Source organism: Winogradskyella ouciana, from assembly GCF_009709615.1.
Lineage (GTDB): Bacteria > Bacteroidota > Bacteroidia > Flavobacteriales > Flavobacteriaceae > Winogradskyella > Winogradskyella ouciana.
Genome location: NZ_WJYA01000003.1, coordinates 173,014 through 230,684, shown reverse-complemented (window position 1 = coordinate 230,684; position 57,671 = coordinate 173,014). Strand labels below are relative to the sequence as shown.

General features: G+C 35.5%; 45 protein-coding genes (1 of these 45 running past the window's edge). 16 read left to right on the top strand and 29 right to left on the bottom strand.

What is annotated here, in order from left to right; genetic code table 11:
• The first annotated feature begins 8 nt into the window (after nucleotides 1–8).
• On the top strand, nucleotides 9–3,767 hold the full coding sequence (locus F1003_RS03865) for a transglutaminase domain-containing protein (protein WP_155087897.1): 3,759 nt from the start codon (nucleotides 9–11) through the stop codon (nucleotides 3,765–3,767).
• Between the two features lie 133 nt (nucleotides 3,768–3,900).
• Nucleotides 3,901–5,457, top strand: a complete 1,557-nt coding sequence (locus F1003_RS03860; RefSeq protein ID WP_155087896.1) for a glycoside hydrolase family 16 protein — start codon at nucleotides 3,901–3,903, stop codon at nucleotides 5,455–5,457.
• On the opposite strand, the gene ribB is transcribed toward F1003_RS03860, so the two are convergent.
• From ribB to tpx, 7 genes are all read right to left on the bottom strand, one after another.
• Nucleotides 5,447–6,595, bottom strand: a complete 1,149-nt coding sequence (gene ribB, locus F1003_RS03855) for a 3,4-dihydroxy-2-butanone-4-phosphate synthase (protein WP_155087895.1) — start codon at nucleotides 6,593–6,595, stop codon at nucleotides 5,447–5,449. The two genes, F1003_RS03860 and ribB, sit on opposite strands and share 11 nt — an antisense overlap.
• A gap of 30 nt (nucleotides 6,596–6,625) precedes the next feature.
• Nucleotides 6,626–8,608, bottom strand: a complete 1,983-nt coding sequence (locus F1003_RS03850) for an LptF/LptG family permease (RefSeq protein ID WP_155087894.1) — start codon at nucleotides 8,606–8,608, stop codon at nucleotides 6,626–6,628.
• A gap of 38 nt (nucleotides 8,609–8,646) precedes the next feature.
• Nucleotides 8,647–9,288 (bottom strand): outer membrane lipoprotein periplasmic chaperone LolA1, encoded by a 642-nt coding sequence (gene lolA1, locus F1003_RS03845; protein WP_155087893.1) that lies wholly within the window; start codon nucleotides 9,286–9,288, stop codon nucleotides 8,647–8,649.
• A gap of 79 nt (nucleotides 9,289–9,367) precedes the next feature.
• Nucleotides 9,368–11,788 (bottom strand): FtsK/SpoIIIE family DNA translocase, encoded by a 2,421-nt coding sequence (locus tag F1003_RS03840; RefSeq protein ID WP_155087892.1) that lies wholly within the window; start codon nucleotides 11,786–11,788, stop codon nucleotides 9,368–9,370.
• A 30-nt stretch (nucleotides 11,789–11,818) separates the two neighbouring features.
• Nucleotides 11,819–12,592, bottom strand: coding sequence for a M15 family metallopeptidase (locus tag F1003_RS03835; RefSeq protein WP_155087891.1), 774 nt, complete (start codon nucleotides 12,590–12,592; stop codon nucleotides 11,819–11,821).
• 82 nt (nucleotides 12,593–12,674) lie between these two features.
• On the bottom strand, nucleotides 12,675–13,040 hold the full coding sequence (locus F1003_RS03830; RefSeq protein WP_155087890.1) for a diacylglycerol kinase family protein: 366 nt from the start codon (nucleotides 13,038–13,040) through the stop codon (nucleotides 12,675–12,677).
• 5 nt (nucleotides 13,041–13,045) lie between these two features.
• Complete coding sequence (tpx, locus tag F1003_RS03825; RefSeq protein WP_155087889.1) at nucleotides 13,046–13,546, bottom strand: thiol peroxidase; 501 nt, start codon at nucleotides 13,544–13,546, stop codon at nucleotides 13,046–13,048.
• A 269-nt stretch (nucleotides 13,547–13,815) separates the two neighbouring features.
• Between tpx and F1003_RS03820 the strand changes: the two genes are divergently transcribed.
• On the top strand, nucleotides 13,816–14,517 hold the full coding sequence (locus F1003_RS03820; protein ID WP_155087888.1) for a DUF8692 domain-containing protein: 702 nt from the start codon (nucleotides 13,816–13,818) through the stop codon (nucleotides 14,515–14,517).
• Nucleotides 14,518–14,583: 66 nt separating this feature from the next.
• Here F1003_RS03820 and pheT read toward each other — a convergent pair whose 3' ends face one another.
• Entirely contained in the window at nucleotides 14,584–17,010 is a 2,427-nt protein-coding gene (gene pheT / locus F1003_RS03815) for a phenylalanine--tRNA ligase subunit beta (protein ID WP_155087887.1), read from the bottom strand.
• Between the two features lie 117 nt (nucleotides 17,011–17,127).
• Here pheT and F1003_RS03810 point away from each other — a divergent pair, with 117 nt between their 5' ends.
• Entirely contained in the window at nucleotides 17,128–18,348 is a 1,221-nt protein-coding gene (locus F1003_RS03810) for a peroxiredoxin family protein (protein WP_155087886.1), read from the top strand.
• A gap of 5 nt (nucleotides 18,349–18,353) precedes the next feature.
• Here F1003_RS03810 and F1003_RS03805 read toward each other — a convergent pair whose 3' ends face one another.
• From F1003_RS03805 to F1003_RS03790, 4 genes are all read right to left on the bottom strand, one after another.
• Nucleotides 18,354–19,733 carry a M61 family metallopeptidase gene (locus F1003_RS03805; RefSeq protein WP_155087885.1) on the bottom strand — a complete coding sequence of 460 codons (1,380 nt, stop codon included), beginning with the start codon at nucleotides 19,731–19,733 and terminating at the stop codon, nucleotides 18,354–18,356.
• A gap of 157 nt (nucleotides 19,734–19,890) precedes the next feature.
• A complete protein-coding gene (locus F1003_RS03800; RefSeq protein ID WP_155087884.1) occupies nucleotides 19,891–20,472 on the bottom strand; it encodes a Swt1 family HEPN domain-containing protein in 582 nt (193 codons plus the stop codon).
• Nucleotides 20,469–21,104, bottom strand: a complete 636-nt coding sequence (locus F1003_RS03795) for a DUF5343 domain-containing protein (protein ID WP_155087883.1) — start codon at nucleotides 21,102–21,104, stop codon at nucleotides 20,469–20,471. The genes F1003_RS03800 and F1003_RS03795 overlap by 4 nt, the downstream gene beginning before the upstream one ends.
• Before the next feature lie 148 nt (nucleotides 21,105–21,252).
• Complete coding sequence (locus F1003_RS03790) at nucleotides 21,253–22,647, bottom strand: short-chain fatty acid transporter (RefSeq protein WP_155087882.1); 1,395 nt, start codon at nucleotides 22,645–22,647, stop codon at nucleotides 21,253–21,255.
• A gap of 148 nt (nucleotides 22,648–22,795) precedes the next feature.
• On the opposite strand from F1003_RS03790, the gene F1003_RS03785 reads away from it, so the two are divergent.
• The 3 genes from F1003_RS03785 (at nucleotide 22,796) to F1003_RS03775 (ending at nucleotide 24,235) form a co-directional block, all read left to right on the top strand.
• Nucleotides 22,796–22,948, top strand: coding sequence for a YqaE/Pmp3 family membrane protein (locus tag F1003_RS03785; protein WP_155087881.1), 153 nt, complete (start codon nucleotides 22,796–22,798; stop codon nucleotides 22,946–22,948).
• Nucleotides 22,949–22,950: 2 nt separating this feature from the next.
• A complete protein-coding gene (locus tag F1003_RS03780; protein ID WP_155087880.1) occupies nucleotides 22,951–23,592 on the top strand; it encodes an SDR family oxidoreductase in 642 nt (213 codons plus the stop codon).
• An 82-nt stretch (nucleotides 23,593–23,674) separates the two neighbouring features.
• A complete protein-coding gene (locus F1003_RS03775; RefSeq protein ID WP_155087879.1) occupies nucleotides 23,675–24,235 on the top strand; it encodes a type 1 glutamine amidotransferase domain-containing protein in 561 nt (186 codons plus the stop codon).
• 296 nt (nucleotides 24,236–24,531) lie between these two features.
• Here the strand turns inward: F1003_RS03775 and recG are convergent, their stop codons facing one another.
• Nucleotides 24,532–26,634: an ATP-dependent DNA helicase RecG gene (gene recG / locus F1003_RS03770; RefSeq protein ID WP_155087878.1), complete on the bottom strand. Its 2,103-nt coding sequence runs from the start codon at nucleotides 26,632–26,634 to the stop codon at nucleotides 24,532–24,534.
• 148 nt (nucleotides 26,635–26,782) lie between these two features.
• Here recG and F1003_RS03765 point away from each other — a divergent pair, with 148 nt between their 5' ends.
• Together F1003_RS03765 and F1003_RS03760 are read left to right on the top strand one after the other, a co-directional pair.
• On the top strand, nucleotides 26,783–28,762 hold the full coding sequence (locus tag F1003_RS03765; protein WP_155087877.1) for a M1 family metallopeptidase: 1,980 nt from the start codon (nucleotides 26,783–26,785) through the stop codon (nucleotides 28,760–28,762).
• On the top strand, nucleotides 28,762–29,646 hold the full coding sequence (locus F1003_RS03760; protein ID WP_155087876.1) for a patatin-like phospholipase family protein: 885 nt from the start codon (nucleotides 28,762–28,764) through the stop codon (nucleotides 29,644–29,646). The genes F1003_RS03765 and F1003_RS03760 overlap by 1 nt, the downstream gene beginning before the upstream one ends.
• An 81-nt stretch (nucleotides 29,647–29,727) precedes the next feature.
• Here the strand turns inward: F1003_RS03760 and F1003_RS03755 are convergent, their stop codons facing one another.
• Together F1003_RS03755 and F1003_RS03750 are read right to left on the bottom strand one after the other, a co-directional pair.
• On the bottom strand, nucleotides 29,728–30,246 hold the full coding sequence (locus tag F1003_RS03755; protein ID WP_155087875.1) for a DUF7935 family protein: 519 nt from the start codon (nucleotides 30,244–30,246) through the stop codon (nucleotides 29,728–29,730).
• A gap of 137 nt (nucleotides 30,247–30,383) precedes the next feature.
• On the bottom strand, nucleotides 30,384–31,967 hold the full coding sequence (locus tag F1003_RS03750) for an FMN-binding glutamate synthase family protein (protein WP_155087874.1): 1,584 nt from the start codon (nucleotides 31,965–31,967) through the stop codon (nucleotides 30,384–30,386).
• Between the two features lie 50 nt (nucleotides 31,968–32,017).
• Between F1003_RS03750 and F1003_RS03745 the strand changes: the two genes are divergently transcribed.
• Nucleotides 32,018–33,613, top strand: coding sequence for a hypothetical protein (locus F1003_RS03745; protein ID WP_155087873.1), 1,596 nt, complete (start codon nucleotides 32,018–32,020; stop codon nucleotides 33,611–33,613).
• Here the strand turns inward: F1003_RS03745 and F1003_RS03740 are convergent.
• Complete coding sequence (locus tag F1003_RS03740) at nucleotides 33,607–34,884, bottom strand: M20 family metallopeptidase (RefSeq protein WP_155087872.1); 1,278 nt, start codon at nucleotides 34,882–34,884, stop codon at nucleotides 33,607–33,609. The two genes, F1003_RS03745 and F1003_RS03740, sit on opposite strands and share 7 nt — an antisense overlap.
• 131 nt (nucleotides 34,885–35,015) lie before the next feature.
• Here F1003_RS03740 and F1003_RS03735 point away from each other — a divergent pair, with 131 nt between their 5' ends.
• Together F1003_RS03735 and F1003_RS03730 are read left to right on the top strand one after the other, a co-directional pair.
• Nucleotides 35,016–37,346 (top strand): ATP-dependent helicase, encoded by a 2,331-nt coding sequence (locus F1003_RS03735; RefSeq protein ID WP_155087871.1) that lies wholly within the window; start codon nucleotides 35,016–35,018, stop codon nucleotides 37,344–37,346.
• Between the two features lie 47 nt (nucleotides 37,347–37,393).
• The gene (locus F1003_RS03730; protein WP_155087870.1) at nucleotides 37,394–37,987 is read left to right on the top strand and encodes a hypothetical protein; all 594 of its coding nucleotides are present in this window, start codon (nucleotides 37,394–37,396) and stop codon (nucleotides 37,985–37,987) included.
• On the opposite strand, the gene F1003_RS03725 is transcribed toward F1003_RS03730, so the two are convergent.
• The 3 genes from F1003_RS03725 to F1003_RS03715 are packed head-to-tail and all read right to left on the bottom strand — an operon-like array spanning nucleotide 37,988 to nucleotide 40,826.
• Nucleotides 37,988–38,929: an early set domain-containing protein gene (locus F1003_RS03725; protein ID WP_155087869.1), complete on the bottom strand. Its 942-nt coding sequence runs from the start codon at nucleotides 38,927–38,929 to the stop codon at nucleotides 37,988–37,990.
• Nucleotides 38,926–39,903 carry an aspartyl protease family protein gene (locus tag F1003_RS03720; protein WP_155087868.1) on the bottom strand — a complete coding sequence of 326 codons (978 nt, stop codon included), beginning with the start codon at nucleotides 39,901–39,903 and terminating at the stop codon, nucleotides 38,926–38,928. Before F1003_RS03720 ends, F1003_RS03725 begins: the two co-directional genes overlap by 4 nt.
• Before the next feature lie 56 nt (nucleotides 39,904–39,959).
• Complete coding sequence (locus tag F1003_RS03715) at nucleotides 39,960–40,826, bottom strand: alpha/beta hydrolase (protein ID WP_155087867.1); 867 nt, start codon at nucleotides 40,824–40,826, stop codon at nucleotides 39,960–39,962.
• Between the two features lie 47 nt (nucleotides 40,827–40,873).
• On the opposite strand from F1003_RS03715, the gene F1003_RS03710 reads away from it, so the two are divergent.
• Complete coding sequence (locus tag F1003_RS03710; protein ID WP_155087866.1) at nucleotides 40,874–41,494, top strand: L-threonylcarbamoyladenylate synthase; 621 nt, start codon at nucleotides 40,874–40,876, stop codon at nucleotides 41,492–41,494.
• On the opposite strand, the gene F1003_RS03705 is transcribed toward F1003_RS03710, so the two are convergent.
• Nucleotides 41,491–42,702 (bottom strand): multidrug effflux MFS transporter, encoded by a 1,212-nt coding sequence (locus F1003_RS03705; RefSeq protein ID WP_155087865.1) that lies wholly within the window; start codon nucleotides 42,700–42,702, stop codon nucleotides 41,491–41,493. The genes F1003_RS03710 and F1003_RS03705 overlap by 4 nt on opposite strands.
• 83 nt (nucleotides 42,703–42,785) lie before the next feature.
• On the opposite strand from F1003_RS03705, the gene F1003_RS03700 reads away from it, so the two are divergent.
• The 3 genes from F1003_RS03700 (at nucleotide 42,786) to F1003_RS03690 (ending at nucleotide 47,572) form a co-directional block, all read left to right on the top strand.
• On the top strand, nucleotides 42,786–43,232 hold the full coding sequence (locus tag F1003_RS03700; protein ID WP_155087864.1) for a DUF1572 family protein: 447 nt from the start codon (nucleotides 42,786–42,788) through the stop codon (nucleotides 43,230–43,232).
• 120 nt (nucleotides 43,233–43,352) lie between these two features.
• Nucleotides 43,353–46,256, top strand: coding sequence for a PEP/pyruvate-binding domain-containing protein (locus tag F1003_RS03695; protein ID WP_155087863.1), 2,904 nt, complete (start codon nucleotides 43,353–43,355; stop codon nucleotides 46,254–46,256).
• Nucleotides 46,256–47,572, top strand: a complete 1,317-nt coding sequence (locus F1003_RS03690; RefSeq protein ID WP_155087932.1) for a serine hydrolase — start codon at nucleotides 46,256–46,258, stop codon at nucleotides 47,570–47,572. Before F1003_RS03695 ends, F1003_RS03690 begins: the two co-directional genes overlap by 1 nt.
• Here F1003_RS03690 and F1003_RS03685 read toward each other — a convergent pair.
• The 9 genes from F1003_RS03685 to F1003_RS03645 form a co-directional block, all read right to left on the bottom strand.
• Complete coding sequence (locus F1003_RS03685; RefSeq protein ID WP_155087862.1) at nucleotides 47,569–50,415, bottom strand: Npt1/Npt2 family nucleotide transporter; 2,847 nt, start codon at nucleotides 50,413–50,415, stop codon at nucleotides 47,569–47,571. The two genes, F1003_RS03690 and F1003_RS03685, sit on opposite strands and share 4 nt — an antisense overlap.
• A gap of 11 nt (nucleotides 50,416–50,426) precedes the next feature.
• Nucleotides 50,427–51,395 carry a serine hydrolase gene (locus tag F1003_RS03680; RefSeq protein WP_438695857.1) on the bottom strand — a complete coding sequence of 323 codons (969 nt, stop codon included), beginning with the start codon at nucleotides 51,393–51,395 and terminating at the stop codon, nucleotides 50,427–50,429.
• A 145-nt stretch (nucleotides 51,396–51,540) separates the two neighbouring features.
• The gene (locus F1003_RS03675) at nucleotides 51,541–53,082 is read right to left on the bottom strand and encodes an acyl-CoA carboxylase subunit beta (RefSeq protein WP_155087861.1); all 1,542 of its coding nucleotides are present in this window, start codon (nucleotides 53,080–53,082) and stop codon (nucleotides 51,541–51,543) included.
• A gap of 108 nt (nucleotides 53,083–53,190) precedes the next feature.
• Nucleotides 53,191–54,648 (bottom strand): acetyl-CoA carboxylase biotin carboxylase subunit, encoded by a 1,458-nt coding sequence (gene accC / locus F1003_RS03670; protein ID WP_155087860.1) that lies wholly within the window; start codon nucleotides 54,646–54,648, stop codon nucleotides 53,191–53,193.
• 1 nt (nucleotide 54,649) lies between these two features.
• Entirely contained in the window at nucleotides 54,650–55,126 is a 477-nt protein-coding gene (locus tag F1003_RS03665) for an acyl-CoA carboxylase biotin carboxyl carrier protein subunit (protein ID WP_155087859.1), read from the bottom strand.
• Nucleotides 55,127–55,180: 54 nt separating this feature from the next.
• Nucleotides 55,181–55,879, bottom strand: coding sequence for a PrsW family intramembrane metalloprotease (locus F1003_RS03660; protein ID WP_155087858.1), 699 nt, complete (start codon nucleotides 55,877–55,879; stop codon nucleotides 55,181–55,183).
• Entirely contained in the window at nucleotides 55,876–56,427 is a 552-nt protein-coding gene (locus F1003_RS03655) for an NUDIX hydrolase (protein ID WP_155087857.1), read from the bottom strand. The genes F1003_RS03660 and F1003_RS03655 overlap by 4 nt, the downstream gene beginning before the upstream one ends.
• Before the next feature lie 10 nt (nucleotides 56,428–56,437).
• On the bottom strand, nucleotides 56,438–57,583 hold the full coding sequence (locus tag F1003_RS03650) for an aminotransferase class V-fold PLP-dependent enzyme (protein WP_155087856.1): 1,146 nt from the start codon (nucleotides 57,581–57,583) through the stop codon (nucleotides 56,438–56,440).
• Nucleotides 57,584–57,645: 62 nt separating this feature from the next.
• On the bottom strand, nucleotides 57,646–57,671 hold the 3' portion of the coding sequence (locus tag F1003_RS03645; RefSeq protein ID WP_155087855.1) for a M42 family metallopeptidase. The gene runs 1,063 nt beyond the window's last position; only the last 26 of its 1,089 coding nucleotides appear in the window; the start codon falls outside the window, past its right edge; it ends in the stop codon at nucleotides 57,646–57,648.

Genomic DNA, 57,671 nt, shown 5'->3' with positions numbered 1-57,671 from the left:
ATAAACCTATGAAGAAAGTTTACCTCTCCATTGCGGCAATTCTTTTTGTTGCATTTAATTGCCTGGCTCAAAGTAATCATGAAGAATTTTGGAACAAACTGTTGTCCAATGATAGAGTTGAAGCGGAAAAATTAATCAAGAAAAACAAAAGTTCTGATCTAGAATGGTTGCTTTCTAATGAAATTTTGAGAAATGAAAACGGCAAGATCATTACCAGTAAAAAGTTTTTGGATGAATTTTTGGCCAAAGACGAGTTTGAATATTATCTATTTGCCTTCTGGAACAAATCTTTTTTGTTTCAAGATTATTTAGATGAAGGTTTTAATAACCAGGTTTTTCAAACTATCGATGATATTAGTGATCATGGCATATCGCATGTAGACTTACAAGATGCTGTGTTATATCTCAAAGCCATAAAAGGGCGACACAAAAATGATTGGGATGCTTATTACAGCTTTAATGATAAAATTAATAGTGTAAAGGAATGGCAGTACTGCGGAAGTTTTGAGAATCTTAATAAAAGTGGACTGGACAAATTTTATGAAGCTGAAAACAATCCAAGTAATGAGAGCATGTTTGATGCGAGAAGTAATGGCTATTTAGGTTGGTACAATGGTACTAATAGTAAAGAGGCTTATCAGTTTTTTACTAACCATAACGAATATGGTTCTGGCGTTAATTACGCTCAAACATTTGTGAATTCTAGTGAAGACCAAAGGATTTTTATCCGTATGGGAAGCGGGTCTGCTTTTAAGATTTTTTTAAATGATGTTGAGATTTTTAAAAATGATAAAGATGTATCAACAGACTTAAATGCCTACGGAGTAACCGTTAACTTACCAAAGGGTAATAACAGATTGTTGGTAAAAACTGCCGAAAGTAACTCTACGTCTTATTTCTTGTTGTCACTTTTTGATGAAAACAAGAAGCCTTTAGAAAACGTAACAATTTCTAGCAATCCGGTTAGTTATAATACTTCAAGTCTGGAAGCTTTAAATCCGGAAGAGCAAGAGAATGATTTCGAGGCCTTTTTTAAAGAGAAGATAGAAGCTAATCCAAATAACTTTCTTTACCATTATGCATTGTATGCCACTTATATAAGGAATTCAAAATATGAAGAGGCTAGAAATGTATTAATGCCACATTACAAAGACTACCCAAAAAGTTCTTTTCTTCGTAATGCTTTGATGCAAACCTATAATTTAGAAAACGATTATACCTCTGCTAATGAACTTAATGAGAATATAGAGCGCGACGACCCTGATTATTATCTTCCGATTTTAAATAAACTGTCTGAATATGGTGAGTTGTCTAGACTAACTATGGATGAGTTTGATGAGTATATCGTAAAACTTAAAAAAGCCTTTGATTCTGAACTCATTAAGACTGGTGCCGATTTTATATCTTATGCAAGAAAAGAAGACATTAACGGTATTAAGAATACATTAGAAAACCTAAACACTCTAGCCGAAAAATATGGTAACGATAGTTTTAGACTTAAATATGCACCATTCTATGATCAGATTTTTCAAGATCAAGACAAAACCATTTCTATTTTAGAGGATATCGTAGAGAACGGGTTCAGTATGGGCGCAGAAAATCAACTTATACAATATTACGAGGATAAAAACCAGAAGAAAAAGTCATTGGCTCTCGTTGTTAAAGATTACGAACATTTAACAAATGATAATACGTATCTAAAACGGATTGTCAATAATTATATGCGTCATCAAATGTATAAGAAAGCATTGCCTTATGCAGAGGAGATGCTTGCAAACTATCCTTATAGTTTTACAACCATGGAGCTAAAAGCTGATATTTTAAAACAATTGGGTAAAACCGATGAAGCTCTAAAATATTACGAAAAGGCGCTAACCCATAATAGTGGCGATTCCCAATTAAGAAATAAAATAAATGATATTTCAAAAAAGGAAAATCTCATTAATGACCTAGTTGTAGAAGAAGCTTATGATTATATAGAATCCAATAGAAACAAAATCACAACCAACAATTATGGGTTTAATATTCTAATGGACGATAGTAATATAGAAATTTTTGAAGAGGGTGGTTTTAAATACCGTTATGTTTATATCTACGAGGTTACCTCTAACAATGGTATTGAAACGTTTAAAGAATACAACTTAGGACTTGGTGGGTCTTATAAATTTTTAAAGTCTGAATTGGTAAAACCTAATGGTAATGTGGTTCCGGCAGATAGAAGAGGCTCTAATCTTGTATTTAATGATATCAACATTGGTGATGTTGTATATATAGATTATGAAGGTATTGTGTCTACAACCGGAAGATTTTATAAAGATATCTCAGATAAAATACAAATGGCGTCTTTTCACCCAGCGGTAATGACTTCGGTAGAAATTTTAGTACCTCACTCGGTAAAATTACATCACAAATACATGAATGGTAATTTAGAACCAGAAGTAATAAAAAAGAAAGATCACAACTTATACAAATGGGAAATAAACAATCCTGAAACATTAATGTTTGCTGAGGATTATATGCCTAACTCTGTAGATCATGTTGAGTATTTACATTTTAGTACCATTAGCGATTGGAATGATATATCTATTTGGTATTCGGATTTGGTGAGATCTAGAATTGAAATCAACACCAAAGTAGAAGAGGAGTTTAATAAGTTATTCCCTGATGGTTATAAGCAACTTAGCGAAGATGAACGCGCAAAGATTATTTACAACTATATTACATCTAACTTCAACTATAGTTATGTAAGCTTTAAACAAAGCGGATTTATTCCTCAAAAACCAGCAAAGACTATAAACACAAGTTTAGGTGACTGTAAAGATTTTTCTACGCTATTTGTAACCTTAGCTAAAATGGCAGAATTAAAATCTAATTTGGTTTTGGTGCTGACATCAGATTACGGAAGAAACAACTTGGTGCTGCCAAGCACGGACTTTAACCATTGTATCGTTAAGGTAATGATAGATGGCAAACCACAATTCTTAGAGCTTACGAGTAAATATTTACCATATAAAGCGTTGCCAACAAGCTTAAGGGGAGCTACGGCTTTAGAAATACCTTTAGCGTCAGAGAACTTAAATAAGACGTATGATTTAATTCATTTAGATGATGTTAATAGAGTTAAATCCCACGTTGAAAACCTCATTGTGTTAAACGTTAATGATGATAATTTGAACCTAGATATCACAACAGAGGTAAAAGGACATAATGTTTCGTATTACAACGAAGTTTTTAGTGAACCTAATGCTGAAGTCATTAAAAATAACATGAATGACGATTATAAAGCAAAATTGATTGATGACTTTACATTAAATGAAATTTCAGATATTGAAAAGAAGGATGATAATACAGCAGTATCTTTTAAAACAGATTTAACTTTAAATAAAAAAATGAGCAGTATTGGTTCAATTAAAATAATGCAACTACCAATAATATCTCATCCTTACGAAAACTCTATAATTCAATTAGAAGAGCGTAATTATATTATTGATTATATCCAATACGAAACTGTAGACACCTATAAGACAGAATATATTATCGAAATTAAAGAAGGTGAATCTTTTGTAGAAATCCCAGAAAGCAAGAGCTTTAAATTCAAAAACCATGAATATTCAATAACTTATGAGGTATCAAAACCAAATAAGTTAAAAGTAACAATAGACTGCACAACGCCTTACGATAATATTAATCCAGAGGATTATGCAGAGTATAAGACTTATGTAAAAGGAATTTTAGACGCAGAAGCTGAATATGTTGGGTTTAAATAATAAAATGACCATCCAATAAAAGTCAGCGTTTAATTTATTATAGTAACCTATACAAAAATAGTATTGTACTGTTTTTGTATAGGTTTCATTTTATAATATAAAGTGATTGATTCATAACTTTACAAAAAAAGCTATGAAGTTAAACTACATTATAACTACAATTACTCTTCTGTCAACGTGGTTTTTGTTCGCACAACAGATGCCTATCAATTTTTCAGATGGGTCGCATGCATTTGCTACATTTGGAAATAGTGGATTTTCGTTCAATACGGATCCAGACGATGGTAGTGATCCTGTAGGTCAGTTTTTTAATGATGGTTCAGATCCTTGGCAAGGGTTTTATTTGGATTTAGCTTCACCTGTAGATTTAGATGCTGAACAGGTCATCACCTTATTTTTTTATCAGTTCGACCCTAATACGCATAATATTATGGTAAAGTTAGAGAGTGGTGCCAATCCAGATGTAGAAGTTGTTATGAGCAACTCAGGTTCGGGATGGACAAATGATATATCTTTCAATTTTGCTAATGCTACCATCAGTGGAACTTCAACTCTAATAAACGCAACAGGCACATACTCTAGACTTACAATTTTTGTAGATGGAGGTAATACAACAACGGGTACTTATCTTATTGACGACATAAATGATGGATCTGAAGCCGTAGACCCTAACGAATTGGATGTTATATACAACGATTTGGTTTGGGCAGATGAGTTTGATGGCAACGGAAGTATAGACTCTAACAATTGGTTTCATCAAACTCAGTTACCTGCAGGTGGAAATTGGTTTAATGGAGAGGAGCAACATTATACCAATCGTATTGAAAATTCATATGTAGATAACGGATTTTTAAATATAGTTGCTATAAAAGAGAGTTTTACAGATCAAGGCGAAACCAAACAATATACCTCTGCAAGGTTAAACTCAAAGTTTGCCTTTACATACGGTAGAGTAGATGTAAGAGCTAAGTTACCAGAAGGGGATGGTACTTGGCCAGCAATCTGGACTTTAGGTAAAAACATAAACGAAGACGGAGCCTACTGGGATAACCAAGGCTTTGGAACCACTAATTGGCCAGCTTGTGGTGAGATAGACGTTATTGAGCATGGCTTGGGTGCTACAAATACTGTAAGCAGCGCTTTACACACTCCTTCTAGTTTTGGTGCCACTGAAAATTACCAATCCTATGCTTTAGATGATGTTGCTAATAATTTTCATGTGTACTCCATGAATTGGTCTCCAAATCAAATTACGTTTATGATTGATGGTGTAGGTTTTTACACTTACAATCCTTCTGTTAAAAATGCAGACACTTGGCCTTTTGATGAAGACCAATATTTATTGTTGAATATAGCGATGGGTGGCGTATCTGGTACAATAGATCCAAATTTTACGCAAAGTAGTATGGTCATTGATTATGTAAGGGTCTATCAGAATACCTTAAGTGTCGCTGATGAATTTGAAAATAAATTTAGTGTTTATCCAAACCCTGCTACGAGTTATATCAATATAAAATCTAATTCAAACATTGAAAAATTAGAACTATATAACACATTAGGTCAGTTGGTTATAAAGCAGAACCAAAGTACAAATAGAATAAATGTTGAAGACTTAAAATCAGGGATTTATGTACTTAAAATATACTCTGAAGGTCAATCGGTTAGTAAAAAAGTTCTAATTAATAATTAACATACTCAACAATCTCTAAACCATAGCCAATCATACCAACACGTTTGGTCTGTAAGGCATTAGACATTAATTTGAGCTTGCTAATCTTAAGATCGTGCAGAATCTGTGCACCGATACCAAAATCCTTTGCATCCATAGGTATTCTAGGTGCTTTTACAACCTGTCCTTCAACCTGATTTTCCTTTAATATTTCCAGGCGAGAGAGTAGATTCATAGACTCTGCCTGTTGATTAATAAAGATAATTGCTCCTTTACCTTCTGAGTTAATGGAGTTAAACATATCATCTAACTTCTGGTCTGCATTGTTAGTTAATGTTCCTAATATGTCATTATTAACTAAAGTGGCATTTACACGCGTTAAAACGGGTTCGTCAGATTTCCAATTACCTTTTGTTAAGGCAATATGAACTTGGTTATTTGTAGTTTGTAAATAGGCTCTTAATCTAAATTTTCCAAAACGCGTTTCTATATCAAAGTCTTCCTTTTTCTCAATCAAGGAATCGTACTCCATGCGATAAGCCACTAAATCTTCAATAGAAACAATTTTTAAGTCAAATTTGTTAGCCACTTCCATTAGTTGTGGCAAGCGCGCCATGGTACCATCTTCGTTCATTATTTCAACAATGACACCTGCAGGTTCAAATCCTGCTAAACGTGCAAAATCTATGGCAGCTTCGGTATGACCTGTACGTCTTAAAACACCACCTTCTTTTGCAACTAAAGGAAATATATGTCCAGGTCTTGCTAACTCAAATGCTTTGGTGTCGCTGTTAACCAATGCCTTTACGGTTTTAGCTCTATCATTTGCGGAAATACCAGTACTAACACCATTTCCTCTTAAATCTACTGAAACGGTAAACGCAGTTTCCATGGGATCTGTGTTGTTTCTCACCATCATGTTGAGCTCAAGTTCCTCGCAACGATGTTCTGTAAGTGGAGTGCAAATTAAACCTCTACCATGCATTGCCATAAAATTGATCATCTTAGGTGTTACCATTTCTGCTGCAGCAACAAAATCACCTTCGTTTTCGCGATTTTCATCATCGACAACAATAATGACTTTCCCTTGACGGATATCCTCAATGGCTTCTTCTATAGTATTCAACTTAGTTTGTGTATTCATAGTGTTAACTGACATCACAACAAATTTAAGGCTGCTAAGATACGTTTATTTTATATTTTGGATGCAACTTCGGTAGAAGTCTAGTATAATCTTGTTTCGATGAATCAAATATTTAAAAGGGTAGAGCGGAAGCGTTAAAATGAAAATTATTGGATTAAAACGATTCTTTTTTTGCCCAATCGTTTTGTAAAATTTAGAATAGACAACTGCATCTACAACAACATAAATAATAAAGAACACAAATGCAATAATACTAAGGCTAAGTGATGCTTCAGCGACTTCTGGTAGTTCATTGTTTTTACAAATAAAATGTAAGCCCAATAAAACGCCACCAATGATAAAACTGACCAAACTAGTTGTGGAATAGTCCTTGTAATCCTTCAAAAGGCTTCTTGCTTTAATGAGTTTATCATCTACCTCTAGACCTTCCTTTTTTAAACTTTCTAAAGGAATATTTCTGTTCAATAAATTATGGAGGGCAATTTCCTTTGGTTTTTTATCTAAATCAAATTCATCTTGTTTCTTAATTATACTAACCAATTCCTCAACTGAATATTTTTTATAGTAATTGTAAGATTTAGTTTCGCTTTCTGATAACTGCAATTTATTCTTTGGTGTAAATAAACGTTTTAGAGGCACCATTACAGCATCAAACTGAAAGACCCCTTTATCATTGGTTGCCCTAGTAGTTAAATAAATACTCAATGGCAACATTACGGCTGTAGATAGCCAAGACCCTATAATTGGACTAAAACTTCCTTTTTCCGCACTGTTTTTAGCAAAAATCCCAAAGAAATGATACGTTAAAAACAGTACTATGGCAATAACCATCGGTAAGCCCAATCCACCTTTTCTAATTAAAGCACCTAATGGAGCACCAACAAAAAAGAGTATGATACAAGCAAAGGCCAGAACAAATTTATCGTGTAAAGCAATGATATGCTTGTTAAGCCAGATAGCTTTAGTTTCAAAATTATTTTTATTGGAATCTATAATCTGTCTTGTACTATTGGCTGAGTTGATGGCAAGATTAACTATCTGTACTTTTTGACCAGCACGGAAAAGATCTAAAATACCTCCTTTAAATAGCGAATCCTTGTCTTTTGTATTGATATTGAGGTTTAATGCAGAGTACGTTGTACGGCCGTAGAGTGTCTTTGAGAGCAATTTGTAATCTTCTTCTCGTTGATTTTGAAGACTGTCAATGGTATAATTTAATTGATCAATATTTTGCATTGAATGACGACCTCTATAATTCTTTTCGTCTAAATCTTCAGAATTAAGAATTTCGAGGTCAACATTTATAATATAATTGTCAAAGTAGCTTCTGGCATGTGGTTTATCCACATTTTTTCGTGCATCTCTATTGACGATTTCTTCATAATAATTACCATTGATCAGCTCTAGTTGAAGTACATTAGAGTCAGGCGAGCTTTTCAGCTCCCCTTTTTCCGATACTATGACTTTATAATTTCCTTTTCTTGCAGAGCTTTTTTGATGTATCACAACACCTTCCAAAAACTGACCTCTATCTCCAGACTTTTTTTCAACTTTAATGTTAATGTCACCAATTTCATTAAACTGCCCTTCTGCAATGGCTAAGGCTGGTTTTACTTTAGCGATGTTTCGTCTTAGGTTGTAAAAATTATACTCTCCCCAAGGAATAACATTATTGGCAAAAAAGAAACAGGCGATGCCTAGGGCAACTATGAAAACACTTAAGCTTCGCATAGCACGCTGTAGAGAAATGCCAGTGGATTTCATGGCAGCAAACTCATAGTTCTCTGCAAAATTCCCGAATACCATAATAGATGATAGCAGAATGGTCAATGGCACTACCAGAGGAATAAGCTTCGGCATATAATACAAAATGAACTTTGCCGTAACAGAAATATCTAAATCCTTACCTGCTAGCTCAGCGATATAGAGCCAAACGCCTTGCAGAACAAAGATGAACATGAATATAATAAAGACGCTAAAAAACGTCCTTAAGAATGTGATAAGTATGTACCTATCTAATATTTTCATTGAGTTGCCGCAAAAGCGGTAATCTTTTTTATTAAACCTTAATCGATTCTATTGATAAAGTAATCACTGTATTTACTTTCGTCAAATGTAAATAAGGTTTTTGAGATAGGCTGATCGGTTTTAAAAGAATTAACAGTTAATGTTGTCTTTGTTCCGTTTTTACCCACTTCTATAAGGTTGTAGATATGCTTTGTTGTGGCATCTATGCCTAATAAAATATGCTTTATTTCAGAATTGGTATCGATTGGATTCAACTTTACATACTGAATCTTTCTACCTTTTACATTTTGAACAATATCCATCTTATAAGTATAACCATCTTCATAAAAAGATAACATTTTACTTGGTGTAATAGTACCTTCATCTTCTGTGTTGTCTGAAGAAATGGTGACTTCTTCGTCTTCTGGACTTATAGTGTAAAGTGTTTTGCCGTCAAAGATTCTTGTAACGCCTAAGATGTTAAGCTTGTACTTTTCGCCCTCAATAACAACATCACCACGTGTCTCTTGCTTAATGTTTTCGCTTACATTGTTGAGTTCGTATTTAAAGTCTAGGCTAATATTGTTGTATGCCTTAATTTTTTTACTAACCTCGGTTAATAATGCTTCAGCCTTGGAGTCGCTTTGAGCAAAGCCAGTAAGTCCAAGTGCTAAAAATGCTATAATAAATAATCTTTTCATGTCTTTTATAATTTAAATCTTATCTGTTAGTTTCAGTTTTTTTATCTAACAGCGAAGCAATCTTTTTATATAATTTTTATTATTTCTCGTTTTCTAATAATTGATCCAAAGCTACTAAATCTGGCACTAATACTTGTCTCGCCTTACTGCCTTCAAAAGAACCTACAATGCCTGCGGCTTCTAATTGATCTATTATTCTACCAGCTCTATTGTAACCTAATTTCAATTTTCGTTGCAATAAAGATGCTGACCCTTGTTGCGCTGTAACAATGATTTCAGCAGCTTCCCGAAACAATTTATCTCTGTCCGATATATCTATATCAAGATTTGTGCCACCTTCTTCGCCAACATATTCTGGCAATAAATGTGCATCTGGATAAGCTTTCTGAGCACCAATAAATTCCGTGATTCTTTCAACTTCTGGAGTGTCAACAAAAGCACACTGAAGACGAATTAAATCGTTACCCTGTGTATAAAGCATATCACCTCGACCAATTAACTGATCAGCACCAGAACCATCTAAAATGGTACGCGAATCTATTTTACTCGTTACTCTAAAGGCGATACGTGCTGGGAAGTTCGCTTTAATTATACCTGTGATGACATTCACAGAAGGACGTTGCGTAGCAATGATTAAATGAATACCAATAGCACGAGCCAGTTGCGCTAATCTTGCAATTGGTGTTTCTACTTCTTTACCAGCAGTCATAATTAAATCGGCAAACTCGTCAACTACCAAGACGATGTATGGTAAAAATGCATGACCATCATTAGGATTAAGTTTTCGGGCTTTAAACTTGGCATTGTATTCTGCGATGTTTCTACAAAATGCATTCTTAAGCATTTCGTAACGGTTATCCATCTCAATACATAGCGAATTCAGTGTATTAATAACCTTGGTGTTATCAGTAATAATAGCATCTTCACTATCTGGAAGTTTCGCCAAATAATGACGCTCAATTTTATTGAATAGTGTTAATTCCACTTTTTTAGGGTCGACTAATACAAACTTTACTTCCGCAGGATGCTTTTTGTATAATAATGAGGTCAGTACAGCATTTAATCCAACTGACTTTCCTTGTCCTGTAGCACCAGCCATTAACAAGTGAGGCATTTTAGCTAAATCAACGACAAAGGTTTCGTTACTAATGGTTTTACCAAAAGCAATAGGTAGTTGCATTTTAGATTGCTGAAATTTCTGTGAGGCAATAACCGATCGCATAGAAACAATCGTAGAATTTTTATTAGGCACCTCAATACCTATTGTACCTTTTCCAGGAATTGGCGCAATAATTCTAATGCCCAATGCTGCTAGTGAAAGCGCAATATCATCTTCAAGATTTTTAATTTTTGAAATTCTAATACCAGCATCAGGGACAATTTCATATAAGGTTACCGTTGGACCAATAGTGGCTTTAATGCTGCTGATACCAATTTTATAATTACTTAAGGTTTCAACAATCCTGTTTTTGTTTTCCTCAAGTTCTTCCTGGTCTATTGAAATCCCTTCGTTGTCATATTTTTTCAATAAATCTAAAGGAGGAAATTGATAGTTGCTCAGCTCCAGAGTAGGATCAAATTGTCCAAAATCTTCCACAAGTTTGTCGGCAAGATTGTCGGTTTCAGAAACTTCTTCCTTAGATGTTTCTACCTCCATCTTTAATTCAGGCTCTTCTATAGTCTCTTCTTTTGGCTTTTCGTCAACTTCGATTTTTAAGTCTTCTGATTTGCTATCTGGCTTGGAAGGGTTGCCTATTGTAGGGTTTTTATCTTCAAGAGGAATTTCAAAAGCCGATTTTATAACCTCTGCCTCTTCGGTTAAACTATTATCAACAATTACACTCGACTCTTCCTGGTCCATGCCTGAAGCTGTATTATCTTTAAGATCCTTTTTAGCACGATTGAAAAGACCAACAAATGTATCACCTGTTACTTTAAATCTAATTGCCAAATAAGCGATAAGTCCAAAAAGGAGTAAAAGGATTGTTCCTATTTTGCCAATATAATCCTGAAAGAAATGGTTCATTTCAAAACCAATTGTGCCTCCTAATAGATCATATTTGTGGGTAAAGAACCCTAAGAGAATTGACAGCCAAATAACAATTAAAGTTCCCCAAATCCAGTGCTTTCTAAGTTTGGCTTTTTTCAAATTAAGGGTAACATAGACTCCAGAAAGAAAAATTAATCCTGAAAAAATAAATGAAGGGATACCAAAGCCTTTTGTGATAAACAGTTCACTTACCCAAGCTCCCAACTGACTTGCCCAGTTTTTATAGTCTTCTGAACGGTCTGGAAAGTTACTTAATGCACTCTGGTCTTCTTTTCCTGTGAAAATGAAGGACAGAAACGAAATAAAAAGTAACACACCAATGATGATCAGTAAACTGCCAAAAATGAGTTTTTGCTGATTGGATAATTTAAACGAAGGTTTTTTAAGTTTTGCCTTTGGTTTAGCCTTTGCTTTGGTGGTTCGTTTCTTTTTGGTTGTTCTTTTCGTCATGCTTACTTCCCATGAAAATGGGAATCTATTTTATTTATATTGTTTTGCCTTTTCTGAAATACCATTAACATACTCCTCAATGATTAATAGCACTTCCGCAAGCTCAGCGCCTTCAAATCTTGAGATGTCTTCGGTATTTATATTAGCATTGTAAAATTCTAAATACTTACTTGCTAATGGTAAATAGGACCAATGCCATTTTTCGAGATTATAACCCGTTCTACCATTGCTTTTGTCGGTATATACTTGGTAAAACCCAAAGCTGTTGGCATTTGCGATTAACCATTCATATACCTTCAATCCTTTTCCGCTGTTAAAATACGAATTATTTAAACTATTTAAATCTATATCTGTTCCCCAATGATGCCTCGAAGAACTTGGCATAGAACTATACTCTAAAATTTTTAAAGCACGCTTTTTAGGCTCTAGTTGTTTATACTTTCGCCATTTGCGTTCCCAAATCAATTTTTGTTCTTCAAAATTACGTGTTCCAGAAACTATTTTTAAGTCAACATCATCTCTATTTGCTGCATCTACCATCTGTAAAAAAGCTTTATAAGCTTCTTTTTTGAGGTAGATGTCTTTAGAAGCATGTTGTGTATCAATTTTTATAAAGGTAGAATCACGTTTATAATCAAATTTACCAAGAACAAAATCTTTGGTAATGTTAAGATCTGGCTTTTCAGCAGTTTCTATCGTATCCTTTGATATTTCTATAACTTCAGTTTGAGTGATGTTTTTGTCTTTTGAATTACAACTTAAAAGCAGAATGATAATGGAAAATGTTACAACGATGGATTTCATTTTAAGGCTTAGAAGTGTTTCTGATTTTGGCTGGTACAAAAATACAAATATGTAACGCTTGTAATGGTTGTTTTGGTATGTATTAAAACTTAGGTAAATAAATAATGCCTGCAATTATAACCGCTACAATGGAAGCGATAAACACCGCACCTGCGGATATATCTTTTATCAGTCCAATTTTAGGATGATGGTCTGGATGTACAAAATCCGCGATATATTCAATAGCTGTGTTAACGCCTTCAATGCTCATCACTAAACCAATCATAGCGATTTGCACCATCCATTCCGTAGTAGAAATATTATAATAAAATCCTGCAATGGTCACAACAGCAGCAATAAAAACCTGAATTTTTATACTCGACTCGGTTTTAATAAGAATAAGCATGCCCTTAAAGGCAAAGCCAACACTTTTTAGGCGATTAATAAGAAAGGATTCCTTTTTTTGCATCAAACCTATGCTAAACTCTTAATCGCAGCCTCGTAGTTTGGTTCGTCAGCAATTTCAGAAACTTGCTCAGTGTGCAAAACTGTTCCATCTGTATCTATAACCACAATACAACGCGATAGTAAAGTTTCAAACGCTCCTGTTGTAAATGTAAGACCGTAATCCTTTCCAAATTTTCCTGTTTTGTAATCCGAAAGGCTAACCACATTTTCAATGCCTTCAGCACCACAGAAGCGTGCCATGGCAAATGGCAAATCTTTAGAAATGCAAAGTACTTTGGTGTTATCCAATTGACTTACCTTTTCATTAAAAGTTCTAATGGATTGTGCGCATGTGCCAGTATCTACACTAGGAAATATATTCAATACTAGTCTAGAGCCTTCGAAATTTGAATATGATTGATCTGATAAGTCTGTGTCAGTTAATTTAAAATCTGGAGCTTTGCTACCAACTGCTGGTAGGTTGCCTATTGTTTCTACTGGAGTGCCTCCTAAGGTTACATTTGCCATAATTATTGTGTTTTAGACTGTAAATTTAAAGATTATAAATGTTTTCAAATACTAAATAAATACAAATGTTTCCTGTAGATTTTCGCTTCACGGAGATTTGATTAACAATTTGGTGATGTTAAATTAACATTTAATCGAAATAATAGGTTCTTTACATAAGTTTTTTAAGCACTGTTGTTTTTAATTCTACCTTCGACAATAAGAGCTATTAATTAAATCAATATCTATAGACAAGTATCCCTAATTGTCTATTACAATCTTTATTTTTTATGAAATTTGAATTACGAAAATCAAAGGTTTTACGCGCTTTATTAATTGTAGTACTGTTTCTTTTATTGGGTAATCTTTTTGCAGTGTATTTAAGATTCAATACCGAAGGGATGGACAGTAAAGTTACAAGGCTAATGATAAAGCTATTGGACTTTAACCTTGAAGCCAATTTACCAACGTATTTTTCTTCTTTAACATTAATGTTTAATGGTTTTCTATTGGCGCTTATTGGATTTACGCATAAGAAGTTAGGTCAAAAATTCTGGCATTGGTTGGGCTTATCTGCCATATTTATCTTTTTGGCATTTGATGAAATGATACAGATCCATGAGCAACTTCGTGCTCCGATGGAAGCCTTATTTAATACTTCTGGACTTTTATATTTTGCATGGTTTATTCCTTACTTAGCAGTTACCCTATTAATTTTCATCGCATACTTTAAATTTATGCTGCGCTTGCCAAAACACGTCTTAAAACTATTTATTATTGCTGGTGTTTTATATGTTGGAGGTGCTGTTGGTTTGGAAATGTTAGGAGGATGGCACGCAGAAATACATTCGGAATATACATTCACTTATGCAATGATGTATTCTTTTGAAGAATTATTGGAAATGTCTGGTGCAGTAGTCTTTTTCTACGCCTTGCTAACCTACATCACGACAAGCTTTGAATCTTGTGTGGTGACCTGGAAGAAAGATTAAAACATACTTTATGAAACAAAAATGCGCCCTTTTTTCAAAGGGCGCTTTTTATTAATTTAAATTCTATTATCGAAGTTCTGCACCAAGCTTACTCTCAAAGTTAGATTGCAACTTGTTCATAATCTTATCAATCTGCTTATCGGTAAGCGTTTTGTTTTCATCCTGAAGTGTAAAACTCACTGCATAGCTCTTTTTACCAGCAGGTAGATTTTTGCCTTCATACACATCAAATAAGTTCACGCTTTTAAGCAATTGCTTTTCGGTTTGCTTGGCGATGGTGTGGATATCTTCAAAATTTGCACTGTTATCTAGAAGTAAGGCGAAATCACGACGTACTTCAGGATATTTAGGAATAGCTGTGAACTTTATTTTGTTGTGCTGAGCCATGTCTAAAACATTATCCCAATTAAAATCGGCAAACAATACGTTTTGTGAAATTCCAAAATGCTTCAATACTGATTTTTTGACCAGACCAAAATCAACTAGCTTCTTTTTACCGAGCGATAAGCTCATACCTTCACTTAAAATATCAGACTTGGTTGGTGCCGATTTTATACGATTTAATCCTAGTCGTTGTAAAATCGCTTCAACCGTTCCTTTTAAATAAAAGAAATCACTTGGGCTCGCAACGGAATTCCAGCGTTCTTCAGTTTTATTTCCTGTGACAAATAAGGATAGATGCTTGTTTTCTTCTCGTTCTTCTGAATACTGATGATAGGTTTTGCCAAATTCAAACAACTTTAAATCGTTACGTTTTCTATTGATGTTATGAGACACAGCCTCCAACCCAGAAAATAATAAAGATTGACGCATCACTTCCAAATCGTTACTCAACGGATTCAGCATATGTACACTATGGTCGGCATTTAAGTCATCACTCAATTCCACATATTTAGGTGAGGTGAGTGAGTTTGCCATAATCTCAAAAAAGCCTTGGGAAGCCAATTGATTACCAATAACATTCTGAACTTTATAATCTTCAAAACGCGACGAGTTTGAAATAGAGGCATTCAGTTTTTCTGTAGTACCTACATTGTTGTAACCATAGACCCTAAGGATTTCCTCGATAATATCAGCTTCGCGCTGTACATCATTTCTGTAAGCGGGAACGGTTAATCCCAAACCAGCCTCAGTTACATTATTGACTTTTATGTCTAAAGAAGTTAAAATGCTCTTTATAGTTTCTCTAGGAATTTCTTCACCGATCAACTTCTTGGCATTATCAAAACTCAAGCGCACCTGAAAATCCTCAATTTTATTTGGGTATGCATCCGAAATATCGCTACTTATTTCACCACCTGCAATTTCCGTTATCATTAAAGCAGCACGCTTTAAGGCATACTCGGTAATGTTCGGGTCGATACCTCTTTCAAATCTAAAGGACGCATCGGTATTTAAGCCATGGCGTTTTGCTGTTTTTCTAACACTTACAGGATCAAAATAAGCACTCTCCAAGAAAATATTGGTGGTACTTTCCGTAACACCAGAATCAATACCTCCAAAAACACCAGCAATACACATCGGTTTTTCAGCATCGCAAATCATCAGATCATCTTCGTGTAATTCCCTCACTACTTCATCTAGAGTAGTGAATTTGGTACCTGCTTTACAGGTTTTTACTTCAATTTTATTTCCTGAAATCTTATGTGCGTCAAAGGCATGTAACGGTTGCCCAAGTTCATGCAACACATAGTTAGTAATATCTACAATATTGTTGATAGGTGATAAGCCAATAGACTTTAAGCGATGCTGTATCCAATCGGGAGAGGCTTCAACTTTAACGCCAGAAATGGTAACACCACAATAACGCGGACATTTTTCTTTGTCTTTTACCTCCACATCGATTTTAAGCGATCTGGCATCAACATGAAAAGAACTTACCGAAGGCGTAATTAACTCCACGGCAATTTCCTTTTGTAATAATCCTGCTTTTACATCACGTGCTACACCATAATGACTCATGGCATCAGCACGGTTTGGCGTTAGGCCTATTTCAAAAACATCGTCATTTTCAATATTAAAGATGTCTGCTGCAGCAGTTCCAACTTTAATTTTAGGATCCAATACCATAATACCATCGTGCGATTCGCCAAGACCTAATTCGTCCTCAGCGCAAATCATACCATGACTTTCCTCACCACGAATCTTACCTTTTTTAATCTTCCAGGCTTCACCTTCAGCAGTGTATAACGTTGTTCCAATGGTCGCGACAGGAACTTTTTGCCCAGCTGCTACATTGGGTGCGCCACAAACAATTTGTAATGGTGCGTCATCTCCAATGTTTACGGTAGTGATTTTAAGTCGGTCTGCATTTGGGTGTTGCTCGCAGGTTAAGACTTCGCCAACAATAATACCTTCCAATCCGCCTTTTACGGATTCGTAGCGTTCAATACCTTCAATTTCCAAGCCGAGATCGGTGAGTAGTTCTCCCGTTTTCTCAGCTTCCCAATTTATCTTTATAAACTGTTTTAACCAGTTGTATGATATCTTCATAGTCTTAATTCAATGAAGCCACAAAGATAGCAATAGTTGAATGTTAATGAAATTGTACTTTGTTTTTTTATCTAAGGACATTGTTATAATTTCGGACTTTATAGAAAACGCATTGTTATGAAAAAATTAATGGTATTGCTTTTGGTCGTTTCACTTTGGAATTGTGAAGAACAGAAAACACCAAGATATTTAGAAACAGGAACCTATAGAGCGGTGTTAGATGTTCAGGATGGTGAGGAATTGCCCTTTATTTTTGAAGTGGAATCTAAGGACAAATTGAAAATCTTTAATGCTGAAGAAATTATTGAAGTGGATGAAATAGAATACAGAAACGATTCTATTTTTATTAAAGCACCAGTATTTGAAGGCTATATCGCTGCGACGTTTGAAAATAAAAACCTAAAAGGCAGTTTTATTAAGGAAAGTTTGGATCGTGTCGTGCCATTTTCTGCGGAATATGATAATGACAATCGATTTGAAACTACACAAGAACCATCGCAAGACGTTACAGGAACTTGGGAAACCGTGTTCAGTAAAGACATAGAGGGTGATGAGTACATTGCCAAAGGCATCTTTAAACAAGAAGAAGGAAAAGTCACAGGAACATTCAGAACCACAACAGGCGATTACCGTTTTCTCGAAGGTGTTATGGACGGCAACACCATGAAACTCTCCACCTTTGATTGTGCACATGCCTTTTTATTTACGGCTAAAGTCTCGGACTCTACCATGGAAGGCACCTTCTATTCTGGTAACCATTGGAAAGAACCGTTTGTAGCAAAGCGCAATGCCGATTTTGAATTGCCAAGTGCGAATGACTTAACCTTTTTAAAGGATGGCTACGATAGTTTGGATTTTTCATTCCCAGACGAAGACGGCAATATGGTGTCGTTGAGCGATGAGCGTTTTAATAATAAAGTAGTCATTGTACAGATTATGGGCACCTGGTGTCCTAACTGTTTGGATGAAAGTAAATACTACACCAAATACTATCAGGCCAATGCCGAACGCGGATTGGAAATTGTAGCCTTGGCTTTTGAATATGCCAAAACCGAGGACCAAGCCTTTGAAAGTATTAAACGTTTGCGAGACAAGTTAGACATTGCCTATCCCATTCTTCTGGCACAATATGGCACTTCTGATAAGGCCAAAGCACAAGAAAAATTACCGATGCTCAACCATGTGCTGTCATACCCAACTTCAATTTTTATTGATAAAACGGGTAAGGTGCGTAAAATTCATACAGGATTTAACGGTCCTGCAACTGGTGAAAAGTATGAGGAATTTAAAACGGAATTTAAAAGTTTTGTTGGTGGGTTGTTGGTGGAAAAAGACTAAAGTAGTTATTGATTTTGCCATTTCAACCATATTTCACTTAAATCAACACCAGTAGAACTAGATAATATCGTTTCGATTTCGTGGTATTCAAAAGCTCGAACATTTTCTTTGGTCCAATTTAAAAGTCCAATTAGAGCATCCTTAAATGTCTTTTCGTTGTTAGTTGCTTTTTTAATTTCAACATCCATTTCATATGCCATCAATGCTCCTCTGGAGAATAAGTTTCTACCTATATTAAAATCCCCTGAATATTGACTAGACCCAAGTTGAGATAATTCCTTTAAAGATTTCTCTTTTATATAAATAGGTGCATGCTCAATAATTTGCTCAAAAAGATCAATGGTCTTTGGTGAGTTGGTGACAATTGAAGAGACATACCAAATAAAGCCTTCATTCAGCCAAATGGTTTCTATTATTGGTGCAGAACCCCAATCAAAAGGACGATACCCTTTACCGTAAGACCTTAAAGGAATCCAGGAATGACCCATATGATGAACCATACTAAAAATATTGGCTTTTGGGTCGTATGTGGTTATAGCTGAAGCCATTGTTGCACTTGCCGTCATACTATTCATATGCTCCATTAAAAATCCGTAGGTATGTTCTTCACTGTAGGGTTTTAAAAATTCATAACACATGGTGTAATGTGGCATTGGTATATACCCAAAATAATTAGAAAGGCCTTGGAGGCTTAACAAACCTCTTCTACCAATTTCTTCAAGGTTAATTTCTCCTTCTGCATAGGCTGCTACATAAAGTGGGATTTCTGCATCATGTACTTTTAAAACCTGAACATCATTTCCAAAAAGATATTGAGCATCAGCTAATTCCGCATAATTTGAAACCGGAAGAGTGATTTCACTTTCCATGCTAGTTGACGGTTTTAAGGTAGTGAAAATAGGCCATTGTACATCACTTTTCAAGGTCAGGTGAATTGGTCTGTCCTCGTAACCTGCGATGGTTGCAAAAACAGAATATCCCAATAAGCCTAAATAGTTTTCTCTAATTTTTGAACTAGCAAAACCACCTTTTAACTCAGCTTCCATTTTAGTAATATTCACATCATAAGAAACTTGAGTAATGTTAGCTTCCTTTCTAAAAAAGAGAATTGACCCACGACCTCTTTGCCCTTGTATTGTTGTACCATTTGTGGTTATAGCTTTAATATTCTCGATAAAGCTCGGGTAATCTGTTATTTCATAAGTTCCGGGAGCACTACGTGGAATTAATAGGTAATGATCTCTGGTGTTAATAGAATCTAACTGAATGGTTACGGTTACATTTTTTGTCTGTTTATTATGAAGCAGTGTGTATTTTAAAATATCATTTTGGGCTTCTGAAAGTAGCCCAATGAAAGTGAATAAAAAGGATAGTATATATTTCATGAAGCTGACGGTTTAGGCAATGGTTTCGTTACGGAATGGTACGCGAGTATCATTCCGCCGTAACCATAAATTTAGCAAAAAGGCTTGAAATTCCGAGTGGATTCAGACATAGTCGAACCCGCCTTAATTGCGGTTATACATTGTTGTAGGCAGTATTTTATGCTCCAACTTGCCGTACCCAATCACGAATATAAGTCCCAATTCTTGCTAAATCTTGTTCGGACAATTCTCCACTATGCATTATTACATTCCGAGAACGTTCCAAAGTTTTTATTATTTGTTGAGCCCATTCAAGAGATATAATATGAGGCTCAAAAAATTCCCAATTATCACCCATCATAATCGATACTAAATCACCAAACTCTGTATAATTGATATAATCATCACCTCTTTGTGTGTGCCAACGAATTTTGTCCTCTTCTTCCTTTCTTTTTAAAGCTTTATCTCTTATTCTTTTTTTTACGCAGTCATTCCACCAATTAGTTCCTTTTTCTTCGAGTAAAACTTTAGTAACAAAATCTCTTACCATATTTTCAAAAGCACAAATTGCAACATAAACAAAAGACATTCTCTTCGCCTTTACGACAAAATCTACTTCAAGCTCATCAATACATAAAAGTTTATTAAGTTTTTCTTCTTCAACTTCCAATTTAGAGCAATCGTTGGCTTCCGTGGACTCCAAAGCCTGTTTTGTAAGTAAACCACGAAATGCAAATGAATATAATGGGTCATCTTTCATAATAGGTGCTCTTTTAAGCTTTTGAAAATTGCATCATAGACAGCAATGTCTTTTGTTTCAGGCAAATGTATTTGAATATTATAATGCATTTCAGTTGTTATATTCTTGTTTACAATTTCTCCAATTTGTTGTCTTCTTTCATCAAGGTCTTGGTCCGATTCGTATTCAAAATTGGATTCGTCATTATCGCTTGGGACTAATGAAGCTACATTGAAGTCGGCATTATCAGCTAGTGCTTTGAAGGTTTTAGCCATTAAATCAAGAACATTATCTGATTTTGCTCCTTGTGTCAAAGTCCGAAATTTATTTTTCACTTCGGTTTTTGTCATTTTGTGAGCTTCTTTATTTAATGAATATAAGTCCGAATAGGCTTCCATTATTTGTTTTCCAAGAATTTTGGAAGTTTGAGTTCTGTCAATGAATTCAAAGTATGTTTTATTTGGAACTCCCGAACCATCTAAAAGTCCCAAGTCTTTGAACAATTTCAAATACAAACGGTCATTAGTACTTTTAAATCCCAAGTTCTTTAAAAATGCTAATGTAAATTTAGTAGGTGCTTGAGCTTTAGTAACAGCCTCAATTACTGATTTTAAGTTCTTTGTTGTTACAAGGTAACTCTCTGGTAATGCCATATTCTGTTTGTTTTTATATTGCCTACAACTCGTACATAACTCTGCATATACGTTTCTATTACCGAATATAAGAATTTATTAAAAAACCCTAGGCGATAAAGCCCTAATTAAAAATAACTTAATAACATTTTTACTGATTTGTTATGGCTTACAGCTGCACATAACTCACCATCAAACTCTGTATAACAAACAACACCACAAAAGGAATAAACAAATACCCAACAACATCTCTGGCCTGTATTTTTATGCCTTTGCCCATTACAGGGAAAACAATCAGCAAAAAGAAGGGTTGTAACAAATTGCTCAGACTTTCACCATAAGCCACAGACATGGAGGCTCTGGCAATCATGGCTGTTACTTCGGTATGTGAGAGGTTAGCGCCAAGTTCTTGTACCATGTTAATAATACTTGGGCCAATCACGGCAAACTCACCACCTGCTGAAGGAATCGCAAAATTAATAACCCCTCCTGTGAGATAGGATATAAACGCATAGGATTCTGGCGTAGCTATAGAAACCAAAACATTAGAAATTTTTTCTCCCAAACCAGAGGCCATCATAATACCCATAATACCTGCATAAAAGGGATATTGAAACAAGATGCCAGAGATATTGGAGCTGGCGCGTTTCATGGCAATGCTGTAGCGCATCGGAGTGATGTGTAATAGCATGCCAACAATCAAGAATATAAAAATCATGATGTTAAAGTTGAGGTCAAAACCCTTGGTCGCAAAATGATAGACAATATAAATCACTCCCAAAAGTGCCACGCTAATCTGTAACCAACCAGCATTGTTAAGTGCGTCAGAAACCGCTTTAAATGGTAACTTATAAGATAAGGCTTCCGCTTTTACCGTGTTTTCTTCATCATCCAAAGTCGTTTGCAAGTCCTTGAGTTCTTTGCCTTCAAAGGATTTTGGAATCAATAGCCAAATCAAAATGGGAGCGACGACCACAAATAACACAATCATGGCGAGGTTGAGACCAGAACCCAAACTGTAACTCGTAGAAATGGTGTCATTAAGGACTCCGCTTTCAATTAAAAAATTGTTTTCCGTATTCAGCAACAGCGCAATGGAACTCGACAATCCACAAACCCAGCCATTAAAAGAAAAATAGACACAAGCCACTAAAAAAGGGTAGTGGATGCCTTTGATACGTAAGGCGAGTTCGCGTCCTAAAATCGCGGTAACGACCACCATACCAAAACTAATCAACGATAGTAATGAGCCAAGGGCAATAATGATAAGATAAACTTGTGTGGGTGTTTTAATCCATTTGGCCAATTGGTCAATGCCTTTTTTTACTAAAGGTGATTGTGCAATACAATAGGCTGTTATAATAATTAAAACAATTTGCATACCAAAGGATAGTAGGTTCCAGAAGCCGTTGTACCAACCTTCTAGAACTTGTATGGGCTTACTCTCTGTAAATAGTAAAGCAAAAATACCAGTCAATAAAGTTAAGATCAGCGCAAAAACATAAGCGCTGGGCATGTACTTGGTAAAGCCGTCGGTAAATTTTTGGCCGAGTTTGGTTAGCATGGTGACGTTGGTTATTGGACTAAAATAAAATTTTGTTATGACGTAGCAAACACATCGATTAATTAATATGAGTTAAGATTTAATCCTTTATGACTAAGCATTGCTTTAGTTGTCAGTTATATTTGGAAAGAACCAAAACAATTATATTATGTCATTATTAACAATTATACTGAATATATTATTACCACCATTAGCCGTATTTCTTAAACACGGTTTAGGAACCACATTTTTAATCAGCGTACTACTCACCTTATTGGCTTGGTTGCCAGGTGTGATTCATGCATTTATAGTTAACGGATAATAATGGAGAACGTATTAGTAGCAGGTGCCAATGGTACCACCGGAAAACAGATCGTTAAACTTTTAAAATCCTCTCAATATTTCAATCCCATCGCTATGGTGAGAAAGGAAGACCAGCAAGAGCAATTTAAGAACGACGGAGTGGATACTGTTCTGGCGGATTTAACCGAGAATTTAACGCATGCCGTCAACAACGTCGATAAAGTGGTGTTTGCAGCAGGCTCTGGAGGAAAAAATGTCGTTGAAGTAGACCAGGAAGGTGCTAAGCGCTTAATGGCAGTTTCAAAAATGGCGAATGTCAACCGATTTGTGATGTTGAGTTCTATGGGAGCCGACAATCCTGAAGCGGCTGAAGATTTAAAAGATTATTTAAAAGCCAAACAAAATGCCGATGAGCATTTGAGGGATAGTGGTCTAAAATATACCATCGTACGACCAGGAACTTTAAATAATTCCGATGGAAAGGGAAAAATTGAACTGAAAGAAAAATTAAATAAGGATGGTGAAATCAGTAGGGCAGATGTGGCTCAAACCTTAGTTAGAGCCTTGCATGATGATGCTCCCTATAATGTGACTTTCGAAATTCTAGAAGGTGATACAGGTATTGGAGATGCCATGAATAATCTAAATGCAACTGTCAATTAGGTTTACCCTATATGTGAATGGTGAATGACGAATGACGAATAATGAACTAAAACGAATAACGAATTTAAAAACAGAAAACAAAATGGAAAATTTAAATAAAAAAACAGTTGCCATATTAGCAACAAACGGATTTGAAGAAAGCGAATTAAGAGAACCAAAAAAAGCCTTGGAAGACGCAGGAGCCGATGTGCATATTGTATCATTGGAGTCTGGGGAAATCAAAGGTTGGAACGATGGTAATTGGAGCAACTCATATAAAGTAGATAAAACTTTAAGTGAAGTGAACCAACAAGATTACAACGCTTTGGTGTTGCCAGGCGGACAGATTAATCCAGATGTATTGCGTAAAGATAAAAACGCAGTAGCCTTTGTAAGATCATTCTTTGAAGCGCATAAACCTGTTGCAGCGATTTGCCACGCACCTTGGTTATTGGCGGAAGCTGGAGTCATAGAAGGAAGAAAAGTAACCTCTTATGACTCTATAAAAACAGACTTAATTAACGCAGGTGCCAATTGGGTAGATGAAGAAGTTGTGGTCGATGAAGGATTGGTAACCAGTAGAAATCCTAATGATTTACCAGCATTCAATGCCAAATTGGTAGAAGAAGTCTACGAAGGTAAACACGAAGAACAAACCGCGTAATTACGCATGATTAATAGCTTTAAAAAGGTGCTTTTTAGCACCTTTTTTTATGTCTTAACGATACGTTAATTAACAGAATATCAGTACGCTTTAACAACTCTCTAACAAGCTTGCTTTTATTATGGGAGTAATTTGTGGTGTACAAAATTTGTATTTCATCAAGAAAAACATGTACAGTTATGTTTTAAAGGTCTGGTCGTTGTTGGTGCCAGGCCTTTTTTTCTTGTCCTAAACTCGTTTAAGATTATTTTGTGTCATCCTGAACTCGTTTCAGGATCTAGCTTAAGATTGAAGAACTAACTAATATAATTCCAAATATTACGATACTTGCTCATTTGCCTGTAGGTGTTCAAAATCACCTTATGCTCTGGCAACGCCAAACTTGGATCTAACTTTAAAACCGTTTTAGCATAATATCGAGACTGCTCTAAAATGTCCTTGTCTTTTACTACATCTGCAATCCGAAGATTTAAAACACCACTTTGTTGTGTGCCCATTATATCGCCAGGTCCACGTAATTTTAAATCCACTTCAGCAATTTCAAAACCGTCACTACTGCGTACCATGGTTTCTAATCGTGTTTTACTATCCTGACTCAGTTTATGGCTGGTCATTAAAATACAATAACTCTGTTCTGCACCACGACCAACACGGCCGCGCAATTGGTGCAACTGCGACAAACCGAAACGTTCGGCACTTTCAATCACCATTACAGATGCGTTAGGAACGTTAACGCCAACTTCAATTACAGTAGTAGCCACCATAATATTAGTTTTGCCTTCTGCAAAGCGTTGCATTTCATAATCCTTATCAGCCGCTTTCATTTTACCGTGAACTATGGAAATTTGATAATCTGGCATTGGGAATTCGCGCGAAATACTTTCATAGCCATCCATCAAATCTTTATAATCCAAGGCCTCACTTTCTTGAATTAATGGATAGACCACATAAATCTGTCTGCCTTTGGCGATTTCATCCTTCATGAATTTAAAAACCTTCAGTCGATTGTTGTCATATCGATGTACGGTTTTTATTGGTTTTCTACCTGCAGGTAATTCGTCAATTACCGAGATATCCAAGTCGCCATAAACTGACATGGCCAAGGTTCTTGGAATTGGAGTTGCGGTCATCACAAGAACATTCGGAGGCAATTCATTTTTGTGCCACAATTTAGACCTTTGTTTAACTCCAAATCGATGTTGCTCGTCTATAATCGCGAGCCCTAAATTCTTAAATTTCACCTTATCTTCGAGTAGGGCATGAGTGCCAACTAGAATCTGTAAATTGCCATTTTCGAGATTTTCGTGGATTTCTCGTCGTTCTGAAGTTTTACTTGATCCAGTTAATAATGAAATACTGATATTCAATTTATTACACCACTCTTGTAATCCGTTGTAGTGTTGGACTGACAAAATTTCAGTCGGTGCCATTAGACAACATTGAAAACCGTTGTCAAGTCCCATGAGCATTGACATAAATGCAACTATGGTTTTTCCTGAACCTACATCTCCTTGTAAAAGTCGGTTCATCTGCGCATTGCTGCCTAAATCCGATCGAATTTCCTTCAAAACACGTTTCTGTGCATTGGTCAATTCGAAGGGTAAATGGTCGTTGTAAAAGGTGTTGAAGTAATCTCCGACTTTATCAAAAATCAGACCTTTAATTTTGGATTTATGGATGAGATTTTTCAGAATTAATTGCAGTTGAATGTAAAATAATTCTTCAAATTTCAATCGAAATTGTGCTCTCGAAAGTAGCTCTGGAGACTTCGGAAAATGCACATTAAAAAGTGCGTCGGATTTTGACACTAATTTCAATTCGCCTCTAATGGAATCGGATAAGGTTTCTACAAACTTGCCTTTGGTTTCCAGAAATAATTGTTGCATAATTTTAGAAACGACTCTGTTGCTGATGCCTTTATTGGATAATTTTTCAGTCGAAGGGTAAATGGCCTGCATAGCTGAGCGCAGATTGCTTTCATGCTCGGATTGCAATTCGATCTCAGGATGTGGCATGCTATATTTACCACTAAACCAGTTGGTTTTACCAAAAATCACATAGGGTTGACCAACTTTTAAGCTCTCTCTAATCCATTTTTGTCCACGAAACCATACGAGTTCCATGACTCCTGTTTCATCTTTAAAATCAGCAACAAGCCGCTTGCCGCGTTTCTGCGCGACTTCTCTAAAACCAGTGATAGTGCCAATAACCTGAACTTCGGCATTGTTGCGTTGTAGCTGGTTGATCTTATAGTATTTAGTACGATCGATATAACGATTGGGAAAAAGATTAATAAGATCTTGGTAGGTGTGAATACCCAACTCTGACCGCAATAAATCCGCTCGGTTTGGGCCAACGCCTTTGAGGTAATCTATAGGTGTTTGGAGGTTCACACTCATAATTGCGAATTTAATTAATTCCTGCGAAGAAAAGAATCACTTTGGGATGTCATTCAGAGCGCAGCGAAGAATCTCACGTTTTAGGTTCCTGCCTTCGCAGTAATGGCAGAAAATTGTATTTTGGTCTTATTCTTGTTTACAATTTAATATGAAAAGAATATTTGTTGTTTTAACCTTTTTCGTCACGAGCATGGCCTTTGCCCAGCAAAAGGATTATGTGGATTTTAAAAGTGCTAGTGCTTTTTTAGGTTTTGTCCCAGATTCATCTATGGTTTTTGGTAAGGTTTGGTATAAGTTTGAGATATTGCAACCCACAGACTCTGTATATTTAGATGCTGTGAATATGGATGTCGAGAATGTTGAAATAAGAGTGAGAAATGAGAATCCAAAGCCGATTGATTTTAATGTAGATAACGATAAAATTTATTTTAAGTACTCTTTTGAAGAAAGCGAAACTTACACGGTCTATTTTGATTACGAGGCTTATCCGAAAAAAGCACTATACTTTTTAAAGCGCAATAATGATTGGCAAATCTGGACACAAGGCCAAGGTAAATACACAAGTAACTGGTTTCCGAGCATTGATGATGTCAATGATAAAATTGTTTTCAACTTAGGGTTGGTGGACTGTGAAGGGAATACTTTTTTGTCTAACGGAGTACAATCTTTAAGTATTCCTTTGCCAGATAATTGTGTTAAGTATCATTACAACATGCAAAAACCCATGTCCAGTTATCTGTTGGCTGTTGCCATCGGCAAATACAACAAAAAAACAGAAACCTCTAAAAGTGGTATTCCACTAGAATATTACTATTACCCAGAAGATTCACTAAAAGTTGAGCCTACTTACCGTTACTCTAAACGAATGTTCGATTTTCTGGAAAAAGAAATCGGCTTTGCTTATCCGTGGCAAAACTATAAGCAAGTGCCAGTACACGATTTTCTCTACGCTGGTATGGAAAACACGAGTTGTACCATTTTCTCAGATGCCTTTGTTGTGGATTCCATTGGGTTTAACGATAGAAATTACATCAACGTTAATGCGCATGAGCTAGCGCATCAATGGTTTGGTAATTTGGTAACGGCAACGTCTGGTGAGCACCATTGGCTGCAAGAAGGTTTCGCCACCTATTATGCCTTATTAGCTGAGCGCGATATATTTGATGATAACCATTTTTACTTAAAACTATTGAATTCTGCCATAGATTTGGGTAAACAGGATATTGCTGGTAGTGGGACTTCGCTTCTAAATCCTAAATCGAGCAGTCTCACCTTTTATCAACGTGGGGCTTGGGTGTTGCATGCCTTACGAAGCAAAGTGGGTGATGAGGTGTTTAAACAAGCAGTAAAAAACTATTTAGAAAAGCATCAATTTGACAACGTAGAAACTTCAGATTTTATTTCTGAAGTTGAGCGCTTGTATGGTAAATCGCTATCAGGTTTTGTGAATCAGTGGATAAAACAAAAAGACTTTCCTGTGGATGCAGCTTTCGACCTTTTCAAAAATCAATCTACTTACATAAACGAGTATCTAATGGTAGATTGTCAGGCAAAGTCTTCCAAATGCGCTGAGTATCTCAAATATTATGTTTCTGAAGAAGCTAAGGTGAAAATTATTTCCCAGGCACCAGAACTGGTGACTTCAGACACGTTTAAGCATGGTTTAAAAGTGCGTCAGGCCATTTCAAAATATGTGACTCAGATTCCAAAGGAATTAAAGGAAGATTATGAAACATTGCTCGATGATAAATCCTATATCACCATCGAAAATGCATTGTACAATCTTTGGACTAATTTCCCTGAAGAGCGTGCCAAATACCTGTCTAAAACAAGAAATATCCATGGCTTTAGCGATAAGAATGTTCGATTACTATGGTTGGTTCTAAATCTAAACACACCGTTTTACCAAGCAGATAATAAGCAGGGACTTTATGAAGAATTGGTCAGTTATACGGATGAAAAACACAATGCTGATTTACGAATCAATGCTTTTCAGTATTTGGATTTGATAAAATCGTGCAATGACAAATGCCTTTCAAATTTAGAGCAAGCAAAATCACATCATAATTGGAGATTGGTTAAGTTTGCAAAACAAATGTCTGAACAACTTCAACAAAATAAAAATTAATGCGAGCACTAGTTATATCTGGAGGCGGAAGTAAGGGCTCTTTCGCTGGTGGAGTAGCGCAGTTTCTTATGGGGCGCGAAAAGCGTGAATACGATATGTTTTTAGGAACATCTACAGGAAGCTTGCTCGTTCCGCATTTGGCGGTCAATGATATATCAAAACTCTATGATATTTTCACAAATGTTCGGCAACAAGATATCTTTAGTGTGAGTCCTTTTGTGCAGCGCAAAAAAGGAGATAGAGAGTTTGTGTCTATTGATTTTGTGAATTCCATGTGGCAATTCATTAGAATGAAACGGACTTTTGGTGAGAGTAAAGCATTGCGACGAAATATTAGGGCAAACTTTACCAGGGAAGAGTATGAAAAGATAAAAGCAACAAAGCACGATGTGGTCGTTACGGTCTCTAATCTTTCCATGAATAGAGTGGAGTATAAGTCCATCCAAGACTGTACTTACGAGGAATTTTGTAACTGGATTTGGATTTCGTGCAACTATATCCCTTTTATGTCTTTGGCCAAAGTGGACGGTTATGAATATGCAGACGGAGGATTAGGCTGTGTAATACCGATTAGGGAAGCTATCCAGAGAGGAGCTACAGAGGTTGATGCTGTGGTATTGGAAGCTGAAAGCATGGGGAAGCAACGCGTATTGGGTAAAAATCCGTTTTCATTAATGATGAATTTATTCGGGCACCTGCTCGATCAGGTAGAGCGCAATGACATTCTTATTGGAAAGTTGGCGGCAAAGAATAAAAATGTAAAACTTAATTTGTACTACACGCCCACAAGCTTAACGGAAAACTCGTTAATCTTTAGTAAGCGACTGATGGAAAAATGGTGGCAACAAGGTTATGATTATGCCGAGAAACGACATGGTAAGTGATCTGAATTATTGTGTTAGCTGTTAATTGCTTCGTCAATTGGTTTATTTGTGTATTTGTTTGATAACTTTCCTAACATCTAACTACCACAACTCTCCAACTTCCTCTTTAATAAATGAAAGTGCTGCTTTACTAGGTGAAGATTTGTCCATAAGTTCGGTTAAAATAACTTCACGCAACTTGTTTGCTGTATCTGTTTTGTCGTTCATTGTTGACTTTCTAATCAACTGAATAGTGGCATTTTTTGCAGCTATAATAATGTTCCAGCATTGGTCACTTACATAGATTTGCTGCGATAAATTGTGCTCAAATTCCTGTTCAATGGTTGCTATAAGTAAGTTTTCATAATCCTCTTTATTTGAAGATGTTGGGTTAACTCTAGTCAGTAATTTTGAAGGTGCAATACGCTCTAAGAAAAGCGACATACGTTCATAGGCCTGAAGTCGAATCGGAAAGGCTTCTTTCTGCAAATCTTTAGTGATTAAAAAGTTACGTCGATTGTTTTCATTCTCTGTATGTTCTTTAAAAAACATATAAGCAATTGCACCCGTTACCAAAGCAGGAATGGTGTACATTAAAAGGTCTATAAGTTGTTGTTCCATTGTATAATTTTGTTTAGTTGTTTAGTTGTTTAGTTGTTTAGTCGTTTAGTCGTTTAGTCGTTTAGTCGTTTAGTCGTTTAGTTGTTTGGTTGTTTGGTTGTTTGGTCGTTTGGTTTTTCCTTATTCCTATTTACAGCCTACTGTTTACTGCTTACTGAAGACTGAATACTACTCTTCCCGCCAAGATACTCACAATCCTTTAAATGTTGCATGGATTTAAATGGCACTGGTGTTTTTTTGTATTTATAAGTATGACTTAGTTCTTCTGAGAGATTATGATCATCGACATTGACATCAATATCATCCATGGTGAATTGGCAAGGGTGCTCATAACCTGAAGCATGTGTTATCTCAATCAGTTCCTTTCTAAACGTTTTAAAATATTGCGCTAGCCGTTCAGATTTTAAAGGAATGTCAATACCACGTTGCAACCATTTGCTTTGTGTAGCGACACCACTTGGACAACGATTGGTATGGCAAATCTGAGCCTGAATACAACCAATACTCATCATAGCTTCTCGTGCCACATTCACGCAATCTGCTCCCATGGCAAAAGCCATGGCTGCTTTTGCTGGGAAACCGAGCTTTCCACTCCCGATAAAAATGATACGCTCCGTTAGTCCTTTTTTCTGAAATAAACTATACAAATCGCCAAACCCATAGACCCAAGGCAAGGATACATGGTCGGCAAAACTCGGAGGTGCTGCACCTGTACCGCCTTCACCACCATCTACGGAAATAAAGTCTGGTCCTTTTCCTGTTCTAATCATGGTATCAGCAAGTTCTTCCCATTGTTCTAGTTTACCGATAGCGGCTTTTATGCCTACAGGCAAGCCTGTTTCTTCTGCTATGGCTTCGATAAAATCCACCATTTCATTTACAGTTGAAAACGCACTGTGGTTTGGTGGTGACAATACGGTTTTACCAACTTCCACACCTCGTATATCTGCAATTTCTTGGCTGATTTTTGCACCTGGTAAAACACCACCTTTACCAGGTTTTGCACCTTGAGATAATTTAATTTCTATAGCACGAACATAAGGGTGATCTTCAACCAGTTTCTTCATTTTTTCCATGGAAAAACTTCCATCTTTTGCCCTTACTCCAAAGTAACCTGTCCCAAAATGAAAGACGACATCGCCTCCATGGCAATGGTAAGGTGAGAGTCCGCCTTCTCCCGTGTTATGGTAGGCTCCTGCGAGCTTTACGCCTTTGTTCATAGATTCTACAGCTCTTGCGGACAATGACCCAAAACTCATGGCAGATATATTTATAACAGACGCTGGGCGATACGGCTTACGTCTTTTGTTGAATTCTCCCATAACCTTAGCACAAGGTAAAAAGGTTTTGTCAATGGCATTAGGATGGTCGGCTTCAATCTTAAAAGGAAACATAGCATTGTTGACAAAAATATGCTGGTGTGCATAGATATCTCTATCTGTTCCGAAGCCTTCGTAATTATTTTCGTTTTTGGAAGACGCATACACCCAACTGCGTTCTATGCGGTTAAAAGGTAGTTCCTCTCTATTGTTTGCCACAAAATATTGACGGATTTCTGGACCAATACCTTCAAATAAATAGCGAATACGACCAATGACAGGAAAGTTATGTCGGATGGTGTGCTTTCGTTGTAAAATATCTTGAATTGCAATGATTGCTATGATAATAAGTATCCAAGCCCACCAAGGAATTGTGCCTAAAAAATCTAAAATGGAATCCATTGAAATATTTAAAAAAGTAAAGATATTTAAAATTAATTGTTACCAAAACAATGAAACTTTATCTTTATAAGATGAAGCGTAATCACAAAAAGAAAATAATTATCATAAGTGTCATAGTGGTTTTGGCTATAGCATTGCCATTTATTGGTAATCTCATAATAGAAAACAAAATCACAACACTAATAAATAACTTACCAAAACATATCAATGTAGAATACTCTGATATTGACGCAAGCATGCTGTCGGGTAATTTAGAATTAGAGTCACCTCAGATAAAGGTCAAAGGCGAAACGACGGATAGCATAATCTTCTCTGTAGAACTGGATAAATTTGAAATAAACGATCTTAGCTATTGGGATTATATTTTTGACGATGAGCTCTCCATTGGTGCTATCAGTATTCAAAATGCAATTATTAAGTACAGCTATAATCCTTTGATTGAAAATAAGAGTTATAGCTCTAATATCTTCGATAAAATTAAAAATAACATAAAGGTTGAAAAGATTTCAGTTGCAAACTCTGATGTATTGGTCACAAATTTTAAAACAGATTCGACCATTTTAAGTTTACCACAATTTAATTTCGAATTTAAAGGTTTTGGTATCAATCCTGAGAGCGAAAAAAAGCGAGTTCCTTTTACGTATAAAAGTTTTGATCTTGAAGGGAAAAATCTAAAATGGGCTGTTAATGACTATGAAAACTTAACCATAGAATCATTGAATGTCGCAGACTCTAGTGCTGTTTTTAAAGACTTTGGATTAAAAACTAAATATTCTAAGCAGCAGTTGTCAGATATATTAAAGGATGAAAGGGATCATTTTGATGTCAAAATAAAACAACTGAATTTGCAACATCTCGATTTAGGTTATAATGCTGAAGACAATCTTTATTGTATTTCAGAAAAGGTAAAGGTCATTCAGCCTAACGCAGAAATCTATAGAGACAAGCTTGTTGCTGATGACCTTACTGAAAAGCCTTTATACAGTAAAATGCTCAGAAATTTAAATTTCAATTTAGGGTTGGATGAAGTGGTGCTAGAAAATGGATATTTGAAATATTCAGAAAAAATGAATGCCGATAGCAAAGCAGGAACGTTGGAGTTTAAAGACTTAAAGGCATCCATAACAAATTTAGGGAATACCTATAGTGAAAAAGACACAAGGATTAATGTGAATTCATTATTCATGGAAACATCAACTATGGAGGTGGATTGGAGCTTTAAAGTTCAGGATACTACAGATCGATTTGTTTTTAAAACGGATTTAGACAGAATCCAAGCCGAAGAAATGAACCAGTTTACTGGGCCTAATCTAAATACACAATTTGAGGGTGTTTTAGAGCAAACTTATTTTACTATAAGCGGAAACCCATACACTTCAATTGTTGACCTTAAGGTGAGATATGATGATTTTAAGGTCATAGCTTTAAAAGAAAATGGTAAAGACAAAAAAACACTTTTATCTGGCATCATCAACCTACTTGTGTCTAATGACAGTGAAAACAAATCAAATGATTTTAGGAATAGTGATACAGAACAAGTAGAGCGCGATGTCACCAAATCTATTTTCAATTTCGTTTGGCTGAATATTCAGGATGGTTTAAAATCTGCTATGGTAGGCGACGGCAAACGAGAAAAGGACTATTGATTGTTTAAATAATCCAAAGTCAATTGTGTAAATGCTTTTACACCAAGCAACATACCGCTTTCATCAATCTTAAAATCAGGTGTATGGTGCGGAAAAGCACCTTTTGATTCTTCATTCGGTGTCATACCTCCTAAAAAGAAATATATGCCAGGAACCACTTCTTGGAAATAAGAAAAATCTTCACCACCAGTTGTGGCTTTCATGAGTTTTACATTGTCACTTCCAGCAACTTCTTGCAATGACGGTAACATTTTATCTGTCAACTCAGGGTCGTTGTATGTGATTGATGTTTGGTTTCTAAATGAAATGGTTGCCTCGCCACCATAAGCTTTAGCGATGGTTTCTGTCATTTCTTTCATACGTCTTTCAATCATTGAGCGCATTTCTGGATCTAAGGTTCTTACAGTACCGATTAATTCTGCGGTTTCAGGTATAATGTTAAAACGTGTACCCGCAGTAATCTTGCCAACAGTAATCACAGCGGCCTCTTCAGTAAGTTTAGCTTCCCTACTTATAATGGTTTGTAGACCATCAATAATCTTTGCCGAAATCATAATCGGATCCACACCAGACCAAGGTTGAGAACCATGGGTTTGTTTTCCTTTTACGTTAATCACGAAGCGTTCTACGGAGGCCATGATACCGCCTTTTTTGTATTTTATGGTTCCGACTGGAGTGCCTGCATTTATATGCAAACCAAAAATGGCATCTACTTTAGGATTTTCTAAAACCCCTTCTTTTATCATCAGTTTTGCTCCTCCTTCTTCACCAGGAGGTGGTCCTTCTTCTGCAGGTTGAAAAATAAATTTTACAGTGCCTTTTATTTTGTCTTTATGTTTAGACAGGACTTCCGCTGTTGCCATTAAAATGGCGATATGTGTGTCGTGTCCGCAAGCATGCATCACACCAGTTTCAGTGCCTAAAAAAGTAGTTTTTACTTCAGATTTAAACGGTAAATCGTTGCGCTCCGTTACAGGAAGTGCATCAATATCTGCTCTAAGCGCTACCACTTTACCAGGAAGGTCTCCTTTTAATAAACCCACAACACCAGTGATTGCTACTCCTGTTTCAACTTCTAAACCCAAGGATTTAAGATGTTCGGCAATTTTTTCTGCCGTCTTAAATTCTTGATTTGATAATTCTGGATTTTGATGGAAATGTCTGCGCCATTCAATAAGTTTGTCTTCAATGTTGGTAATATCTTGGTCTATAGTATTTTGGGCGAAAGAGAAAGAGCTTGCAAATAGCACTAATGCTAAAAAGGTTTTCATAAATTGAATTTTGCACTAAGATATTGAAATTTAGTTAAACAAAATTCTTGATATATTGTTTATAATTATTGATTCTAAAACATAGAAAAACCTATGACTATGCGTATTTTCACGGTTTGAAAAATTTAGTTTTGGAAAAGTACCTTAGTCAACTTAACGACGCTCAATTAGCACCAACATTACAGAAAGATGGCCCAATGATAATCATTGCTGGCGCAGGTTCTGGTAAAACGCGTGTTCTTACCTATCGTATTGCCTATTTGATGAGCCAAGGCGTAGATGCCTTCAATATTTTGGCGTTAACTTTTACCAATAAGGCGGCTCGCGAGATGAAAGGCAGAATTGCTGATATCGTCGGAGACAGCGAAGCCAAAAATCTTTGGATGGGAACTTTCCATTCCGTTTTTGCCAAGATTTTACGTTTTGAAGGCCATCACCTTGGCTTTCCGAGCAACTTCACTATTTACGATACACAAGATTCCCAAAAACTTTTAGGTTCCATTATCAAGGAAATGGGATTGGATAAGGATATTTATAAAACCAAACAGGTTTACAGCAGAATTTCTTCCTATAAAAACAGTTTGATTACGGTTAAGGCTTATTTCAACAATCCAGAATTAATGGAAGCTGATGCTATGGCTCGTCGTCCAAGAACGGGAGATATTTACAAGGAATATGTAGATCGCTGTTTTAAGGCAGGAGCTATGGATTTTGATGATTTATTGTTGCGAACCAATGAGCTGTTAACGCGTTTCCCGAATGTGTTGGCGCAATATCAGAACAAGTTCCGTTACATTTTGGTAGATGAGTATCAAGATACCAATCATTCTCAATACTTAATCGTTAGAGCACTTTCTGATCGTTTTCAAAATATATGCGTAGTAGGTGATGATGCACAGAGTATTTACGCTTTCCGTGGAGCGAACATTAATAATATTCTAAACTTTCAAAAAGATTATGACGATGTTAAAGTCTATCGGTTAGAACAGAATTATCGCTCTACAAAAAATATTGTTGGTGCAGCAAACTCAGTTATTGAACACAATAAAACCAAGCTCGATAAAATAGTTTGGACCGCTAATGTTGAAGGTGAAAAGGTTATTGTTCACCGTACTATGACTGATGGTGATGAAGGTCGTTATGTGGCTAGTACCATTTGGGAAACCAAAATGAACGAGCAATTGCCCAATAGCGATTTTGCCGTACTGTATCGTACCAACGCACAATCGCGTGCTATTGAAGATGCCTTAAGGAAACGTGATATTCCGTATAGAATTTATGGAGGTTTATCATTCTATCAACGCAAGGAAATTAAAGATATAACGGCTTACTTGCGTCTTATTTTAAATTCGGCAGATGAGGAGGCCTTAAAACGTGTCATTAACTATCCGGCAAGAGGAATAGGACAGACGACGGTAGATCGACTTGTTGTTGCTGCAAATGCTACAGGAAAGACTATTTACGAGGTGATGCAAAATATTGACACTGTTTCCATTAATATCAATAACGGTACAAAAAATAAGTTGAAGGATTTTGTGACGCTCATTGAAAGTTACAAGGTGATGAACCAAAATGCCAATGCTTTTGAATTGGCAGAGCATGTGACGAAGTCCAGTGGTTTAATCAGGGAATTGAACAAAGACGGTACACCAGAAGGCGTCACCAAAATGGACAACGTACAGGAATTATTGAACGGTATCAAGGATTTTGTTGAAGGTCAGGTTGAAGTTGCCGATAGCACAGGGTCTTTGGCTGAGTTTTTAGAAGATGTGGCTTTGGCAACCGATTTGGATGGTGATAAAGGCGACCCAAACCATGTGGCATTAATGACCATTCACTTAGCAAAAGGATTGGAGTTCCCTCATGTATTTATTGTTGGTATGGAAGAGGATTTGTTTCCAAGTGCCATGAGCATGAATACACGAAGTGAACTGGAAGAAGAACGACGTTTATTCTACGTGGCTTTAACCAGAGCTGAAAAACAAGCTTATCTTACTTATACGGTTTCGCGTTATCGTTGGGGAAAATTGATCGATGCAGAGCCTAGCCGATTTATTGAAGAAATTGATGACAAGTTTGTTAACAATACAACACCAATGAAAGAGCAACGGTTTAACCCAATGCTCGATGCTTCAATCTTTGGTGATATTGAACCTAATAAAATCAGGTTTGCAAAACCAAAGTCGCCAAAGTTTAAGAAAAAGGATACTAAAAAGAAACCTGAAAACTTTAAAATCAGTACTCCAAAGAAATTGAAACCTGTGAGTCAATCCAACGGAGCTTCAAATTTGTTTGATACTAAGCTTACCGTAGGTAACAAAGTAAACCATCAACGTTTTGGTAGGGGAGAAGTTCTTAAAATTGAAGGTGCTGGAGGTGACCTAAAAGCTGAGATTAAGTTTGAAAATGGTGCCACCAAGAAACTACTTTTACGATTTGCTAAGTTGGAGATTATTGGGTAATTTTCATAATCTTATAAAAGACAGTTAGATACAAACAATTTTACATCATGAAAAAATTAATCCTTTTACTCGTGTTTCTACAAATAGGTGTTTGTTTTGCTCAACGCCCTAATGGAGGACGTAGAGGTAATCCCAATGCAGGACAAGCCACTGCTGGTAGAGAAATGCCAAAGTTTGAATCTATAAAAGTGGCTGGTATTCTTGAATATGATGCAAAAAAAGTGGCCAAAAAACTAAAGATTAAAAAAAATGATTCTATAGCGGACGATGTAAGAGCCCATATTGAAACGTATAATTCAAAAATAGATAAAATAAAAACTGAAAATAAAGACCTTTTTGAAGGTTTGGATATTGTTGTTAACCAAAATATGGAAGCGGCAACTAAGAATAGAAATAGGGAGTTAATGCAGGAAACAAGAAAGATGATTGAGGAAAAACTCAAGCCTGTTAGAGACGATATAAAAACACATCAAGATAGCTTAGATGCATCATTAGAAACTGTTTTATCAGAAGAGCAGTACTCAAAATGGTTAGATTACAAGGAGTCTGAATTAAAAAAATTAATGCCTAAACGAAGAGGTAATGATGCCAGAAACCGACCAGATAATTTAAACGGACGCTCTGGGAGAAGACGCGGTTAGTTACTTTACCATACACACAGAATTGATGTTACCGTCGTAATCGTACTCTTTTACACTGTTTGCTGGATCGGTAATCCATTTGCCATCCACAATGAATTTGTAATGGTATTTTCCACCAGATAGCTTTTGGTCAAATACCCAACAGCCATCTACTTTTTTCATTTTAAACTTGTTCTCAGACCAATTGTTAAAGTCTGCGCTTAAAATTACGGTCTCAGCATCCTGATAGTCACAAAGTCTAAAAGTCACGTTCTTTTGAACGTCAATAACAGAGTTGTAGCCATCATATTCATTTTCAACTTTTGAAGGGTTATGCGGATCAGTAATCCAAAGTCCGTCTACAATAAACTTATACTGATATATATCTGGGCGCAATTGCAAGGTAACTTCCCAGCCATCATCCGTAGGTTTCATCTTAAAACCTGTTTCGTCCCATCTATTAAATGTCCCACTGAGAATGACCTTTTCGGCATCTTTGTGGCCCTTTAATTTAAATGAGACATTGCCATAGTCTGTGGCAAAAGTGCTATATAGCTTCAGGTTGTATGCACCATAATACCAACCGTCATCAGATTTTGCATCGGTAATATTATTAAATGCTCTAGAAGGTTCAGCCCAATGTTTGCTGTTGACGATAAACTTAAATTCCCAATCAAAGTCTGAGGTAAAGTCAGATAGGTCTTTTTTTAGTGTATAAATGGAATCGTTTACCTTGTTCATTTTCCATTGGTCTTTTGCCCAATTGTTGAATTCGCCCGAAACAAAAACATCATCTACGGTATCACCATTATTTTCAATATTGGGATAATCCTTTACATTAAAAATAAAAGTAACCACCTTCCCTTGTATGTCATAACCTTTCTTGGTATTGTTCTGCGCAACGATACCCAAAGCGGACATTAGAAAAACAAAATAAACGATATGTTGTTTTATTAATTTCAAGGTTTTATAACGGGATATTTTATAAAATAAAGCTTCCTTTTTTTATAGTTGATAATTGTTCTTTTCTGGGCAAAAAATTCAAACCCTAACACACCATCTAGTTGTACGCCAAATGCACTTTTCATATGTTTTAGGTCTGTAAGTACGGTTTTCATTGGGCCAAAGTAAATGGAATCGTTCAATTTTACTCTGTACAATTTCCCTGCCAAAACCTTAGCTTTTTTTCCACTGGCACCTGTAAGTTTCAATTCTTTGCTAGGATAAAAATAGTCTAAAATTTCTGAATCCAAATTTTTGTTAAGCTGGTTGTATTCGGCAGCCGTATCTAGGCCAAACTTTACTTTTTTATCTGCAACATAGGCGTCAATGACAATAGTATGCTGCTTTAATTTAAAATCAATACTATCATTAATGGTTTCTGCATAAACTTTATCCGAAAGCCGATTTCCTTGTTTATCAGTTTTAGTTAGTGTAATCTGATTTAAGTGTAAATCAATAAAGACTTCAAAATCTTTTAATACACTATAGCCAATGATGCCTAACAGTTCAATTTTTTTGGTTTTTTCAATGTGTGAAAGATCAATAACATCAGCATTGAGTTGTTCTAAGCTCAAATCTTTAATGCTCAGTTCATCAAGGTGTTTTTCTTTTACATTTTCGATAGTGTTATGTACTCCGCTTTTAGACTTTCCATCATCTCTGTGTTTTCTGGTAGGTTTAAAATGAACGCTGTTGAGTATCAATGTTTCCGAACCTGTATCTATGATAAAATTACCTTCTTGATCGAGCAATTCTACTTCCACTATAATAAGTTGGTCAATAACCTTAAAGGGAATCCGTGTTGTTGAAGCATTGATGATTTCAGCTTTTGAAAAAATAATGGGAGGTTTTGCTTCTGGAGGAACATTTTCAGTAGCAAAAAGATTCACTGTGATGAGCAGTGAAATTATGATTTTGATTGATTGATGATACATACTATATAGACTAAAAACCTAGCCTATATGTTACAGAAATTTAAGGTTTTAACATTTTACATATACGTTTCAATAAAGTTGTGAAGTTTAAGTGTGGTGTCCAATAAATTCAAACCAATCCAGCCATGACCTTCGTTAGGATATAAGGTGAACTCGTGGGTTACATTGAGTGCTTCAAGTTTATCACGCATGTCAGTACCTTGTGTTGTGGGTATTAATGGATCTTGTCCACCATAAAACAATATGGTTGGTGGAGCAGAAGATGTTACTCTGTGATATGGGCTTACGTCTTCCAAAAATTCAGTTGTGGCATCAATACCAAAAGTGTTAAACAACTCTTCAAAAACAGGATTATTGGATTCTGTGTAAGCTGGATCTGTAAAATTTGTCGGTCCAACAACGCTACATACCATTTCTACTTGGCTATCACCATCAAAAGCATAACTCCAAAGCAACGATAAATGTGCTCCAGCACTTGTACCAATAAATCCTATATCGTCAGAAATGCTGTAGTAATTTTCATTGGCCTCTAAATAATCTACAACCGTAGTAATATCATTTATTTGCATTGGGTAGGGTGGGTTGTTTTCATCCGCAAGCCTGTAATTCATATTCACAATGGCATAACCCGTCATCTGTGTTTTTATATAGTCTTTAAAGGCGTTCATATCTGCTTTGTCACCAGCTGTCCAACCACCACCATGGACGAGAATCACTGTTTTGGTATTAGAACTTCGATTAGCTGGAAGGTATAAATCAAAAACCTGATCACTATCATTTCCGTAGGAAATATTGAATTCTTCATAGGCAACAAGGGGATTTAAGGCTTCTGGATCATTATTATTGTTTGAATCGTCAGAATTACAGGATAAAAACCCTATGATAGTAAATAAATAAACGAACAAATATTTAGGTCTTTTCATATTGAAAAATTATTTACATTGTAAACGTCTTTTGTAAGATACATATTATGGCAGAATTTATTAGAATATATCCTGAAAATCCGAATCCAAAAGAAATTCAAAAAGCGGTAAAAATCTTAAAGAATGGTGGTTTGGTAATTTACCCAACAGACACCGTTTATGGGTTGGGTTGCGATATTACCAAGATGAAGGCTTTAGAACGTATTGCACTAATTAAAGGGGTGAAGCTCGAGAAGTCGAATTTTTCGTTTGTGTGTGAAGATTTAAGCAACCTTAGTGACTATGTTAAACAAATTGATACAACCACATTCAAGATTTTAAAGCGCGCCTTGCCTGGACCCTATACTTTTATTTTGCCTGGTTCTAAAAATTTGCCTAATCCGTTTAAAAAACGGAAGACCGTAGGTATTAGAGTGCCAGATAATTCTATTGCTTTGGCTTTGGTCAATGCGCTAGGAAATCCTATAGTTTCTACATCCATTAGAGATGAGGATGATGTTATTGAGTACACCACAGACCCAGAATTAATTCTTGAGAAATGGGACAAATTGGTCGATTTGGTCATTGACGGAGGCTATGGAGATAATGAAGCATCTACGGTTATTGATTTGTCAGTTGAGCCTCCTGAAGTCATTAGGGAAGGCAAGGGAAGTCTTGAAATTTTCTAAGCTGCTTTTAAAACGCTTGATGCTTTTCTAGCATTCAAATAAAACAGAGTTATTGAAATCACTCCACAGACGAGAAATCCAATAAATAAAGGAGTCACAGTGTCCTCGACAAAACTTCCGATATAATTAGCAATAGGTACAGCCATTACGGTAGAAATGAAACCGTTTAAGGCAGAACCAATACCTGCGATATGTCCTAAAGGTTCCATGGCCAAGGCTCTTAGATTTCCGAATAAAAATCCGATAGTAAAAAATTGAATGGCAAAGAATGTAATCAGTATTTCAATGCTTGGATTGTTGCCAGAGTGAAATATGAGTATGAATATCAAAGAGGTGATGATAAAGCTCCACATGGATATATGTACAATGCGCTTCATACCAAATCTTACGACCAATTGACTGTTCATAAAAGTTGCCAAGCCAACTGATATGGCGAGACTTGCAAATATAAGCGGGAATTCTTCTGCCAAATCATATTGCTTTTCAAAGATGAGTTGTGATGTACTAAGATATACCATAAAGGAACCTGTAATAAATCCTGAAAGTAAAGTGTAAATTACTGCAGGTCTTATTTTGAAAAATTGAGTGGTTCCTGTTTTAAATATAGAAAGTCGATATGGGATTTTGTACTTGTCTTTTAAGGTTTCGGGCTGTCTTAACCAAAACCAAATCATAACCAAAACACCAAAGACTAGTGTAAAAGTGAAAATGAATTTCCATCCATAATAATTCATTAGGAATTGTCCCAAAGTAGGTGCAACCACGGGTACCAAAATGAAGACCATAACCACAATCGACAGAATTTTTGCCATATAGTCACCATCGTAAGAATCTCTTACCATAGCTATAGACATTGTTCTTGGTGCAGCTAAACCTACACCTTGCAAAACCCTTCCCAAAAGCATAATTTCAAAACTTCTGGTAGTTACACAGATAATAGAGGCAATTATGAATATGGCAAAACCTATGTAAACAATAGGTTTACGACCAAGACTATCGGACAATGGTCCTAAAATCAACTGACCAAAACCTAATCCCAAAAAAATAGAGGTAATCAGTTTTGGGTTGTTACTTGGGTCAACAACACTCAAATAATCACCAATCATTGGTAATGCAGGCAACACCGCATCAATGGATAAGGCTACAATAGACATTAACGCAGCCATTAAGACTACAAATTCTAATTGGGATCGCTGTTGGTTTTGCATGGTGCAAAAGTAAGTCAATTAATGCCTATTTTTGAGAAGTAAGAATACAATAACGGAACATTAACATTCACAAAAACAATAGTATGTCCACAGACAGTTTAATAAAGCTATTTAAGAGAGATTTAAGTAAATTAAAAGAAGAAATAAATGGCTATAAAGTTGAATCTAATCTCTGGTTAACACCAGGTGAAATAACAAATTCAGCAGGACACTTAGGACTTCATTTGGTTGGAAATTTGAATCATTTTATTGGTGCGGCATTAGGAAACACAGGCTATATAAGACAACGCGATTTGGAATTTTCACTTAAAGATGTGCCAAGGATAGAATTAATAAAACAAATTGACGATACTATTGTCGTTGTTGAAAATACGTTGTCAAAACTTACACCACAGGATTTAGAACAACAATACAAACATCGTGTGTTTGAAAAACCGACTTCTACAGAATATTTTCTAGTGCATTTAGCAATGCATTTGGCTTATCATTTGGGGCAAGTTAATTACCATAGAAGACTAATAGAGAAGTGAAGGACAGCATTAATTAATGCATTTCAGAATATTCTTAACGCAATAGATTTAAATAGGCGTAACTTTTATTATAAGTGCTATTAATTGCAATATCTTTGTTATATGCACAAAATTTTAAAGATGAAAGCCTCAATAGTTTTAATTGCATGTTTGTCTATATGCTTTAATATAAATGCACAAGAACTTTCTAATTCACAAATTAAGGATTTAATTAAAACCTATAAAAGTGATATACGAGGTCCATATCACCGTATAAAATGGTTTTGTGAAGATGATAGCATCAGAGAGGCAAGAGATCCGTGCCCTGATAGTATTGGTGGTGGCATTCAACATGCCACATTTAAGGAAAGCGCCTTAAATCTTAGAAAAACCAATAGCCTTTATTTGGGTGAAATATTGGCATCGAACGATATATATCCATTTCTGGATAAAACCAACAATTTTAACCGCTTAAAACAATACCAACTGAATAAATACTTAGCAAGCATCGATGATGGTTGGATACTTCGAAAAGGACAATTTTATAGAGGCGCCATACAGTCTGAAGACGAAGAAGCTTGGGGAAAAGAATTTTTTGAGACTATTCTGAAAGATGAAGAACTTATAAAGCAAAATTATTTTTTAATTAAGCAAGCTTTAAAGGATATTCCACATAATGGAGATAGCAATGTTGCTCAATTGATGCGCAGTCAATCCAAAACCATTTCAGAGGAATACGAGCCGTTTATGGATCTAAGAATTAAAATTCACGGACAGCCTGAAGCTTCAGATGTAGAAAAGGTGATAAGGTTTTACGACAAGCATCAACCTAAATTATCTAATGCCATAAAAGATGATTTTGTGGAATTGATTTCCACCATGCGTGAAAATTATGCGCCTCTGGACTTATCAAAGTTTATGTCTGAAATAAAGAAACTGGCTTTAGACAATGAGGTAACTCAGCATTTATTGGATTTTGTAACGACCAATGAAGGTGTGGAGGTTGATGTCATAATTCCTAACATTACCGAAGCTTTAAATGCTATACGAGAAGGCTTAACTACGTTTTCTTCATCAAAAGATAGATTAACGGTATTGGATATCTCGAATGATCTTGAACACTTTTTTTTGACCAAAATACAGGAATGGCAACCCCAAAACCTTCAACAAAATTTTTATAAAATAATGAATTTAGTTTGTGCAGCAAACGGTACAGGTCTGATTGAAGAATGGGAATACAATGCAATAGAGCATCAGTTGACCACAATATATACGGCAAATGAACTTACTATTGAAAAGCTTGCTGAATTTTTAAATATTTCGCGCAGTGTGGTAGAATGGAGCGCAGCAATGGCCAAATCAAATTATGCTGAAGTTGTAAATACCTATACGGAATTTGAACCATTGGCTTATGGATTTATTGATGATAGAGTGAGAAGTAGTGTAGCATTAAGTCTTGGAGAGTCCGTTAGCAAACTAGGGAACTTTTTTGCCGATATTACTGATTTAAATAATGATGTTGTAGGTGTTGATAACGCAAGTAGTTTTAGAGGTTTAAATCCAGGATATGCGTATGGCGAGTTGGTGGTTGTCGATGGTAACCCTGATCATGTTGATGTGGATTCCAAGAAGATTTACATTTTTGAGAGACCACCTTCAGACTTAAAACCTGTAGCCGGTATAATGACCGTTTCAGAAGGAAACTTAGTGTCTCATGTACAATTATTGGCAAGAAATTTAGGGATACCAAATGCAGCATTGTCTTATGATAATCTAAAAGCACTGAAATCTTATCACGGTAAAACCGTATTCTATGCTGTTTCAAATAAAGGTAATTTAATCCTAAAAGAAGCGGATGATATGTCCTCAACAGAAAAAGGACTATTTGAGAAAAAGGAGCGTAATAAAAGTATGGTTGAGGTGCCAGTGGATCAAATTCAACTTAATAAAACAAAGGTTATTAGTATGCGCGACTTAGATGCTAATGATTCAGGGAAAATTTGTGGACCTAAAGCAGCTAATTTAGGTGAATTGAAAAATATGTTTCCTGAGAATGTCGTAGAAGGTCTAGTGATTCCCTTCGGAGTTTTTAGACAACATATGGATCAGCAAATGCCAGGTCAGTCTAAAACGTATTGGGAATATCTTAATAATACGTTTAATACAGCTCAGCAAATGCAAAATGAAGGTAAAAGTGATGATGACGTAGAGGCATTTCAATTAGCTGCTCTGGATAAGCTTCATAAAGCTATAGTTAATATTGACCTAAGACTAGATTTTGTTTCAGATTTAAAATCTCAATTCAGATCCATATTTGGTAATTCCATAGGAAACGTCCCTGTGTTTTTACGTAGTGATACTAACATGGAAGATCTTAAGGAATTCACAGGTGCAGGACTAAATCTCACTCTGTTCAACATATTAGATGAAAACGAAATTATATCAGGTATAAAGCGCGTCTGGGCTTCAGCATATACAGAACGCAGTTTTAAGTGGAGACAAAAATATTTATCCAATCCAGAAAATGTATTCCCGTCGATTTTAATTATTCCAAGTGTAGATGTGGATTATTCTGGTGTTATGATTACTAAAGGCATCAACTCTGGGAATGTTGATGATTTAACGGTTGCTTTTAGTCGTGGTGCAGGTGGAGCGGTAGATGGACAATCTGCCGAAACACGGCTCATTACAAATGACAATAATTATTTACTAAGTCCAGCACGCCAACCCGATTATATAAGGCTGCCAAAGAGCGGAGGCACTAAAAACCACTATACAGCTTTTAATGAACCGATATTAAACTCCCAAAATATTGAAGATATAAGGAAAATCGCAAAAAAGGTGAGGGCTAAAATGGATTCTGAAGGCGGCTCTAAATCGCAAGCCTATGATGTGGAATTTGGATTTAAGGATAATAAATTGTGGTTATTTCAGATTCGACCTTTTGTGGAGAATAAATCTGCCAAAAGTTCTGAATATCTAGCATCCATAGCACCAGAAATTGATAATAATAAGGTTATTAATCGTAAAGCAAATTTACAATGATGAAAAAGATTTTAAAAATAACAACCGTTTTGGCCATAGCCATATCCTTTGGTTTTACGATTTATCCTATTGATGGATATGAGTCAACAGGCATCAAACGTCTTTACCAGATTCAGAAGCTTGTGGAGGATAGTGTACCCTATAATCGTATTCCACCAGGTGCATATAAAAAACTAGAGGATATTAAATTAAACCTGACATCGATTGAAGATAGTATCGATGCGATATTAGAAGAGGACGATGAATTTTCTAAACGAATTAATCGTTTGTTCCCTAGTGGTAATTATTCTGCTGCCGTTTTGGATATGTCTAATCCCAAGGATTTAAAATATTCTGAATATAGAGAGAATGTAGGTTATCAACCTGGTAGTGTTGGTAAAATAGCAGTACTGAATGCTGTCTTTTATCAAATGGCAAAAATTTGTCCGGATTCGTGGGAAGATCGTGTAATGTATTTAAAGGATATTGAGGTATCGGCTAGATATTGGGGAACAGGAGATCATCATACAGTTCCTTTTTACGATATAGAAAAAGATAAATTGGTAAAGCGCCAAGTTATTGCTAGCGATGTGTTTTCACTTTACGAATGGTTAGACCATATGGTTTCTGTCAGTAACAATGGTGCCGCAAGCGTTATGTATCGAGAAGCTATGTTGATGGCAGCTTTTGGTGCAGACTATGTAAATTTAACTGAAGACCAAGCTGAAACCTATTTCAAAGAAACACCGAGAGATTCATTGACCAATTTGGCGCATAGTGTGGTTAATGATCCCTTACGTGAAATTGGAATTACAGAAGATGAATGGAGATTGGGTGGTCTATTTACTCGAGGACCAGGAAAATATGTAGGTAGAAAGGGTGGGAGTATAGGAACTCCTAAAGGACTCATGAAATATCTGGTGCAATTGGAACAAGGCAAAATCATTGATAAAAAATCTAGTTTAGAGATGAAACGCCTGCTTTATTTAACCGACAGGCGTATTAGATATGCAAAATCTTCACGATTGGATAGTGCAGCAGTGTATTTTAAATCGGGAAGTTTTTACAAGTGCGACAGAGAGAAAAATCCCGATTGTAAAAAATATGCAGGTAATGTATTTAATTATATGAATTCTGTCATTATTGTTGAACATGATGAGGGAGTGAAATATATTGTATGCCTAATGACCAACGTACTAAATAAAAACTCAGCGGGAGCACATATGTACTTGGCGAGTAAGATTGATGATCTCATTACTATGGATAACTCTAAGCCCGAGGTTAAAGAAGTGCCATACAAAGATGATGAAGATACAAGTAATGATGGCGAAGATTAATGGTTCACTAATTTTTGCTGGTCTAAAATAGCAAGGGTCTTAATTGCAAATTCTTGAACTTCTTTATTTTTCTGAAATGTTTGTTTATGAACCAATGTTCTATAGGATTTGTCCTTAAGGGTACTTATGAGATATAGGACTTCGAGTTTTATACGTTTACCACGTTTTGCTAGTAGACTCCGTATTAACTCATATTCGCTCATAAACTCAATTTGCAGTTGGGACTTTACCGATGTATCATCACTATTTACATTATAATATTCTACTAGTGGTAGAATCTTTTCCTTTAGTTGACTTTGAAGCAAATTATCTAAAAATTCCAAGGCATTAATTTGTGCTTCTTTTACTTCGCTCATTAACCCTGAATAACTTACCTCTATATCTGCCTCATCATACAACAACGCCAACAATTTAAAAATCGATTTTAGGCTGGTGATCAATTGCTCGTCCAATACTACAATTATACTTTTTCTGGCAATTTTGAGTTCTCTTTTTTGGTCTATATTTAAATTGTTACTCACATCAGAAGCCAACATATGTCTTATTGAAGCTAAAGCATCCAAAGTTTCTTTTCCATATCGACATTCCTTAATAATTTCCTTTTTCAATCGTCGTTTGTTAAAGTATAAGTTCTCATTTTGGGATTTGAGTTTAATAAGCGCTTTGGTTGCTTCAAACCTTATGATCACATCCTTGCTTTTAAGCAAACGCATCAAAATTTTAACGGATTTTTGATTGTTAAAAGATCTAACTAATGTTGGTATATGGCGTTTAGCATCATTGTTTAGTTCATCGTTTTTTTCCAGTTTTAAAATTGTATTTGCTATAGCACTACTATAATTTTTTAGAGCATTAATAGCTGCTTTTCTATAGGGTTTTTCGGCCAGATACTGAACTAATATCTTAGTGTATTGTTCATTACTGGTTAAACCTGCTGCTTCTATGGCGCTCTTTACTATTATTGGATTCTTATGTTGTAGGTTAACGTTAATATAGGTATAATACTTTTCGAGCTTTGCATTTGCAATAGTGAGCAACAATTTAGAAATTTCAGCTGCTCTCAATTCATCATCATTTATAAAACAATCATTTAATCTGGTAACAATGCGCTGTTCTAAATTAAATCGTTTAGATAAATTTTGATTATCACTAATTTCTTCAGAAAGACATAACAGTGCAGAACTTGAAATATATGGATCACTATGATCTAAATATTCATTAAAAAAACTATACTGGGAAATACTTGAATGCTCTAAAATATAAGATAATGCCGCTTGTACTAGTTGGTCATCATTAGAATAAATTAGTGGTTTTATTTTTTCAATGGCCACCCCTTTATCATATTTGTACAATTGTTTAATGACTTCGGTTTTTACCTTATTTGAAGGGAAATCCAACAGCGCGATAATTTCAGATCTTAATGTTCTTATTTTATATATACTAAAACGGTCGAGTATGGCTAAAATTTCATCTTCATCTCCAGATTGTAGAACAGATCTTGTTAGACCAATTGCTGTTTCCTTTCGATGTGGTTTATCTTTTATTGAATCTTTAACGAGGTTTCGTCTAATATTTTGTCTAAAGGAATTGAAGTAAGCTTCCCTAAGTTTATAGATTAGAATAATCCAAACAAATGTAAATAGTAATATGATAACTGTGATATATGTAGTAGGTAAATCGAAACGCTTAATAAATAAGATTAGCATAAGGCCTGCCAAACCTGTGGCAATACTATCTACAGCTACATCAATAAACGACTTTGCCTGATTTTTTATATTAAAAGGAATTGGCATGACAGACAATTCTACAGCGGCCTTATTTAGAGATTGCTTAAAACTACCATCAATACCTTTGATAATTACTAATACCCATAATTCAGGAAAAGTTAAGAATAGCAAACTTCCTACAGCCAATCCTAAAGGAAGGATTAATAGTGTACTTGCAACGCCTAATTTACTCAGTACCTTATTTGTAACAAACAGTTGTAAACATAATGCGATGACATTAAACGATGAAAACCAAAAACCAAAAAATGAAGCCAGTTCATCAGGATCTCGTATGGCTTTATTTGCAAAATCGCTAAATTGAAAATCCACAAGTTTTGCTACGATAACACCAAAGCCAGTAATTAATGCTAAATACGTAAGATGTTTTGATTTTGATATGATCTTATAGGCAGGCTCTTGAGTCTCTGTATCCTGATATTTGCGTTGTGCTCTTACATAACTACTCAATCGTTTAATACGTATACTCCAAATTTTACGTAAAATAGGAATACATACTAAAAGAAAAATACCAGCTATTATAATGGCAGTGACATTACCGAATGCTGAAGCGATGAGACTTGTGAGATAACCACCGAAAATTCCTCCAGCTATGGCACCTGCACCAATAAATCCGAATAATCGTTTCCCCTCTCTTGAGTTAAACACAAGGTTGGCCAAAATCCAAAATTGAGAAGTAGTGATAACAGCAAAGAGCGAAACACCGATATAATAAGTATAGAGCAGCCATTCGCCTAGGTTAGCAAAGGTTATTATGAGGCCAAGTGCTATAAAGCTAAAACTAAAAAATAATAACGATAAACTCGTTACTCTAAGAAATGAAAATTGTTTAACCCATCGGTTGTAGAAATAAGTGGTTATTACGGCTATTAAAGCTACCATAAGATAACCATAGGGCAGTTGCTCAGCGCCTAATTCTGATAGGAATAAAGCATTAACTATTGGCTTTATAATAAGCAATACGTTAATAATCAGGAATATATAAATCTGCATTAAAAAAGAGATGTATATTTCACCATCTCTTATTCCAAAAGTTTTATTTAAAAAGGTCCTGATCATTAAGTTTAAATTCAGATTTTAGTCTCCTTTTCCAAATTACGAGCTTTTTTCATTACACGCTCTAAAGGCACCACTAAATCTCTAATTATTTTCTCGCCAAAATCATTATCTATCAATGCTACAATAATGTAACGTCTGTTAGGTCCCCAAACTAATGCTGAATCTGAATGATAGTTTCTCCACGATCCCGATTTTCTATAAATTTTAGCTCTTGGTGCAATTTTGTCGAGGGTATTAACAAATTTATGATGCAATGCTGGATCTTTCATAATCTCTAGCATCTCCTTTGAACGCTCATCGCTAATTAAATTACCCATTACCAATTGATAATAAAAACTGCACACTTGCATTGTGGTTGCTGCGTGACTTAAATTTTTAAGCGGCTCACGATTGGTATCTCCGCCACCTCCATAACGTTTTCCTACCCAAAGACCACCACCTGTTTCTTCGTCATATAATTTATGCTTAGGTGCTCTTAGTACAGCTTCTATCTTTTCATAACCCACACGATCTATCATTCTCGTAGTAGCTGCGTTATTAGACTTACTTATCATAAGTCTCATATCTTTTCTTATTTCTTTAGTATCTTCTAATTCACCATTTTCAATCGCATCCATAGATGCTAATAAAACAGCAATTTTTGGGAGACTAGCAGCGTACATCATTAGATTATCATTGATACCTGCATATTTAATATTGCTCATGTCGGTTAGGTCAACAATTCCTATAGCCATTAAATTCTTGGCAACTAATCCTTTCCATAAAGCGTTTTTGTCTATTTCCTTTTTTAAGATATTTTGAAGATTCGTGTTTCTCAGTTCCGAAATTTTATTGATGGAATCGGTTGTTTCTACAGGTAGTTGCATATCTATCTTTTTCTGTAATGTTATAGATGTATCAGCAACAAATTGTTTAGGCTTTATTTGAGATTCACAACTTAAAGTTGTAATAAAAAAAATTAATAATATTATTTTATTCATTGTGTTTTTTGGTTTATAAATTCTACCATATACGTACAAGATGCATACCATTGGTTAACCTACTAGTAAAATTATAGGAAATATTTAACATTATATCTATTGACCTCTTTACATATGGTAAGTACAGCTAATATATAATAAGGATTTATAAAGGAATATTACCATGTTTTCGCAAAGGTTTAACAATTTCTTTATTTTCTAGCATAGCAAACGCTTTAATGAGTTTACGTCTCGTATTGTGAGGTAGAATCACTTCATCGATAAAACCACGTTCGGCTGCACTATATGGATTGGCGAACAGTTCAGCATACTCAGCTTCTTTTTCTTTCCATTTGGCTTCTTTATCTTCAGCAGCGGAGATTTCACGTTTAAAAATAATTTCGGCAGCACCTTTTGCTCCCATTACAGCAATTTCGGCATTTGGCCATGCAAAATTCATGTCAGCTCCAATGTGTTTAGAGTTCATGACGTCATAAGCTCCACCATAAGCTTTTCTGGTAATTACTGTAACTCTTGGTACGGTTGCTTCGCTAAAAGCATAGAGCAATTTTGCACCATTAGTGATGATGGCATTCCACTCTTGATCTGTTCCAGGTAAAAATCCTGGAACATCTTCTAAAACCAATAAGGGTATATTAAAACAATCGCAAAAACGTACAAAACGAGCCGCTTTTGTAGAACTATCAACATCTAAAACACCAGCCAAAAACATAGGCTGATTGGCAACAATACCAATAGATTTGCCACCTAAACGCGCAAAACCTACGATGATATTTTCAGCAAAGTCTTTATGAATTTCATAAAAAGAATTGGCATCGATAATGCCTTCAATCACTTGATGCATATCGTAAGGTTTATTAGCATTTTCCGGAACGATAGAATCTAATGCGTCTCGGACTTCTTCTTTAATTTCAAAAGGAATATCTAAAGGTTTTTCTTTATTGCTTTGAGGTAAATAACTCAATAATTGTTTAACATCTTCTAAACATTCCACATCATTAGATGAGGTTTTGTGAGCAACACCAGATTTTGAAGCATGTACACTTGCACCACCTAGTTCTTCGCTTGTAACTTCCTCGTTAGTTACTGTTTTTACCACATTTGGACCAGTAACAAACATATAACTTGTATTTTCTACCATCAACGTAAAATCGGTCATAGCAGGAGAATAAACCGCTCCACCTGCACATGGTCCCATTATTGCTGAAATCTGAGGAATCACACCGGAAGCCTGAACATTTCGATAAAAAATATCAGCATAACCACCTAAAGAACGTACACCTTCTTGGATACGTGCTCCACCAGAATCATTTAAACCAATAACAGGAGCACCAACATTAACAGCCATATCCATAATTTTACAGATTTTTTCTGCATGTGTTTCCGAAAGAGAGCCTCCAAATACGGTGAAGTCTTGCGCAAACACATAAACTAATCTACCATTTACGGTTCCATAACCAGTAACCACTCCATCTCCATAGAATTTTTGGTTTTCCATCCCGAAATCCTTGGTTCGGTGTGTGACTAAGGCACCAATTTCTTCAAATGAACCTTCATCTAAAAGATACATCACACGCTCTCTTGCGGTTAGTTTTTTCTTTTGATGTTGTTTGTCTATTCGTTTTTGTCCGCCTCCTAATTTGGCTTGTTCAAGTTTGTCGTTTAGTGTTTTTATTTTGTCTTCCATGCTATTCTTGTTTCTCGCAAAGGCGCTAAACCTGTCTGCCGACAGGCAGGGGCGCAAAGCTGGATATGTTTTTAATTTTATTTTTGCTTACTGCTTACTGCTTACTGCTTACTGCTTACTGCTTACTGAATTCGGTAATCGTAATAACTTCTGATCTTCTAAATAACGCTTCAATGCAATCTTTGCTGCTATCTCAGCTTCTTTTTTATGTTGCTCTTCTAAAAGACTAGGTGAATAGTACTTTTTAACAAAATGGGTGTCAAAATTTCCACTTCTAAAAGCCTCGTGCTCACAAACGAAACGTCCGAAAGCTAATGTGGTTTCTACACCTTTTATATGATAATTGTCAATAGCTTTTATCATTAATTCTATAGCTTCTTCACGTGTTTCACCATAAGTAATCAATTTAGAAAGCATTGGGTCATAATAGATTGGGATATCCATGCCTTCTTCAAAACCATTATCTACTCTAATATTTTTTCCTTCTGGAAGTTGATATACTTCTAAATTACCAACACTTGGTAAAAAGTCATTCATAGGATCTTCTGCATAAACACGAAGTTCTAAAGCATGACCATTAATTTTTAAATCTTCCTGTTTAATATCTAATTTTTCGCCTCTGGCAACTTTAATCTGAAGTTCTACTAAATCCACATCAGCGATCCATTCAGAAACTGGGTGCTCAACCTGTAGCCTAGTATTCATTTCTAGGAAATAAAAATTCAGGTTTTCATCTAAAAGGAATTCGACAGTACCAGCTCCAATGTAATCACAAGAGCGTGCTACATTGATAGCAGCTTGTCCCATTTCTTCCCTTAAATCTGGTGTTAACACGGCCGAAGGTGCTTCTTCAACGACTTTTTGATGACGTCGCTGTACAGAACACTCACGCTCAAAGAAATGCAGATAATTACCATGCATATCTGCCATCACTTGAATTTCGATATGTCTTGGAGATGCCACATACTTTTCTATAAAAACAGAACCATCGCCAAAAGCATTTTTTGCTTCACTGATTGCTCTATCCATTTGCGATTCGAATTCAGCAGCATTCTCAACAATACGCATCCCTTTTCCGCCACCACCAGCAGAGGCTTTTATGAGAATAGGAAAGCCTATCTCATTCGCGATTTTTTTTGCTTCAGGAATATCTGTAATCGCTTCGTCTGTACCAGGAACCATCGGGATATCATAGGCTTTTACGGTATCTTTAGCCGCTAACTTGCTTCCCATAACTTTAATAGCATGGGATTTAGGACCGATGAATATGATATTGTTTTTCTCGCATAACTCAGCAAAGTCTGCATTTTCACTTAGGAAACCATAACCAGGATGTATGCCATCAACATTCAATGATTTAGCAACGTCTATAATTTTATTTCCTTTTAAATAGGATTCATTTGACGGAGCAGGACCAATACAAACAGCTTCATCAGCATATTTTACGTGTGGTGAACTTCTATCAACTTCAGAAAAAACAGCAACGGTTTTGATGCCCATTTTTTTCGCCGTTCTCATGACGCGAATGGCAATTTCTCCTCTGTTTGCGACTAATATTTTTTTCATACTATTCAAACTCAATTAAAAGTGCATTTTTATCTACCGTTTCTCCTTGCTTCACGCTTATGGATTTAATCACTCCATCTCTAGGTGAGTTAATTACATTTTCCATTTTCATGGCTTCAAGAATTAACAATGCATCGTTTTCTTTAACCTCTTGTGCCTCCTTAACATTAATTTCTAAAATTAATCCTGGCATCGGAGCTTTAATGTCATTGACTTGTTTTGATGCACCTATTTCAAAACCTAGAGCCTCAATTTGCTGGTCTAAAGCATCATTGATAGAAACTTCATAGATATTGTTGTTAACCTTTACGGAGTAAAACTTCTTATTGAAATCTGATTCTACTATTGAAGCTTTAATGGTGGTATTATCTTGTATAACATGATAGTGATTAGACGTTGTTTCTATAGCGTCTAGGGTTTCCATAGTGTCTTTAGAGATATCGAAACTATGAGAACTGTTAACTTTTATTTTGTACATAACTGTGGAATTATATTGCAAATATAGCTGTAAAGCGATGCCTAAAATATGAAATTAATCATGGTTTAGAAAGTCTTGAGGTGGTTTAAAATTTGAAGCTTCCTGATGACGCTTAATGGCTTTTCTTGAAAGTATGATAGCCACGATTAAAGAAATGAATGCTCCAATTGAAATTCCTGGAATAAATCCAATAAATAGAAAGAAATCATAGGCTCCATGAAAAATTACTGCCAATAAAAGACCAGTCATATTGAGTAGAAATCTATTGCCAGAGAATTTAGCCTTGCCCATATAATATCCCATTAAAATCCCAAACGTGGCATGAGCTGGCACTGCGGTAAATGCTCTTAAAACGGCAGTCTCAAAACCACCTTGTAATACATACATAATATTTTCTGTACAGGCAAAGCCCATTGAGACCATAACAGCATACATGATACCATCAAAAGGTTCGTTAAAAGCTTTTCTGGGTTGCGCAAAATATTTTACGATCACGTACTTACTAAATTCTTCGGAAAGGGCAACAACAATAAAGGCCTGGATAAACTGTTGCCATACACTATATTCATCTGTAATTGGTATAAAACGTCCAGTGAATAGGTAGAGTAAAGTCACAATTATAATACTTACAATACCACCAAAAAGAAAACTGGACAAAAGCAGGCCAATGGGTTCTTTTTCGTATTTATCTTGAAAGTATATGTATATAATAATCACCATTACTGGTGCAACTGCCATAAGCAATAAATTCATAAGCCTAGTTTTTCTTTTATAGAGTTCTGCACAAAAGTATAGTAAGATTTGTTAGATGGAATAAAGTGATGATTTGTATCGCTATGTTTTAAAAGCTTTTCAAATTCATCAAATGAAACTAATTTTAGAGCCTCAACTTCGTCTTCTTGTGGTTGTAGTTTATTTAGACCAACTTTTAATTCAGTAATAAAAACTTGATGAAACTCATTATCTTGAATCTCACCATAACTAGTTTCATGTAGAAAAGTGCCTATTTTATGAAGATTATGTGGCTTTAATGCCAATCCAATTTCTTCTTTAGTTTCTCTCAGAGCAGCATCTATAAAAGATTCGCCAGCATCAATATGACCTGCTGCAGAAACATCCCAAAGTAAAGGATGAATGTTTTTCTTATGCGAACGTTGTTGTAAAAGAATTTCACCTTTTTTGGTGTACAACCATAGATGAATTGTATTGTGATACCAGCCATTTTTATGCGCTTCAGATTTTAAAGCGGTTTTACCTGTAGGTTGGCCATCCTTAGTGACTATGTCAATGTATTCATCCAAGTTTTTAGGGTTATAAATGTGAGGCTAAACACTTAATTAATGGTTTAAAATCTTCCGAAGTGTTGTATAAATGACAAGAAATTCTAATATAGTTACCTCTAAACGATACAAATATATTTTTGCTAAAGAGGTCTTTTTTTAAGGCATGCAAATCAATATTTTCAGGTAGTTCAATACCAAAGAGGTGATGAGATCTGTAGTTGTCGTCTTCAATTTTACAGCCTAAGGCTTTTAGTTCTTTTACAGCATCTTTGGAAATTTCCTTGCAATACTCTTGAATTGCCTTTGGAGTCCACTCAATAACTTGTTTAAGTGCCTCAATTTGCATTTTTACGTAAATAAAGTTGCCACTTTCACCAACACAATATCTATTGGCTTTACTTTTATAGTTGTCTTGGTAGTTAGTCAATCCGGTAAAATCTTCGCTATGTAATCGATTGGACCAGTTTTCTTCAATTGGGTTTCCGTTATCAAAGTAAGGTCCAAAATAACCATAAGCACAGCCATAAGGTCCAAATAGCCACTTGTAGCCAGCACAAATTAAAGCATCTGGTTGTATGTCTTTTACAGAGAAAGGTAAAGCTCCAACACTTTGGCTACCATCGATTATTAACAATGAATTATTAGTCTTTGCCTTTACACTAATAGCTTTTAAATTAAATAGGCTACCGTTAGACCAATGAATATTACCCATGGCCACTAAAGCAGTTTTTTCATTAATGGCGGAAAGAATATCTTCATTCCATTGTCTTACAGTTTCAGGAGCTTTTATAACCACCAATTTTGCATTGTATTTTTTTGCAAGTTTCCTCCAGGAATACATATTACTTGGAAACTGCTCGTCTATCACCAGAATTTCATCACCTTCAGTTAAGATAATATTATTGGCCACTGTTGCCATACCATATGATACAGAAGGTATAGTCGCAATACGATTGTAATCTTCTGCATCTATAAGCTCAGCAAACAATTTTTTAAGTTCTATTACAGGTTCAAAATAGTCTGAAATCCTTATGGTGTGAGGATGATTTTTTTGTTTTAAGCCTTCTAGCCCAGCATCATAAATAGCCTTAAAAGCAGGTGACTGACTCGCAATATTTAAATAAGTGATATCTTCTGGGATATCAAATAGATGTTTTTGATTTTTTAAAGCCATTACCGAGTTATATATATAATTTATAAGATATTTAAAAAGCCTCAAAAAATGAGGCTTATGTTTTATTTAAAATAACTAAACGTCTCTC

Excerpts from the sequence above, each read along its gene's own strand:
- F1003_RS03750 (WP_155087874.1), bottom strand. The coding sequence starts at position 31,967 with ATGGATTCCATTTTAGATTTTTTAGGCACAATTCCTTGGTGGGCTTGG.
- F1003_RS03860 (WP_155087896.1), top strand. The coding sequence starts at position 3,901 with ATGAAGTTAAACTACATTATAACTACAATTACTCTTCTGTCAACGTGG.
- F1003_RS03760 (WP_155087876.1), top strand. The coding sequence starts at position 28,762 with ATGCGAGCACTAGTTATATCTGGAGGCGGAAGTAAGGGCTCTTTCGCT.
- F1003_RS03710 (WP_155087866.1), top strand. The coding sequence starts at position 40,874 with ATGGCAGAATTTATTAGAATATATCCTGAAAATCCGAATCCAAAAGAA.
- F1003_RS03805 (WP_155087885.1), bottom strand. The coding sequence starts at position 19,733 with ATGAAATATATACTATCCTTTTTATTCACTTTCATTGGGCTACTTTCA.
- F1003_RS03675 (WP_155087861.1), bottom strand. The coding sequence starts at position 53,082 with ATGGAAGACAAAATAAAAACACTAAACGACAAACTTGAACAAGCCAAA.
- F1003_RS03775 (WP_155087879.1), top strand. The coding sequence starts at position 23,675 with ATGGAAAATTTAAATAAAAAAACAGTTGCCATATTAGCAACAAACGGA.
- F1003_RS03800 (WP_155087884.1), bottom strand. The coding sequence starts at position 20,472 with ATGAAAGATGACCCATTATATTCATTTGCATTTCGTGGTTTACTTACA.
- tpx (WP_155087889.1), bottom strand. The coding sequence starts at position 13,546 with ATGGCAAATGTAACCTTAGGAGGCACTCCAGTAGAAACAATAGGCAAC.
- F1003_RS03660 (WP_155087858.1), bottom strand. The coding sequence starts at position 55,879 with ATGAATTTATTGCTTATGGCAGTTGCACCAGTAATGGTGATTATTATA.
- F1003_RS03715 (WP_155087867.1), bottom strand. The coding sequence starts at position 40,826 with ATGAAAAGACCTAAATATTTGTTCGTTTATTTATTTACTATCATAGGG.
- F1003_RS03755 (WP_155087875.1), bottom strand. The coding sequence starts at position 30,246 with ATGGAACAACAACTTATAGACCTTTTAATGTACACCATTCCTGCTTTG.
- F1003_RS03685 (WP_155087862.1), bottom strand. The coding sequence starts at position 50,415 with ATGATCAGGACCTTTTTAAATAAAACTTTTGGAATAAGAGATGGTGAA.
- F1003_RS03690 (WP_155087932.1), top strand. The coding sequence starts at position 46,256 with ATGAAAAAGATTTTAAAAATAACAACCGTTTTGGCCATAGCCATATCC.
- F1003_RS03850 (WP_155087894.1), bottom strand. The coding sequence starts at position 8,608 with ATGAAAATATTAGATAGGTACATACTTATCACATTCTTAAGGACGTTT.
- F1003_RS03700 (WP_155087864.1), top strand. The coding sequence starts at position 42,786 with ATGTCCACAGACAGTTTAATAAAGCTATTTAAGAGAGATTTAAGTAAA.
- F1003_RS03650 (WP_155087856.1), bottom strand. The coding sequence starts at position 57,583 with ATGGCTTTAAAAAATCAAAAACATCTATTTGATATCCCAGAAGATATC.
- accC (WP_155087860.1), bottom strand. The coding sequence starts at position 54,648 with ATGAAAAAAATATTAGTCGCAAACAGAGGAGAAATTGCCATTCGCGTC.
- F1003_RS03745 (WP_155087873.1), top strand. The coding sequence starts at position 32,018 with ATGAAACTTTATCTTTATAAGATGAAGCGTAATCACAAAAAGAAAATA.
- F1003_RS03810 (WP_155087886.1), top strand. The coding sequence starts at position 17,128 with ATGAAAAAATTAATGGTATTGCTTTTGGTCGTTTCACTTTGGAATTGT.
- F1003_RS03680 (WP_438695857.1), bottom strand. The coding sequence starts at position 51,395 with ATGAATAAAATAATATTATTAATTTTTTTTATTACAACTTTAAGTTGT.
- F1003_RS03785 (WP_155087881.1), top strand. The coding sequence starts at position 22,796 with ATGTCATTATTAACAATTATACTGAATATATTATTACCACCATTAGCC.
- recG (WP_155087878.1), bottom strand. The coding sequence starts at position 26,634 with ATGAGTGTGAACCTCCAAACACCTATAGATTACCTCAAAGGCGTTGGC.
- F1003_RS03830 (WP_155087890.1), bottom strand. The coding sequence starts at position 13,040 with ATGCAAAAAAAGGAATCCTTTCTTATTAATCGCCTAAAAAGTGTTGGC.
- F1003_RS03795 (WP_155087883.1), bottom strand. The coding sequence starts at position 21,104 with ATGGCATTACCAGAGAGTTACCTTGTAACAACAAAGAACTTAAAATCA.
- F1003_RS03720 (WP_155087868.1), bottom strand. The coding sequence starts at position 39,903 with ATGTATCATCAATCAATCAAAATCATAATTTCACTGCTCATCACAGTG.
- F1003_RS03730 (WP_155087870.1), top strand. The coding sequence starts at position 37,394 with ATGAAAAAATTAATCCTTTTACTCGTGTTTCTACAAATAGGTGTTTGT.
- F1003_RS03740 (WP_155087872.1), bottom strand. The coding sequence starts at position 34,884 with ATGAAAACCTTTTTAGCATTAGTGCTATTTGCAAGCTCTTTCTCTTTC.
- F1003_RS03765 (WP_155087877.1), top strand. The coding sequence starts at position 26,783 with ATGAAAAGAATATTTGTTGTTTTAACCTTTTTCGTCACGAGCATGGCC.
- F1003_RS03865 (WP_155087897.1), top strand. The coding sequence starts at position 9 with ATGAAGAAAGTTTACCTCTCCATTGCGGCAATTCTTTTTGTTGCATTT.
- F1003_RS03780 (WP_155087880.1), top strand. The coding sequence starts at position 22,951 with ATGGAGAACGTATTAGTAGCAGGTGCCAATGGTACCACCGGAAAACAG.
- F1003_RS03835 (WP_155087891.1), bottom strand. The coding sequence starts at position 12,592 with ATGAAATCCATCGTTGTAACATTTTCCATTATCATTCTGCTTTTAAGT.
- pheT (WP_155087887.1), bottom strand. The coding sequence starts at position 17,010 with ATGAAGATATCATACAACTGGTTAAAACAGTTTATAAAGATAAATTGG.
- F1003_RS03790 (WP_155087882.1), bottom strand. The coding sequence starts at position 22,647 with ATGCTAACCAAACTCGGCCAAAAATTTACCGACGGCTTTACCAAGTAC.
- F1003_RS03665 (WP_155087859.1), bottom strand. The coding sequence starts at position 55,126 with ATGTACAAAATAAAAGTTAACAGTTCTCATAGTTTCGATATCTCTAAA.
- F1003_RS03820 (WP_155087888.1), top strand. The coding sequence starts at position 13,816 with ATGAAATTTGAATTACGAAAATCAAAGGTTTTACGCGCTTTATTAATT.
- lolA1 (WP_155087893.1), bottom strand. The coding sequence starts at position 9,288 with ATGAAAAGATTATTTATTATAGCATTTTTAGCACTTGGACTTACTGGC.
- F1003_RS03705 (WP_155087865.1), bottom strand. The coding sequence starts at position 42,702 with ATGCAAAACCAACAGCGATCCCAATTAGAATTTGTAGTCTTAATGGCT.
- F1003_RS03695 (WP_155087863.1), top strand. The coding sequence starts at position 43,353 with ATGAAAGCCTCAATAGTTTTAATTGCATGTTTGTCTATATGCTTTAAT.
- F1003_RS03840 (WP_155087892.1), bottom strand. The coding sequence starts at position 11,788 with ATGACGAAAAGAACAACCAAAAAGAAACGAACCACCAAAGCAAAGGCT.
- ribB (WP_155087895.1), bottom strand. The coding sequence starts at position 6,595 with ATGTCAGTTAACACTATGAATACACAAACTAAGTTGAATACTATAGAA.